Source organism: Paraburkholderia unamae (genome assembly GCF_003096875.1).
In the GTDB taxonomy this organism is placed as follows: Bacteria; Pseudomonadota; Gammaproteobacteria; order Burkholderiales; family Burkholderiaceae; genus Paraburkholderia; species Paraburkholderia unamae.
On sequence record NZ_QEOB01000045.1, the window covers coordinates 1 to 53,871 of the forward strand.

A 53,871-nucleotide genomic window follows, 5' to 3' on the forward strand; every position below is an offset into this window, starting at 1 on the left:
CGACCGACCTGCGCCTGAACGAACCGCGCTACGTCACGCTGCCGAACATCATGAAGGCGAAGAAGAAGCCGCTTGAAACGGTCAAGCCGGAAGACTTGAGCGTTGACGTTACGCCGCGTTTGAAAACGCTGAAGGTCGCTGAGCCGGCCAAGCGTAGCGCAGGCGTGAAGGTGCCCGACGTTGCGGCGCTGATCGACAAGCTGAAAACCGAAGCCAAGGTGCTGTAAGGGAGCGATTGAAAAATGACGATTCTGGTTATTGCCGAACACGACAACGCGAGCGTCAAGGCCGCGACGCTGAACACTGTGGCTGCCGCGCAGAAGATTGGCGGCGATGTTCACGTGCTGGTTGCTGGCCACAACGCCCAAGCCGCAGCCGATGCCGCAGCGAAGATTGCTGGCGTTGCGAAGGTGCTGCTGGCCGACGCGCCGCAACTCGAACAGGGTCTCGCTGAAAACGTCGAAGCGACGGTCATCAGCATTGCGAAGAATTATTCGCACATCCTCGCGCCGACCACGGCGGCGGGCAAGAACGTCACGCCGCGCATCGCCGCGAAACTCGACGTTGCGCAGATCAGCGACATCACTGCTGTGGATTCGCCGGACACGTTCGAGCGCCCGATTTACGCGGGCAATGCGATCGCCACGGTTCAATCGGCCGACCCGGTCAAGGTCATCACGGTCCGCACGACCGCGTTCGACGCAGCCGCAGCCGAAGGTGGCAACGCCGCCATCGAAAAGCTCGACGCCGCAGCGGACAGCGGCCTTTCGCAGTTCGTCAGCCGCGAAGTCACGAAGCTCGATCGCCCGGAACTTACCAGCGCGTCGATCATCGTTTCCGGTGGTCGCGGTCTTGGCAGCGGCGAGAACTACACCAAGGTTCTGGAACCGCTCGCGGACAAGCTCAACGCGGCGCTCGGCGCATCGCGTGCGGCCGTGGACGCAGGCTATGTGCCCAACGACTATCAGGTCGGCCAAACCGGCAAGATCGTCGCACCGGGGCTTTACGTTGCCGTGGGCATCTCCGGCGCGATCCAGCATCTGGCCGGCATGAAAGACTCGAAGGTCATCGTCGCGATCAACAAAGACGAAGAAGCGCCGATCTTCAGCGTGGCCGACTACGGCCTCGTGGGCGACCTGTTCACGGTCGTGCCCGAACTCGCGGGCGCACTCGGCTAATCGCCCACGAAGCGTCCACTAAGCGCTCAGTAAAAGATAAAGCGCCTTTGCTCACGCAGAGGCGCTTTTTTTATCATCGTAAAAGCGGCAACCTCGGCCGCTTCGGCAATCAAACACCAAGAATGCGGCGCGCCTTGAGGATCACCGGCATGTCCACCATCTTGCCGTCGAGCGCCACGGCCGCGCCGCCGCTGGCCTGCACCACATCGAGCACGCGCTGGGCCCATGCGCGCTCGGCGTCGCTCCACGCGTAAGCGCGATGCACGGCCTCGATCTGCTTCGGGTGAATGCAGAGCTTGCCGCCATAGCCAAAGCGCCGCCCGCGACGCGCCTCGGCTTCCAGCACCGCTGCGTCGTCGAACACCGTCGATACGCCGTCCACCGGCGCGCCAATGCCGGCCAGCCGCGAAGCCAGCACGATCTGTGAGCGAAAGGCGTCGAGTTCCTCGCCGTCGCCGTCGATGCCCAGATCGACCTGGAAGTCGAGCGTGCCGAACGCCACACGCAGCACGCCTTGCGCGCCGCACAGCGCATTCAGGCTCGCGATGCCGCGCGCGGTCTCCACGATCGGCAGCACCCGCAGCGCGCTGTGTGCGCGGGCCAGCACCGCCGCCACCTGCTCCGCGCTTTCCGCCTTCGGCAACATGATGCCCGCTACGCCGGCGTGTTGCGCGAGCGCCGCGACATCGTCGGCGAACCAGGGCGTGTCGGTGCCGTTCACGCGCACCCACACCGGGCGCGCCGCATCCAGCGCCGCAACCGCGGCGTTGCGCGCCGCGCCCTTCTCCTCGGGCTGAACCGCATCCTCCAGATCGACGATCACGGCATCGGCGCCCGCGCCGCGCGCCTTTTCGAAGCGCTCTGGCCGGTTGCCCGGCACGAAGAGATACGAACGTGCCAACGCCGTGCTCATGCGCCTGCCTCCTCGACGAACAGCGTGCCGACGCGCTGCACCTCTGCAATCCCCCATGCCGCGTCGAGAAGACGTTGCGCCTCACGCTCGCTCGCCGCCCCCGAGAACGCCGCGAGACGCACGAACTTCGCCGCGATCTCCTCGCGCGAGAGCGTGTTGCCGGGGTCGCCCTTCGGCTCGTCCACGCGGCCGTGCAGCGTGCGGCCGTCGCGCGTCGTGACGGTGACCTTGCCGATCCAGCGCGCGGGATAGGCGCGATCCACTTCCTCATCCAGCGCCATCGTCACGCGCTCGCGAAATGCCGCGATGTCGCCCGCCGCGTAGTCGCGCTCGAACTCGTTCACGCCCGCATAGCCGCGGTACGCCACGAGAGCGAGCACGGTCCCCATGTTGAACTTCGCCTGGTGCACGGTGCTCGGCACAACCACGCTGCCGAGCACGTCGATTGCGCCCTGGTGCACGTGGGCCGTCACCGCCGCGATATCGTCCGGATTCAAGCCGTGCGCTTCGATCACCGCGAGCAGCGCGTCGGCGGCCGGGTGCGTATGGCGGCATGCCGCGTGATACTTGAACGACGTTTCGACAGTCGCCCAGCGCTCGCCGAGGCGATCGACGAGCTTTGCCGGATCGGCGTCGCTCGACATGCCCGCCGCCATGCCTTGCGCGCCTTCCAGAATGCGCTGCGCGCCGCGAAAGCCGTCTGCCGCGAGTTGCGCCGCCATCAAGCCGTTGGCCGCCGCCATGGCCGTGTGCAGTTGCTTCGAATCCGCCGCGTCGCGCAAGAACTCCCACAGACCGCTCGCCTGGGTGCCCGCCGAGCCGAACGCATCGAGCATCTGCTCGGGCGTGAGCTTGAGCAGCCGCCCCGCCGCGGCCGCCGCCGCGATCGTGCCCACGGTGCCCGTGGTGTGGAATATTTTGTAGTGCGAACGCCCCATGAATTCGCCTACGCGTATGCCCACCTCGTAGCCCGCCACGCAAGCCGCGATGAATTCGCGGCCTGTTGCGCCCAGCGTCTGCGCGAGTGCGAGCGTCACCGGAAACACCACGGTCGCGGGATGCAGCACAGAGCCGTTGTGCACGTCGTCCTGCTCGACGAAGTGCGACGCGGCGCCGTTCATCATCGCGGCGAAATACGCCGTGGTGCGCGTGCGGTCGATCACGACGTCGCACGCTCCCAGTGCGCCCGGCTCACCGCGCGCCGCGCGAGCGAAGCGCGCGATGGTTTCGACCGGGCGCGCGCCCTTGCCGCCGAGCGCGGAGCCGAGCCAGTCCACATAGAGGTTGACGGTGCGCTCGACCACATGCGGGGGAATGGAGTCGAAACGCAGTTGCGAAGCGAAGGCCGCGAGCGCGCGGCTGGATTGATCTGTCATGGCACGGTTTCGTGATATCGGGTTGGTCCGGGCGGCGAGCGGGCTCAGATCGCCCCGGCTTCGCGCAGCGCGCCGATGCGTGCAGCGTCATAGCCAAGCTCCCGCAAAATCGGTTCGGTATGCTCACCGAGTGCCGGCACCGCCTCCATGCGCGCGTCGAACGCGCTGGGCGCGCCCGGCGGCAGCAACGCGGGAATGCCGCCCGCGGGCGTTTGCACTTCGCGCCAGCGCTCGCGCGCCTGAAGTTGAGGATGCGCCCACACGTCGGCCATCGTGTTCATCTGCGCGTTGGCGATGCCGGCGCGCTCCAGGCGCTCGATCACCTGCGCGGCGCTCAGTTTCGCGAACGCCGCGACGATCAGCTCGCGCAGTTCGGCGCGCCGTGCGGAGCGTTGTGAGTTCACGGCGAAGCGCGCGTCGGTGGCGAGTTCCGGTTGCAACAGCACATGCTCGCAAAAGAGCTTCCATTCGCGATCGTTCTGAAGCCCGAGCATCACCGATTTGCCGTCGCCAGCGGGAAACGGCCCATAGGGGTAGATCGTCGCGTGCGAGGCGCCCGCGAGCGGCGGCGGCGTCTGCCCGTCGATCGCGTAGTAAAGCGGATAACCCATCCACTCCACCATGCTCTCCAGCATCGAAACGTCGATGCGGCAACCGCGCCCGGTCTTTCCGCGCATGAGCAACGCACTCAGGATGTTCGAATACGCGTACATGCCCGCCGCGATGTCGGCGATCGAGCAGCCCGCTTTGGCTGGCTCGCCCGGCGACCCCGTGATCGAGAGAAAGCCCGACTCGCTCTGGATCAGCAGATCGTAGGCCTTGCGCTCGCGGTAAGGGCCGTCGTCGCCGTAACCGGAAATGTCGCAGACGATCAGCCGGGGATAGCGCTCGCTCAACGCTTCGTAGCCAAGACCGAGCCGTGCCGCCGCGCCCGGTGCGAGGTTTTGCACGAGCACGTCGGCGTCGGCGAGCAATGCGTCGAGTATCGGCGCGGCCTCCTTGTGCTTCACGTCGAGCGACAGGCTCTCTTTCGAGCGGTTCGTCCAGACGAAGTGCGAAGCGAGTCCGTGCACGCGTTCGTCATACCCGCGCGCGAAGTCGCCCACGCCCGGCCGCTCGATCTTGATGACGCGCGCGCCGAGGTCGGCAAGCTGGCGCGTGCAGAACGGCGCGGCAATCGCGTGTTCGAGCGTGACGACCTTGATGCCGTCGAGTGGTCTCATGGCACGCCCTCCGGTCAGAACGAACGCGGCAGGCCGAGCACGTGCTCCGCCACGTACGAGAGAATCAGGTTGGTCGAGATCGGCGCGACCTGGTAGAGGCGTGTCTCGCGGAACTTGCGCTCGACGTCGTATTCACAGGCGAAACCGAAGCCGCCGTGGAATTGCAGGCACGCATTCGCGGCTTCCCACGACGCGTCGGCGGCGAGCAGCTTCGCCATGTTCGCCTGCGCGCCGCAGGCCTCGTGCGCGTCGAAGCGGCGCGCGGCTTCGAAACGCATCAGGCTCGCGGCCTCAACGTTGACGAACGCCCGCGCGATGGGGAACTGCACGCCCTGGTTCTGCCCGATCGGCCGCCCGAACACGATGCGCTCCTTCGCATAGGCGCTCACCTTGTCGATAAACCAGTAGCCGTCGCCGATGCACTCCGCCGCGATCAGCGTGCGCTCCGCGTTCAGCCCGTCGAGGATGTACTTGAAGCCCATGCCCTCCTCGCCAATCAGGTTTTCCGCCGGAATTTCGAGGTTGTCGAAAAAGAGCTCGTTGGTCTCGTGATTGACCATGTTGAGAATCGGCTGCACGGTGAGCCCGTGCCCGATCGCTTCGCGCAGGTCCACCACGAAAATCGACATGCCTTCGGACTTCTTCTTCACGTCGGCAAGCGGCGTGGTGCGCGCGAGCAGAATCATGAGGTCCGAATGCTGCACGCGCGAAATCCACACCTTTTGCCCGTTGATCACATAGCGGTCGCCCTTGCGCACCGCCGTGGTCTTGATCTTCGTGGTGTCCGTGCCCGTGGTCGGCTCCGTCACCCCCATCGACTGCAAGCGCAGTTCGCCGCTCGCGATCTTCGGCAGGTACTTGCGCTTCTGCTCGGCCGAGCCGTGGCGCAGCAGCGTGCCCATGTTGTACATCTGGCCGTGGCACACGCCCGAATTGCCGCCCGAACGGTTGATCTCCTCCATGATGACCGAGGCTTCGGTAAGCCCCAGCCCCGATCCGCCGTACTCCTGAGGAATCAGCGCCGCGAGCCAGCCGGCCTTCGTGAGCGCGTCGACGAAGGCTTCGGGGTAGCCGCGCGCTTCGTCGATCTTGCGGAAATACTCGCCCGAGAACTGCTGGCACAGGTCGCGCACGGCTTCACGAATGTCTTGAAACGAATCTTGTTGCGTGGTTTGCATGATCGATATGATTTCGCTATGGATGATCGGGCCGCGCCTCAGGCGAGCGTGGCCGTGGCCTGCATCGTCAGGTAGCCGTCGTGGTCTCTCGCCCAGAGTTCGACCGTGCGGCCGTCGGCGGAAGGCTTGCCGCACAGCGTGAGCGCGTTGCCGCAGATCGTGGGACGCACCGCGCGGAACGCGAAGGTCTCGACTGTGGCATCGGGGCGCTCGCGATGCACGAGGTCCATCAGCAAGGTCGCGATGAGCGGGCCATGCACGACGAGGCCGGGATAGCCTTCTTCCTGCGTGACGTACGGAAAGTCGTAGTGAATGCGATGGCCGTTGAAGGTCAGCGCGGAATAGCGGAACAGCATGACCGGGTCGGCGGTGAGCGTGCGCGACCAGGTCTCGTCCTGGGGCGCGGGCGCAGGCTTGGGCGCGCTCGCGCCGGGCTGAGGCGCGTCGCGGTAGACGATATCGTGCTCTTCCTCGATGCACAGCGTCCCGCCGCTTTCATAGCGATGCTGCACGGTCACGAACACGAGGTGGCCGCTGCGGCCGGTCTTGTCCTCGATATTGGCGATGGTCGAAGTGCGCGCGGCTTCATGGCCCGCGCGCAGCGGCGCGTGAAAGGTCAGGCGTGCGCCGGCCCACATGCGGCGCGGCAACTCCACGGGCGGCAGGAAGCCGCCGCGCCTGGGGTGGCCGTCGGGCCCCACCTGCGCAAGCGGCGCCACGGGCAAAAAATAGAGCCAGTGCCAGAGCGGCGGCACGGCGTCGCCGGGCGCCTCGCGGTCGAGCGTGGCCGCGAGCGCGCGCAGAGGAAACGCCGTGATGTCGTCGGTGAGCGTTTCGGTCTTGTCGAGCCACGCTTCGAGCGTTGGCGTTGGCGATTGCGGCATGGCGTTTCTCCGTTGCGAGACAGTTGGCCATACTATGAACGGCTCACGGCGTTTCGCGAAGTTGGCTTTTCCGAATCGGGCCTTTCGCTTTCGTTAATGCCCCGCTCGATGCCGCGCCCGACCTATGCGTTGCGTTGCGTTGCCTTGCACGCGGCTTTCACCCATCACCGCGTGCGCCGCTCAGGCTTCGCCGCGCAAATGCGCCGAAGCCTCGTCCTCCACGCGCTGCCACAACTCGTACGACATCGGGCGCTCGCCTTCTTCGAGCAGATGGCCGACGAGCCCGATCGCGCGCGCCATCACGCCGAAGCCGCGCACGATGCGCCACGGAAAGCCGAACTCACAGCAGATCGCACCTATCGCACCCGTTGCGTTGATGGGCAGCGACTTGCCCGACACGCGCTCGGCCTCGGCGCCGATCAACTGCATGAGCTTCACGTAGCGCCCCGACATGCCGTTTTGCGCGGCCAGTTCGAACAGGCGCGGGGTACGCGGATCGATGGGCTTGTGCAGCGGGTGCCCGAGGCCCGGAATCGGCGTGCCCCGTGCGCGCCATGCGGCGACCGTATCGACGGCGAGCTTTTCGAGGTCGTCGCAAGCGCTGTCATACGGCAGCGCTTCGGAGAGCATGCGGCACGCGCCCTCCATGCTGCCGACGAACACCGAGCCGAGGCCGCACAGGCCAGCGGCAACAGCCGCCTGCAACGACTCAGGCGCGCCCGCGTAGGTCATGCGCGCGGCAATCGCGCTCGGCGTCATGCCGTGCTCGACGAGCGTGATGACGATGGCGTTGAACATCGCCGACTGCTGCGGCGTGGCGGTCTTGCCCGTGAGCTGCAAAAACGCGAAGTCGCCGAGATTCATGTGACCGAGCACTTCGTCGGGCAGACTCTTGCCGCGCACGACGATGCGATCGGGCGTGCTGTATGCGATATCCGAGCGCACGAGCGGTTTCGGTTGACGGGCCATGATAGTAATTCCTTCGTTATACAGAATAGCGTTCAGCGCAATTGCGCGCGGCCGTTGTTGAGCACGATCACGTCGCGTTCCAGCACGCGCGCGCGGAATCTCACCTCGTTGCCGTCGCGCCACATTTCGGTGCGTATGGTCTCGCCCGGATAGACGGGCGCGGTGAAACGCGACTGAAAAGCCACGAGGCGCGCCGGGTCGCTCGCGCACACCGTCTTGAGCACCGCGTGCGCGGCCACGCCCCAGGTGGCGAGACCATGCAGGATCGGCCGCTCGAAACCGGCCGCGCGCGCGACCTGCGGGTCGGCGTGCAAGGCATTGTCGTCGCCGCACAGACGATAAATCAATGCAGTTTCGGGGCGCGTGGGCAAATCGCAGTGGTGATCGGGCGCGCGCTCGGGCACGGGCGGCGGCGCGGGCGGCGCTTCGTCGCTCAAGCCGTTGTTCGCGCTGAAGCCCCCGTCGCCGCGGCAAAACGTGAGTTGCGTGACGGTGGCATAGACTTCGCCGCTCGCCTTGTCCGTAATGCTACGCTGGATTTCGAGCAGCGCTCCCTTGCCTGCCCCCTTGTCCACCACGCGCGTGACGCGCGAGCGGCCGATCACGGTCGCAGCCGGCGGCAGCGGCTTGTGAATCACGAGACTTTGCTCGCCGTGCAACAGCCGCACCCAGTCGATGCCCGAGCGCGGGTCGCGCGCCCAGAACCCCGGAAAGCCGAGCACGACAGCAAACGTGGGCGGCACGCGCAACTCTTTTTCGTAGACGAATGCCAGGTCGTCCGAATCGACGGGATTTGCGCCGTAGCCCACGGCGAGGCTGTAGAGCATCGCGTCGCGCGCGGTGTAGGTCTGTTCGACGTCCTTGAACGGCCAGTTACGCAGGGTGTGATAGTCGATCGTCATGGCGGTGAATGAAGTGAGCGGTCAGGCTTCGGCGGCCGGCCATTTGAAAAGCGGGTCGGCCTTCTCGCGAAAGCGTCGCGTCGCCTCACGGTGAAACTCGGTCGTGAAGGCAATGCCCTGCGCGGCCGACTCGATTTCGAGCATCGCGCGCAAATCGCTGCCAAGCGACTGATTCAACGCGCGCTTGGCGAGACCGAACGCAATGGGCGACGCACCGGCGAGACTCGCCGCGATCTGTGCGGCGCGGGCGTGAAGCGCTTGCGGCTCGACCACTTCGAGCACCGCGCCGATTTCCTTCGCCTCCGCCGCCTTCACTTCGCGCGCCGTGAACACCAGGTCCTTCGCGCGCGCCAGCCCCACCACGCGCGGCAAGGTGTAGAACGCGCCGCAATCGGGCACGAGCCCCACCTTCATGAATGGCATGCAAAAGCGCGCACGGGTGCTGGCGATTACGAAGTCGGCCGCGAGCGCGAAGCTGAAGCCCGCGCCATAGCACACGCCGTCGACGGCCGCGATCACCGGGCGATCGAGATCGATCAGCATGCTCACCCAGCCATGCAGATCGTCGATGCGGTCGCGCCCCGCCTCGGCGCTCGTCACGTTCATGCCGCGCACGTCGCCGCCCGAGCAGAAGTCGCTGCCCGCGCCGCGCAACACGACGGCGCGCACGCTGCGGTCGGCGCGAATGCGCTGCACGGCTTCGAGCAGTTCCACGCGCATTTCACCGTTGAGGGCGTTCTTCGCCGCCGGACGATTGAACGTGAGCGTCACGACGCCCTCTTCGCGCTCCACCAGCAAGGTTGGTTCGTTGTGCTCACTCATACGTTCACCCCGGCGCTTGCGCCAACGCTCGCCAGTTCGGCCAGTGCCTTATCGAGCGCCGTGACGAGATGCACCGGCTCGACGCCCGCGAATTCCACGTCCGGGCGCGCGAGAAAGGCCTCGATATGCGCGGAACACGCCTCGCGCGTGGCGGCGAGTCCGGTGAAGCCGTCTTCGAGCCACGCGACCGACGCCAGCGGACGCGGATGCCAGTCGCCATTGACGATGGCCTTCGCCACCTGCCCGTCACGCACGAGCAGGCTCAGCCAGATCAGCCCGGCAGGCGCCTTTTCACGCCCGCGCACAACGCGATCGCCTTCGCGCGCAAGCGGGCCGTAACGGGTGGCCTCGCTCTTTTCGTGGAACCAGCTTTCCTCGTGCAGTTCGCTCTCATACTGCTGCGCGAACGCAAGCTCGCCGCTGCCGAGCGTTCCCGGCTCCAGCGTGACGTCGCCGAAAGCGCGACGCACGCAGGCCTGCACCCATGCGGAGAGTTCGTCCGTGCTCACCTCGCGGCCCAGTTCCTGCTCCAGATACGTGTAACGCGAGCCGAGATCCTTGTGCTTCTTGTCCTTCACTTTCTCGGGCGCCATGGGCATGGCGCGCGCCGCGATGGCCGTGTCGATGGCCTTCACGTTCAGCAGAATGCGGAAGGTCAGCACGCCGCCCTCGATCTTGAGCGAGGTGGCCACGAGCTTGCGGCCGTCGATCTCCACGTCGTTCAGCGGGCGGTACGAGGCCTGCAAACCGAACACGTCGCGCAACGCCTCGGCCACATGCCCGAGAATGGCGGGAAACGCCTGCGCCGCCGTATCCGGCACGCCCGGCAGGCCGAGCGGCAGATAGAACGCCAGAAACGCGGAGCCGCGCCCCGCATAAATCGCACCGCCGCCGTTCACGCGCCGCCGCGTGAGCACGTTGTTGTCGCGGCAGAACGGCAGGTCGAGCACCTGGTTGGGGTCTTCGTTCACGCCCACCGTGATGCTGTCGTCGTTGAAGATGTTCAGATATACCGTGGGCGGCGCAAGCTTTTCGGCCACGGCGCGCTCCACGGCCGGCGACACCGAGATCGAAAAATCCGCATAGCTGTGGCCGCCGACGACGAGGCGCCAAGGCGATTGATGATTCGTAGTGCTTGTGTTCATGGTTGTCTCACTCCTGTCGATGAGGGGTGGCGCTTTAATGCTTCCGCGCCCGCCCCCTCCCATTCAATTGCGCGTATCTTCCACGAGCGCACCGCCCTCAAGCTTCTCAACGGCCTCGATCGTGTCCGCCTGGATGAGCGTTTGCCGCTTGAAGCGCTCCGCGATCGCCTCGATCGCCGCACCGGCGGGTGCCCCCTCCACCTGAAGCGTGAGGTGATCGCCACCGTGCTCTTTTCTGCCGACCACGAGGCGATACGCGCCCGTCGCGCCTGCCACGCCCAGCAGTACGGTTTTGAGCTCCGACGGATACACCTTCACACCCTTGATCTTCACCATCGAATCGGCGCGGCCGAACACCACGCGCGGCAGCGACACAACACGCCCGTGCACGGGCGCGGTCCGTTCGAGCACCGTGAGGTCGCCGGTGCGGTAGCGCACGAGCGGCTGCAATTCCTTCTTCAGATGCGTGAGCACGAGTTCGCCGCGCTCGCCCTCGGCGACCGGCAAGCCGCTTTCCGCGTCGATCACTTCGGCGTACAGCAGTTCGTCGAACACATGGACGCCGGTTCCGCCGGGAAACGTGCGCGCAACGGGCAGGCATTCGGAGAGCGAGTAGCTGTCGATCAGCAGCGTGCCCGGCATCGCCTCGCGCACCCGTTCGTAGAGCGCGGCATTGCCCGTGAACGCCTCGCCGCCCGCGAAGAACACGCGCGGCACGGGACAACCCGCTTCGATGAGCTTGAGCGCGTGCGAAGGATTACCGGCCAGCACCGTCACGCCGCATTGCTGCGCCACCCGCGCGGCACGCTCGGTCTCGCCCGGCCCATGCGGAATGCACGCCACGCCGCGCGCCTCCATCTGGCTCTGGTAGAAAAGCCCGGCGACAAACAGGTGATAGCCGAAGGTCACCATGCACACATCGCCCGGCCCGATGCCGCAGGCGTCCAGATGCTGCCCGCACGCGGCTTCGATCGCACGCAGGTCCGCCGCGCTCTGCAGGATCGGCACGAGCGAAGCGCCCATCGGCGTGAGATGCACGCGCACCGGCGGCACCTGAGGCGCGAATGCGCCGTAGCCGGGGCGGTTCATTTCGGCAACGAGTTGCGCGCGCGACATCAGCGGCACGCGTTCGGCGAATTCCGTTGCGCTCGCAACGCTGCGCGGCAAACGCCCCTCGTAAAACGGATGCGTTTGCAGCCGCGCCAGTTGTGCGTTGAGCAAATCGAGCATCGTCTCCTCCTTCTATCGATGGTGGCGGCACGCGGCGCGCACGCTCACGCCGCGCGCTCGAAGATGGCCGCGATGCCCTGCCCGCCGCCCACGCACATCGTTTCAAGGCCATAGCGCCCCTTGCGGCGCTGGAGCTCGTAAAGCAGCGTCGTGAGCATGCGCACGCCCGTCGCGCCGATCGGGTGACCGAGCGAAATGCCCGAGCCGTTCACGTTCAGGCGCGTTTCGTCGTGCCATCCCCAGCCCTTGAGCACCGCGAGCACCTGGCATGCGAACGCTTCGTTGAGCTCGACGAGATCGAGTTGATCGAAGGTAAGACCGGTCTTTTGCAGCAGCTTTTGCACGGCGGGCACCGGGCCGATGCCCATGGTCGCCGGCTCGCAGCCCGCGGCGGCCCAACCCGTGAGATAGCCGAGCGGCGTGAGACCGAGCTTGTCGAGCTGGTCTTCGGCCACGATCAGGCATGCGGCCGCTGCATCGTTTTGCTGGCTCGCGTTGCCCGCCGTGACCGTGCCGCCTTTCATGAGTGGCTTGAGCTTCGCAAGCGACTCTGCGCTCGCATCGGCGCGCACGCCCTCGTCGCGGGCGAACAGCACCGGGTCGCCCTTGCGTTGCGGCACGGAAACCGGCACGACTTCCTCGGCGAAGCGGCCCGACTCCCACGCCGCCGCCGCGCGCTGGTGGCTGCGCGCCGCGTAGGTGTCCGCCTCCTCACGCGTGATGCCATATTCCTTCGCGAGATTCTCGGCCGTTTCGATCATGCCGGAGAGATAGCCAAAGCGGCCTTCGGGCTGCGAGCGTTCGCGGCCACGCTCGAGGCGGTCGTGCATCTTCACCGAGCCCGCACGCGCGCCCCAGCGCATGTCCGTCGTGTAGTACTCGATATTGCTCATGCTCTCCACGCCGCCGGCCACCACCACATCGGCCGCGCCGCTTTGCACCATCATGGCGGCCGTGACGACCGCCTGGAGGCCGCCGCCGCAGCGCCGGTCGAGCTGCATGCCGGGCACGTGCACCGGCAGCCCCGCTTCGAGCGCTGCCCAGCGGCCGATGCAGGGCGTTTCGCTGTTCGCGTACGACTGCGCGAAAACCACGTCCTCGATGCGCGCCGGGTCCAGGCCGCTACGCGCGATGGTTTCCCGCAACACGGTAGCCGCGAGCGTCTCGACCGCGACCGGACGCAGGCTTCCGCCGAAGGTGCCAACCGGCGTGCGAACCGGTGCGACTATCGCTGCTCTTCTCATTTCGGATTCCTTTCTATAATCTCTGGTAGAGGGTCTTATTCGGCGCGGCGTGCGCTCAGGCCGGCAGCGTGCGCCGGTGTTCGTCGTGGTGCGCGGCTGCCAATGTCTCGCGCCACTCGGGCGGCGCGACGGCCAGCATACGCTCCACGCGCTGCGCAAGCGTGAGCCCGCGCAGGTCCGCCACGCCGTGCTCGGTCACGATCACCGCCGCGTCGCTGCGCGGCGTGCTCACCGGACCCGACAAGCGCGCGACAATGCGGCTGCCGCTTCGCGTACTCGATGCGAGCGCAACGATTGCCACGCCCCCGCGCGAGCGCGCCGCGCCGCGCATGAAGTCGAGCGCGCCGCCCACGGCGCCCACGTAGCGCCCGCCCACGGATTCCGCGTTGACCTGGCCGGTCAGATCGACTTCGAGCGCCGAATTGATCGCGACGAAGCGGTCGAGACTGCCGAGCACGTCGACATCGTGCGTATAGGCGGTCGAGCGAAACTGGACCCGCGCGTTGCGATGCGCGTGCGCGTAGGCTTTGCGCGTGCCCATCATCGTGCCCGCCACACTCACGCCCTGGTCACGCGACTTGCGCGCGTTCGTCACCACGCCCGCTTCGATCAGGTCGACCACGGCGTCGCCGATCGTGCCGGTGTGCACGCCGAGGTCGCGCCGGTCGTGCAACCGGCTCGCAATGGCTTCGGGCAACGCACCAAGCCCGAGCTGGATCGTCGAGCCGTCTTCGATCAGGGAAGCCGCATGCGTTGCGATGCGGCGCTCGATCTCGCCTGCCTGCGTGGCGGGCGCTTCGAGCGGCGCGCGCTCGGTATGGATCAGCACGTCGAAATCGTCGGCGCGCAGCATGCGCTCGCCATAGGTCCACGGCGCGGCCGCGTTGACTTCGGCGATCACGACGCGCGCGCTCTCGATGAGCGGCACGAGGTATTCGTGAGCGATCGAGAGGCTGTAGCGGCCCGCTTCGTCCGCCGGCGCGACCTGCAACAGCAGCACGTCGATGCGATTGGGGCCGCTCGTGAGGGCGCCATGAAACTGCGAGTAGTGGCACGGCAGGATGTCGAGCATGCCCGCCTGGTCAAGCCGCCGGTTCGTGCCCGAACCGCCGTACGCGACGAAGTCCACGCAGTCCGCGTGCGCCGGGTCGAGCGTTTCGGACCACGAAGCGCCCACGAAGACGCGAAACCGCCCGCCCACCGCCTTGCGCTGCGCCATGAGCCGCGCGGTGAGCGTGCACGGTTCGGCGCCGCACTGGCCCCACGTGATCGTGTCGCCGGGCCGCACGTACTGCGCGAGATCGAGCTGCGCAACCTCGACCGTGCGGGCCGCGCGTGCGCCGCGCGTCATCAGACCGGGTCCCAGCTGAACACGTCGGCGGAAACGTCGAGCGTATGGAACGACTGGCGCAGCGCGGGCATGGCGTGCTCGGCGATGGTCTCCGGCGTCCAGCCCTCGCCGCGATGCACCGAGCGCACGGGGCGCGGCTGGCTCATCAGGAAGATTTCGTTATTGCGCACCGCGAAGATCTGGCCCGTCACGTCGGCGGCCTGCTCGCTCGCGAGATAGACCGCGAGCGGCGCGATTTTCGCGGGCGTCATCTGCTTGATCTTGGCGACGCGCGCTTCCTGCTCCGGCGAGTCGATCTTGATCGAATTGATCATGCGGCTCCACGCGAACGGCGCGATGCAGTTCGAACGCACGCCGAACTTTTCGAGGTCGAGCGCGATCGACTTCGAGAGCCCCGCAATGCCGAGCTTTGCGGCGCTGTAATTCGCCTGCGCCAGATTGCCGATCAGGCCCGAGGTGGACGTCATGTGCACGAACGCCCCGCTGCGCTGCTCCTTGAAATGATCGGCGGCGGCGCGCGACACATAATACGAGCCGTAGAGGTGGACCTTCAGCACGGCGTCCCACTCTTCTTCGCTCATCTTGTGGAAGAAGCGGTCGCGCAGAATACCCGCGTTGTTCACCACGCAGTCGATCCGGCCGAATACGTCCAGCGCGTTCTGCACGATGCGCGCCGCGCCCGCCGGGTCGGCCACGCTGTCGGTGTTGGCGGTGGCCTGGCCGTCGAAGGCCGCGATCTCGTTCACCACGGCCTGCGCCGGGCCGTCGTTATGGCCCTCGCCGGTGAGCGAGGCGCCCACGTCGTTCACCACCACTTTCGCGCCGTGGCGCGCCATCATCAGCGCGATATCGCGGCCAATGCCCCCGCCCGAGCCCGTCACCACCACTACCTTGCCATCCAGCATTCGTTGCGTCGTCATCGTTTTCGCTCCTCCAGCCCGCGTTGCACCGGGCATTCATTCGATTTGAATCGTCGTGCGGCAATCCGTGCCGTTCGATCTGGAGCTTGACGCATCGGCTACGGCTGCACAATTTGGATATGCCGAACGCCCGTTTCGGCCAGGATTAACCCGTACTATCGCTAATGGCGCGCATCGCGCTGCGGCGCAATAATGCTTGAGTCCGCTCGTCCCTGCTATCCCTCGAACGAACGAGCGGGCGCACGCCTACCTTGGAGACACGGCAAGCCACCCCATGCATTTCGATCTCGTCGACCTGAAACTCTTCACCCACGTGGCCGAGGCGAGCAGCCTCACGCGCGGCGCGGAACGCGCGCACCTCTCGCTGCCCGCGGCGAGCACGCGCATCAAGAATCTCGAAGAACAGGTGGGCGTGAAGCTGTTGAGCCGCACGAGCCAGGGCGTGACGCTCACCGGCCCCGGCGAAACGCTGCTCGCGCATGCGCGGCGCGTGCTCAAGCAACTCGAGCAGCTGACGGGCGACCTCCAGGAGTACACGCAAGGCGTGAAGGGCCATGTGCGCGTGTTTGCGAACACCACGGCCATGAGCGAATTCCTGCCCGCCGTGCTGCGCACTTACCTCATCAATCATCCCGACGTCTACGTGGACATTCACGAGCGTCTGTCGCCCGACATCGTGCGCGCGGTGCAGGACGGCACGATCGATATCGGCATCGTGGCCGGCAACGTGCGCACCGAGGGACTGCAAGTGCTGCCCTACCGGCGCGACCGGCTCGTGCTCGCCACGGCGTTGAGCCACCCGCTTGCGCAGGAGAGCGAAATAGCATTTGCCGATACGCTCGACTACGACTTTATCGGGCCGCCCGACGAAAGCGCGATTTTCTCGTTCCTGAAGCGCGCGTCGTCGGATTTGCAGCGCACCATACGCTGGCGCATCCAGATCGGCAATTTCGAGGCCGCGTGCCGCATGATCGAGGCGAACATCGGCATCGGCGTCCTGCCCGAGGGCACGGCGCGCCGCCACGCACAAACCATGTCGCTCAAGATCGTCCCGCTCACCGACGAATGGGCCGTGCGCAAGCTGCAAATCTGCATGGCCGAGCGCGACGCGCTGCCGCTTTTCGCGCGCAAGCTCGTCGATCTGCTCGTGGCCGACGGCATCGGCCGGCTCGAATAAGGCAAGGCGGCGGCGCATGCAGCGCGCCGCCCGTTGACCTTAGCGCCCGTTCGCCGCGCGAATCATGTTGCGCGCGATGACGATCTGCTGGATCTGGCTCGTGCCTTCGTAGATGCGGAAAATGCGCACGTCGCGATAGAAGCGCTCGATCCCGTAGTCGGACATATAACCGGCCCCGCCGAAGATCTGCACCGCGCGGTCCGCCACGCGCCCGCACATTTCCGAGGCGAAGAGTTTCGCGCAGGCGGCTTCCGTGCTCACGTTCTCGCCTGCGTCGCGCCTGCGTGCCGCGTCGAGCACCATGCAGCGCGCCGCATACAGTTCGGTCTGCGAATCGGCGAGCATGGCCTGGACGAGCTGGAATTCGGCGATCTTCTCGCCGAACTGCTCGCGCTCCGTCGCATAGCGCAAGGCGTCGTCGAGCATGCGCTGCGCCACGCCCACGCAGATCGCCGCGATATGGATGCGCCCCTTGTCGAGCACCTTCATCGCCGTCTTGAAGCCCACGCCCTCCTTGCCGCCGATGATGTTCTCCGCCGGCACCTTCACGTCCTCGAAGATCACGTCGCACGTATGCGCGCCGCGCTGGCCCATCTTCTTGTCGCGCTTGCCGAAACTGATGCCAGGCGTTTTCGCGTCGACAATGAACGACGTGATGCCGCCCGCGCGCGGCTCGTCGGGATTGGTGCGCGCCATCAGTGTGAACATGCCGGCCTGCGGTGCGTTCGTGATGAAGCGCTTGGTGCCGTTCACCACATAATGGTCGCCGCGCCGCTCGGCCCGCGTCTTGATCGAAGCGGCGTCCGAGCCCGCGCCCGGTTCGGTGAGCGCGAAACTGGCGATGACTTCGCCGCTCGCGAGCTTGGGCAGCCACGTCGCCTTCTGCTCCTCGGTGCCGTCGATCACGATGCCCTGCGAGCCGATGCCCACCGTCGTGCCGATGATCGAGCGAAACGCGGGCGAGGTCTTGCCCAGCTCGAACATCACGAGCACCTCTTCCTCCATCGTGAGATCGAGCCCGCCGTATTGCTCCGGGATGGTCAGGCCGAAGAGGCCCATGGCCTTCATGTCGTCGACGATCCCGGCCGGAATTTCATCGGTTTCGGCCACGCGTTCTTCATTCGGCACGAGACGCTCGCGCACGAAGCGCGCGACGTTGTCGAGCAGAACGTTCATCGTTTCCTGGTCGCGAATCATGGTGTATGCCCTGCAATCGTTGATCGGGCGGCACGGCGCCGCCCGCTGGGAAGAAGAAAAAGCGGAACGCGGCGCTCAGCGCGCACGCACGGCGCGCCTGGCCATTTCGCGCAACGGCTGCTTTTGCAGCTTGCCGCTCGCGGTGGTGGGGATCATGTCGATCGCCACGATTTCCGAGGGCCGCTTGTAAGGCGAAAGGCGCTCGCTCAGGTAGCAAGCGAGATCGGCGACGTCGATGCGCGCGCCCTCCTTCGCTTCGACGAAGGCCACGACTTCCTCGTTGCCCTCGGCGTCGCGTCGCCCCACCACCGCGCTCTGGCGCACCGGCGCATAGGTGTTGATGACCGACTCGACTTCGATGGGATAGACGTTGAAGCCCGAGCGGATGATCAGATCCTTCGAGCGGCCCACGATGAAGAGCGCGCCGTCCGCGTCGAGGCGGCCGAGGTCGCCGGTCTTGAGCCAGCCCTCGGCGTCGAGCACCTCGGCGGTAAGGCCTGGTTCCCGGTAGTAGCCGTGCATGACGCCGGGCCCGCGCACCCACAATTCACCGGCCTCGCCCTGCGGCGCGTCGCGCCCGTCGGGTCCGACCACGCGCAACTCGGCGCCTTCGACGATCTCGCCCGACGAAACGTCCTTGCGCGGACGGTCCATGCGCGTGATGAAAAGCGAGCCCGCGTATTCGGTCATGCCGTAGCCGTGATGCAGCGGCATACCGAAAAGGGCTTCCACCTGCTGCTTGAGCGTGGGGTCGAGCGGGCCGCCGCCCGTGTAGAGATAGCGCAGGCGCGGCGCGTGCACGGCGCCGCCGTGTTCGCGCACGTAGGCCACGATGCGCGTGAAGAGCGTGGGCACGCCCTGGAGGATCGAGATTTCCGCGGCGCCGAGCGCCTTCACGACTTCTTCCGCCGAAAAGCGCGCCGCGAGATGCAGGCTTGCGCCCGCCTCGAAGGTGGCGAGCAGCAGCGTGGCGAGGCCGAAAATGTGCGACATCGGCATGACCGCGTAAGCGCAGTCCGCCTGCGTCATGTCGCGCGACGTGGCCGACACGCGCGCGAAGTGCAGCAGCCCGCGATGCGTGGCCATCACGCCCTTGGGCTGACCCGTCGTGCCCGACGTATAAATGAGCACCGCCACTTCGTGCGCGAGCGCTTCGGGCTCGCGTGCCACGGTGGAATCGGGTTCGGCCATCATCAGCGGCCCGAGGCCCGCCGGCGCGATTTCGCGCGCGCGGTAGCGCACGCCGTGGCGCAGCGCGTCGGGCGACGCGCCGTGCGTGAACAGCATGAGACGCGGCCCGCAATGCGCGCGGATCGTCTCGATCTCGCGCTCGGAAAGTCGCGCGTTGACCACGGCCGGCCACGCGCCGATTTCCGAAAGCGCGAACAGCAGCGTCACCACGGCCGAGCAGTTTTCGGCCACGACGAGCACGCGGTCGCCCACTCCCACGCCCTGCTCGCGAAGAAACTGCTGGGCCTGCCCGACATGACTCCAGAGCTGCCCGAAGCTCGTTTCCACTGAGTCTTCGCGAATCGCCACGGCCCCGGGCGAGACCTCCGCCCAGTGCCGCGCGATATCGCTGATCTTGCGCGCCGCTCGCCTGTCCACCGTCACCTCCTGTCGTTGCACTTTCACTGCGTGCGACGCGCCGTAGCGCGCCGCATCGCGACAGGTATCAGTGTGGTGGAGGCGAGGCGCGCCAACAATTCGTTTTCGATAAAGCCGGCATTCGTCTGGCCAGAAGTCCGAATTAGCCCCGATGGCCGGGCCATCGAGACGATTGCCGTCTCGATCCGGGGCGCGAACCGTCTGCCCGCGCGGGTCATACCCGGTTTATCTTAGCCAGCGCGCCGTGGCGGCGGCACGGTCCGCGCACAAGCCCGCCGCGACCGGCCATTCGGCGCCGCCGCCATGCCCGTGCGGGCGACGCGCCGCGGCCAGCGCGGCCATGCGCAGGCGCTGCCGCCAGTCACTCCATCTGCGTCGCCGCACGCTCGCCTCCTGCCCGATTCGCCCCGCTATTCACCCGATGAATCGCCACGATGCCCGCGAGCGAGACACAGGCCGGCACCGCCGCCGCGAGAAAGAGCGACGAGGACGACCATTGCAGATGCATGAGCGCGCCGCCCAGCACGGGGCCGACGACCGAACCGATGCGGCCCACGCCCAGGCTCCAGCCGATGCCCGTGGAGCGCAGCGAGGTCGGATAGTAGGTGGCCGCGAGCGCGTTGAGCGCGGGCTGGCCGCCGATGACCGAGAAGCCCGTGACAAAGATCGCGACGAACATGGCCGTCACGGACACCATCACGGCGGGATTACCGATTGCCGCGGTCGAAACAATCGCGATCAGAAAGGTCGTGCCGAGCACGCGCGTGAAACCCGCCACGTCGATGATGCGCCCGAGCAGCAGCGTGCCGATCACCCCGCCGCCCCACAGCGCCGTGCCCGCGAACACAGCGGTCTGGGTGGAATAGCCGGCGTCGCGAATCACGGTCGGCAGCCAGTTCGACAGGAAATACATGGCCAGCAGGTTCGCGAAGTTCACGACCCACAGCAGGACAGTCACGCGTGCGCGCCCCTCCTTGAACAGCTCGACGAAGGGCACGCCGCGCGAGCGCGTTTCCGTGGTCGTGAACTCCACGCCCGCGGGCAGCGCGAGTGTGGGCGCCACGCGGGCCAGATTGCGGCGCACGCGCGCCTGGGTGTGGTCGCCGCGCGCGCGGAACAACAGGAACTGGATCGACTCGGGCAGCGCGAGCCACATGAGCACGCCGAGCACGAGCGGAATCGCGCCGCCCACGAAGAACACGGCGCGCCAGCCGAACGCCGGAATCAGCGCGGCGGTGATGAGGCCGCCCACCACGCCGCCAAGCGTGAAGCCGCACGAAACGATCATCATGAGCGTAACGCGCATGCGGCGCGGGCTGTACTCGCCCGCGAGCGCCATGGCGTTGGGCATGATGCAGCCCAGGCCCAGACCCGCCACGAAACGCCAGACCACCAGTTCGGTGATCGACTGCGCGAAACCGGTTGCGATCATGCAAGCGGAAAAGAACAGCGTGGCGCCGATCAGCACCGGGCGGCGGCCGATCTTGTCGGCGAGCGCGCTGAACGTGAGCGAGCCGATCAACATGCCGAAGAGGCCCGCGCCAAACACCGGCGAGAGTGTTTCCTTCGCGATGCCCCACTCGCGGATCACCACCGGTGCGACATAGCCCATCGCCTGGACGTCGAAGCCGTCCATCACGAGGCACAGCGCGCACAGCGCCACCACGAGCAGTTGATACGGCCCGAACCGGCTTTCGTCGATGACGCCGGTGACCTCCACGGTCTTCTTCATGCCAAGTCTCCAATCCTTGTTTTATCGTCTCGATCGCGCGGCGAAGGCTACGCTACGGGCTACGCATTACGTTACGTATCAAAGCTCCAGCACCAGCCGGCCACAGCGGGCGCGCGAGCAGCAGGTCATCATGCGCGATTGCGTGTCGCGCTCCGCGCGCGTGAGCACCACGTCGCGGTGGTCAATCTCGCCCGCCAGCACCCGCACCTCGCACGAGCCGCACAGGCCTTCCTCACAGTCGCTTTGCACGTCGATGTTCGCGCGGCGCAGCGCGTCGAGCACGGTCTGGTCGGCGGCCACGTTGAGCACGAGGCCCGAGTCCTTCAGTTCGACCTCGAACGCGCGCTCCTGCGAAGGATCGAGCTTGCCGCCGCTCGCGGCGAAATGCTCGACACGCAGCGCGTCTTCGGGCCACGCCTCGCTACAGGCTTCGAGCGCTTCGAGCATGCGCGCGGGGCCGCAAGCGTAGACGCGCGTTTGCTCGTCCACGCGCAGCGCCGCGAAGTCGTTGCGCGTGCCTTCCTCCGACACATGCAGACGGAGCCGTTCGCCATGCAGTTGCGCGAGTGGCTCGATCAAGGCCATCGTGCCGCGCGAGCGCCCGCTGTAGTGCAGCTCATAGTCGATGCCCAGCTCGCGCGCGCGGTGCGCCATCGCGCTCACCGGCGTGATGCCGATGCCGCCCGCGATGAAGATCGCACGGCGCCCTTCTTCGTCGAGCCGGAAGTGGTTGCGCGGGCCGCGAATCTTCAGCCGCATGCCCTCGCGCAGCGTGTCGTGCACCCACGCCGAACCGCCGCGGCTTTGCGTTTCGCGCAACACGGCGATTTCGAATGCGCCGGTGTCGGCGGGGTCGCCGCACAGCGAATACTGGCGCGAAATGCCGGTGTCGCCGCATTCCACGTCGATGTGCGCGCCCGGCGCCCAGCGCGGCAGCGCGCCGCCATCGGGCGCGACGAGACGCAAGCGCACGATGCCTTCGGCCGCGGCTTCCACGCGCTCCACCACCACGGGCCGCGAGAGCGCATGCGCCGAGGGCTCGCCAATGCGCACCGGCACCTGCACGCCCAGCAAGTCCGCATTCGCGCGCTCCGGGTTGTGTGCCGGGTCCCATTCCACGAACACATGCTCAGGACCACGGAACGATGTGTTGGGAACGTAGGAAAACTGTTGCTCGGCCAGACGCATATGCGGCAAGCGGCGCGTGAACTCCTCGAGGAAGATCTGCATCTCCATGCGCGCGAGGTTCTTGCCCATGCACTGATGCGATCCATAGCCGAACGTCACGTGATCGCTCGCGTTGTCGCGGCGAATGTCGAACAGGTCGGCGTCGGCGAAATGGCGCTCGTCGTGGTTCGCGGACGACGTCACGATGAGCAGCTTCGAGCCAGCCGCGATGTCGACGCCGCCGATCTGCACGTCCTTCGTGGCGAGACGCCGCCACGCCGCGACCGACCCGTTGTGGCGCAGACACTCCTCCACCGCGTTTGGAATGAGGCTCGGGTCCTCGCAGATCTCGCGCCACGCATGCGGATGTTGCAGCAGCAGCTTCATCGCGTTGGCCGTGGCGTTGGCCGTGGTCTCGTGCGCCGCCACGATGCCGGCCATCATCATCGAATGCAGATAGGAGTCCGTGACGACTTCCGGATGCGCCTTCTGCTTGCGGATGCCGTATTGCATCCAGCCCGGACCGTCCGGGTTCTGGCGCATCTTGTCGAGCACCTTGCCCGCGAACTGCCAGAAGTTGCCCACGGCGTGCGCGACTTCCACCTGCTCCTCGGGACGCGGCCGCCCCCATGTATTGACCGTGTGCGCGATCGAATACTTGCGCAGCAGGTCCATGTCCTCCTCGGGCACGCCGAGAAAATGCAGGGCCACGGTGAGCGGCACTTCCCACAGCATCTGGTCGACGAGATCGGCGCGGCCGTCGTCGATGAAACGGTCCACGTATTCGCGCGTAAGGCGGCGCACCATGGGCTCGTGGTGCTTGAGATGCTCGGGCGTGAACGGCTCCATCAGCGCGCGGCGGCGCGGCATGTGCGCGGGCTCGTCCTCGTTCACGAGCGTGCGGTTCATCGCGTAGCCGTACGACTCCAGCACCGCATTCGCCTCGGGGCCCGTGGGCGTGATCTTTTCGAGCGCGATGGACGGCGAAAACGTGAGGTTGTCGCGAAAGATCGCCTTGATGTCGTCGTAGCGCGTCACCACCCAGTAGCCGAGCTGCGGGCTGTAGAACACCGGCTCCTGCTCGCGCGCCCAGCGCACGTAGTCGGGCGGGTCCTGCTGGTAGCCGTCGCTGAAGGGGTCGAATGCCGCGGCGTTGGCGCTGACCGGGCAGCGCGGCGCGGCGCCTGCGGCGTTGCTTGCCGCGTGGGGGAACGGGCAGCGGCCGGCTTGCTGCGAAGGTGTTTCGCTCATGTTCGTCTCCTGCAACCTGCATGTGTTGCGATTTGCGTAACTCTAGTACGCATTGCGTAATCGAGAGATAGGGGTTAACCTGCAAACACCCGCAGCGCTGGATCGCGCCTACGCGCCCTAAAATCCCGCATGAGTCCACCCCATTCTTCCGCGGCCGCCTCCGAAGCCGTCACTCAAGCCATCATGGCGACAAAATCCACAGAATCCACCAAAGCCCCGAAAGCCACGCGCCAGCAACCTGACGCAACGGCCACGGCCACGCCCGCGCCGCGCGAGCGCCGCCAGCGCGTGCAGTCCGCGCAAACGGGCATGGCCGTGCTGAAGGGTCTCGCGCGCCTGGGCGGCCGCGCGAGCCTCTCGGGCCTCGCCGCATGCGTGGGCGAGAGTCCCGCGAAAGTGCATCGTTATCTGGTGAGCCTGATCGAGGAAGGGCTCGTCGCCCAGGACACCGCCACGCAGCAGTACCTGCTGGGCGCCGAGGCGATGATGATCGGCGTGGCCGCCATGCGCCAGGCCGACCCGGTGCGCATTGCGGAGCCCGCGCTCGTGCGTTTGCGCGAGGCGCTCGAAGTCACGTCGTTCGTCGCGGTGATGGGCAACAAGGGGCCCACGATCATCCGCTTCGAGGAGCCGGGGCTGCCCGTCACGGTCAACGTGCGCGTGGGGTCGGTGATGTCGCTGCTCTGGTCGTCCACCGGCCGCGTGTTTCTCGGCCTGCTGGACGACACGCGCGTGCTCGCGCAGGCCGAAGAAGAACTCGTGCACGCCGACGCATCGTTGCGCGCGCAACTTAATGGCCACGACCCGATCGGCGCGCTGCGGCGCGACGTGCAGGCCGCGCACTGCGCGAGCGTGCGCGACACGAATCTCAAGGGGATCAGCGCGGTGTCCGCGCCGCTTTTCGATCACACGGGCAAGCTATGCGCCGCGATCACGGCGCTCGGCGCGACGGGCGGCTTCGACGCCGCGCCCGACGGCCCGATCGGGCGCGCCGTGCGCCGCGAAGCCGAAGCCTCGAGCGCGCTGCTCGGCTACGTGGCGCGCCGCGACTAGCGCTTCGTCAAGGTGGCGGGCGTGGCCGCTGCGGGCGCGCCCGGATAGCCGTCGTTCAGCGTTTGCAGGAAGGCGATCACGTCGTCGATATCGTGCTCGTTCCATGCCGGGCGCTCGCCCTGCTTGCGCGTGAGCGGCTCGTCCACGGTGTCGACGTTCGCACGCAGTGCCGGCGGGAGATCGTCGAACTTCACAACATGCCCGTGCGCATCCTTCGAATACCACTTCGCGGGATTCGTGTCGCGCTCCACGTAAAAGCGCAGCGCGTCGCGCAGCGTATGGTAGCGGCCGTTGTGGAAGAACACCTGGCGCGTGGCGACGTTGCGCAGCGTCGGCGTCTTGAAGAGTCCGCAATACAGGCGATTCTTCGCGACGTCCGTGCGGATCGGCCCGCACAGGCCTTCGTCGTAATACGACGGATCGCGATTCGCGCGCAGTTCGGGATTGCGCGGCACGCCGAGCGCCTCGAACTGGAAATCGGTGAAGAGCGGATGCGCGCCGTTCACGCCCGGCTGGTCGATATGGCACGAGGCGCAGTTGCCGCTGTTCGGGTCGTCGAACAGCTTCTTGCCGCGCAGCTCGCTCGCGGTGAGTTGGGCCTTGCCGTCCAGGTACGCGTCGAACTTGCTCGTGTACGCGTGAAAGCCCGGCTCTTCGAGTTCATAACGCTCGACCGCCGCCATGGCCTGACGCAGCGCCGCGTCTTTCGAGACGAAAATCGTCTCGCCGAACACCTGTTTGAAACGCGCCGCGTATGGCGCACGCGCGAGCTTCGCGACCACGTCGGCGGCGTCGCGATTGGCCATTTCGTTGGCGTTGAAAAGCGGGAACAGCGCCTGATCGTGCAGCGTGTTGAAGCGTCCGTCCCAGCCGAAGCCGCCCGAAGGCGGACTGTCCGCGTCGGTCAGACGCTCGAAGATGCTTGCGGCCTGCACGTGCGTCCATACCGGCGTGCGGTTGAGCACGTAGGCGAGCGTGGGCACCGCGCGCGTGCCCTGCGAGCGCAGCTCCGGGCCGCCGAGCTGCGCGGCAAGACCGTTGGGCGGACCGTAAGCGTGCGCGGGACTGTGGCAGCTCGCGCACGACATGCGGCCCGAGGCCGAGAGCGCCGGGTCGTTGAAGATCAGCTTGCCGAGCGCGGCGACGTCGCTGTAGGGAGTGGGCTGCGCGCTTTGCCCGGTTTGCGGCGGCGCGGCGCGCGCCTCGGAAACGGCAAACACCGCCACCGCGGCAGCGGTGGCGGCGAGCGCAGCGGTCACGGCGCGGCGCGCCGTGCGGCTTGCGAAAAGAACGGTCATCGGCTTAGAGACTCGTGAAGATGTCCTTGCCGAAGCCGACCAGCCCGGCCTGCCCCGCGTAGCCGAGATAGCCAAGACCGAAGATGTCCTCGATGCTCTTGAGCATCGAATAGTGGTTGTACTGCACCGTCGAGACCGTGCCCGGCTTGATGAACTTCGAGATCATCACCGCGCCCGTGCGGTCGCCGCCGTAGCTTTGCTTGTTCAGCACGAGGTCGATGTTGCCCGAGAGGCCCGTTGCGCTCACGCCCAGCGCCGAGAGGTACGCGGCGGGCACCGTGCCCATCTTCGCGCTTTGCGGGAAAGTGCCGAGGTTCGGGCCCGGCTGCTGGCTGCAACAGGTCTCGCCCGCGAACGTGAAGTCCACCTCGGTCGTGTTCGGCATCGACACGGAGGCGTAGCTGCTCTCGTCGAAGTTGATGATGAGCAGGCCGTCCTGCTTGAACGCCGGCGAAGCCGTGATGATGGGCACCCACTTCTGGAGGAACGCATCGGCCGAAACGAGGCCGCCCGTCGCGCCGTTCGCGCACGGCGCGTCGTGGCCGTCGTCGCAGGTGCTCGGCGTGATGAGGTTGAAGTTCGCCGTGGTCGACACCTGTTGCAGGTCGGTCGTGAGCTGGTTCAGGTTCACGACGTTCTTCTCGCAGTCGGGCGAGTCGATGATCGAGTGGAAGTACATGAACGGGTTGTGGCGCGTGGCGTACGAGTCGCCGGCCGGCGTCGTCGCGTTCGGCGCTTCCTGCGTGTTCGTCAGGTCGGTCGTGTTCAGCGTCGGGTGCCCGCAGGTCGCCGCCTCGCGCGCCGGATCGTTGCCCATGTCGCCTTCATAGCCCTTCCACGTGAGCTTGGCCGCCGTGAGCTGGTCCGCAATCGTTTTCACGCTCGCCGGATAGACGCAGCCCGTACCGATCGCCTGGCCGTCCGAGGTCATGCCCGTGAGGCTGAAATCCTCATAGGTCGTGCAGTCGTTGTCGGTTTGCAGCGTGGGCGCCTGGCCGCTGATCATCGAGATGTAGTTGTCGAGGCTCACGTGCCCCGTGCCGAAATACTGCTGCACGAGCGCGCCCTGCCCGGCAAGCGTCGTCGCGAGGTACGGTGCCTTGGTGCTCGCGCCGAACGTCGTCGTGTAGTTCTCGTTTTCGAGCGTGATGATAAAGACGTGCTTGATTTGCTGCATGGTGCCGGCCGTCGATGCCGACTTGTCCGACGAGCCGCACGCGCTCACGAAGAACGCGACGAAAAGCGCAGCGAAAACGGCACCGAACAGCGCGGAAAAGCGTGCGCCGGCCTTGCCTCTGAAGCGAACAGCCATGGGAGAGTCCTCTGTGTGTCGAGTCGTTTTTGGTTTATTTGCGGTTGCTTGCCGCTTTGGCGCCCTTGCAGCGCTCGCGGCTTATTGGTACCCGGGCGATGCGAAATGCCAGGGCCGCGCAAGCTTACGAATCGTTTGTGACGCTTGCGTGAAAACAGGCGGGTTTTGTGACCGTACGTTCGAAAATCGTTCGAAAGAACCATGCTTGCGCACACAACGAAATCGCCCGTGGCGCGGGACGCCCCGAGCTGGGTTTCCTGACCTGCCCGGTGCAACCCGCTATCATGTGAGTTCGAACTGTAGATGGAACGAACGAATCACATGGCCTCCCCCCAGGAAAACATCAGCATGGCGGTGTTCTGCGACTTCGAGAACGTCGCACTCGGCGTGCGCGACGCGAAGATCGACCGCTTCGATATCAAGCCCGTGCTGGAGCGGCTCTTGCTCAAGGGCAGCATCGTCGTGAAGAAGGCCTATTGCGACTGGGAGCGCTACAAGGGCTTCAAGGCCGCGATGCACGAAGCGAGCTTCGAGCTGATCGAAATTCCGCACGTGCGCCAGTCGGGCAAGAACTCGGCCGATATCCGCCTCGTCGTGGACGCGCTCGACCTCTGCTATACCAAGTCGCACGTGGACACCTTCGTGATCGTGAGCGGCGACTCCGACTTCTCGCCGCTCGTCTCGAAGCTGCGCGAGAACGCCAAGAAGGTGATTGGCGTGGGCGTGAAGCACTCCACTTCCGACCTGCTCGTCGCCAACTGCGACGAATTCATCTTCTATGACGACCTGGTGCGCGAGCTCGGGCGCGAACTCGGACGCGAACAGCAGGCGCAAGGCAAAGGCAAGGCCAAGGGCGACGCGGGCGCGAAGCGCCAGGGCGGCGAGGATCGCCAGCCGAAGCAGGAAGGCGACGAGCGCAAGTCCAAGGCCGTGGCGTTCGCGATCGAGACGCTCGACGCGCTCGTGCTGGAGCGCGGCGAAAGCGGCAAGATCTGGGCCTCGGTGCTCAAGAGCGCCATCAAGCGCCGCCGGCCCGACTTCAACGAAACGCGCTATGGCTTTCGCGCCTTTGGCAATCTGCTAGAAGAAGCGCAGTCGCGCGGCCTGCTCGAAGTGGGCCGCGACGACAAGTCGGGAACGTGGGTGTCGCGACTGAATCCGCCGCCGCTCGCGCTCTCCGCTCCGGCGCCGGCCGCGCAGGAGAACCCACCGCCGCGTAACGAGGAATCGCGCTCGAAGCGCAAGGGCCGCCGCAACGGCCGTGGCGGCTCATCGGCTCAGGACACGCGTGAAGCCACGTTCGAGGTGAGCGTCGAGGCACAGGGCGAAATTCCGTTCGAAGCCGCTGAAGCGCATGCGTGGCCGCATGACGAAGCGTCGCTGCCCTTCTCCGCCGAGCCGTTTAGCGCTGGCGAGCCGGTGCATGCACCGCACGAGACGTACGAAGCGCACGACAGGTACGAAGCGCATGACACGCACGGCGCACACGCGCCCCTGAGCGTCGAGGCCGAGCCGGAAGCGCCAGCCGAAGCGCAAGCCGCCCCGAGGCGAGCGCGCAAGACGGCGGCACGCAAGAGCCCCGCACGCAAGAAGGCAGCGAAGAAAGACGACGCAACCCAGGTCGCGTCTGCGGACGAAGCCGTGGCAGCAGCCCCGGCCGCGCCTGCGGCCGAACCCGCCGCGAAGAAAACGCGGACGCGCCGCGCCCGCAGCAAGCCCGCGGCGGAAGAGAGCTGATCCGCTGAGGCGGGAACGGGGGCCGCGCCGATCTGCACGCGACGCGCGCTTCAATCGTCCCCGAAGGGGTTCGGCCCGCGCTTGCCCCGCTGCGGCTGCGCATTGTCATCGCCGGGCTTTGCGTCGTCAAAGGGATTCGACTTGCCCTTGGGTGTCGAGTCGTCGAAGGGGCTGGCCGCGGGCGCGGCCTTCGCCTCGCCGAACGGATTGCGCGCGGCGGCGCGCGTCGTGCCGCCGAAAGGATCGCCCGCCTCTTGAGCCGCGTCGGGCTGCGGCTGCGGCGGCTCCGCCTCGTCCGGCGCTTGCGCGAGGTTGTATTCGGCCTGCACCTGGGCGAGCACGCGCGCGATGCTCGCCTCGAAACCGGCGGCGTTGCCGAAGTGCTGCATCGTCCAGTTGCTGCCGGTGCGATCGGGCGCCTGCGACTGCGGGCGCGGGACGCCGATCTTCACACCGTCTTCGAGCACTTCCTGCAAGCGGTGCAGCCGCCGGTGCACCTCCTCTTGCAGGCGCGAAGCATTGAGCGTCTTGCGCAACATTGCGAATCTCCTTTCCTGTACGCGTCACGTCGCGCGAGTCTAGCGCAACGCACGCGCGACCGGCGCAAGCACGGTGGGCGCTCCGGGCGCCTCAGGCTGCCGGAGCGCTCATGTGCGCGAGCGCGTCGCGCATCGAGTCGCTCGGCACCACCAGTTGCCCCGTGAAGGGCGTGTCGAGATCGGCGATCACATAGACAGCCGAGGAGATCGACACAGCGCCGAGCAGGATCAGTACGATCGCCAGCGCATTATGCGGCGCGACAAGACCAAAGCTCAGAAAGATCAGGACCAGCCATAGCGCCAGCATCGTGAAGAACGGCCGCGAGATCGTGCCGTGCGCTTCCTCGATAAGCCGCCAGCGCGTGTCCGTCACGCGGCCGAACAACTGCGGCAGCGTGCCCGCGAGCGCCTGATGGTAGGCGTCGTGCGGCGCGAGCGTGTCGATCTCGTGCCCCACCGCGTCGAGCAGCGCCCCGAGCGGGCGGCTTTCGAGTTCGTCGTTGTTCCCGGCCGGGTCGTGCGGATAGTAGTTGCCGGCCGGCGGCTTTTCCTGCGTCCAGGTCGAGGCGATCGCGCTGGCCGTATAGGCGCGCAGCAAGGTGCGCGCCGCGGACGCATCGGGGCCGTAATCGCGCAGGCGCTGATCGAGCTGGATGAGGTTGGCGGCGTAGGCGCGCATGTCGTTGGTGGCCGTGTCGAAGCTCGATTTCGCCGACGCGGTGAGCAAGCTCAGCACGAGCGCCGCGAACGTCACGAGCATGCCGATGACGAGTTGCACGAGCTGCACCGTTTCGTGCTTGCGATGCTCCTCGGGCAGCAGCGGCCGCAACAGCAGGCCGAGCCCCGTGCCCCCGAGCAGCAGCACGAACACGAGCACGGCCGACTCGATCTCCGTCATGACGACGATCTCCGCTCCGCCGCTTCGGCAGCGCTCTCCTCCGGCGACGTGGCGTATTGCGGGGCATCGCTTCCGGCGGCTTTCGCGGCATCCGCCGGGGCGTCGTTTGCGGCGTCCGCAGTTGCGTCCTCAGTTGCGTCCTTAGCTGCATCGTGCGTGGCGTTTTGCGCGCCGCGCGCGATCGCCGCATCGATGCGCTCGTGAATCGCATGGGAGTCGGTTTCGCTCGGCACGATGTCCGGATGCGCCCTCGGCACCGCGAGCTTCCACGCCACGTCCAGCTCGCGGCGAATCGCGTCGTAGATTTCCTTCGAAATCGACCGGTCCTCGTACATCGCCGCCACGCGCTCGCGCCCTTCGCGCAGCGCGTAGAGCAACAGCATGCGGCGCTCCAGCACGTCGGCGGCGCGGCCAAAGCACTCGCGCACTTCCTCCAGGCCCCGCTCGGCCGCCTCGATACGGGCCTTGAGGATCGCCTTGAGCAGGTGGGCGAGCCGCTCGCCCAGCAGCGGCGTGAGGCTCGTGTCGTTGAACACGATCAGCTGATGCAGCACCACGCGGCGACACATCAGGAGTTCGAAGCGATCGGCCAGCGCATCGCCGTACGGTTGCCGGATGCGCAGCCAGCGGTACAGAAAGCGCGCGACGCGCATGCCCGGCGTATCCGCGAGGATCTTCGCCGCCGCCCGCTGATAGCCGATGCGTCCGCCCGTGCGCGCCTCTTCGACCATGGCGTCGGTGTTGCGCATCATCGCATCGAGATTGCGGATCGTGATGATCCCGCTGCCATACTGCGGAATCATGTCGCGCTCCTTGGCCGAGAGCGTGACGAGGCCGATCACGAGCCGTTCGCGCTCGGTGAGCGCCGCTTCGATATCGAACGCCGTCGCGCCGATGTCGATGCTATGGCGGTAGGTGCTGCACGCCTGGTCGGCGATCGCCTCGGGAATATGGAACGTGCGCGCGGCCATGTGCACGCGCGCGGACACGCCGATTGCCGATAGCTGCACCGCCTTCTGTTGCAGCGCCTGCTCCTGGGGCGAGAGCAGATCGAGATGCAACCGCCGGATCAGCAGCTTGAGCGACGTGCCGTTGACGATCAGGCTCACCAGCACGAAGCCGGTCGCGAGAATCGCGACGAAGCGGCGCGTGGACTCGGGCAGCGCCGTGTCTTGTGCCAGGCCGAGCGCGAGCACGAGCGTGACCGCCCCGCGCAACCCGCCCCACGCGATCACGAGCTTGTAGGCGGCGCTCACGGGCTCAGTGAGGCGCAAGCGGCTCAGCAGCGGCAACATGCCGAACACCACGACGAGGCGTGCGGCGAGCGCCGCGACCACCACCACGGCGAGCGCGATGAGATCGACCCAGTGCGCGTCGCGCAGCGTGGCGGGAATCTGCATGGCGGCCAGCAAAAAGATGGCCGCGCCCGCCATGGCCGCGATCTGTTCCCAGATCAGTTGCAGATGCTGCCAGTTCAACGGCGACAGACGCGTGCGGCCCAGCCCGCTGATCACAAGCCCGGCGGCGACCACGGACACCACGCCCGAGACATGCAGCATCTGATCGGCGAACAGATAAAGCGGATACGGCAGCGCGAAGCTCAGCGATATTTCGGCCTTGCCCTCGCCGCCCAGCAACGGAATGAGCCACGCAAACGCGCGGCCCGCGAGCGCGCCGACCAGGAGGCCGCCGCCCAGTGCGATGCCGAGCGAGCGCAGCGCGGCCGTGGCCGAGACATTAGCGGCGTCGCCAGTGATGGCGGCGATCAGCACGCTCGCAATGGCGATGGCCGCGGCGTCGTTGAGCAGGCTCTCCCCTTCGACGAGGCGCACGAGGCGCTCGGGCGCGCCCACTTCGCGGAACACGGCGAGCACGGCGGAGGGATCGGTCGTCGCGATCATCGCGCCGAGCAAGAGGCCGTCGGCGAGCGGCCCGAGGCCCGTGAGCCGGATCGCGCCGCCCACCATGCCGGTCGCGACGAACACGGCCACCACCGCGAGCAGCAGGATGGGCGCGGCGTCGCCCAGCATCTCGCGCACGTTCACGCTGAGCGCGGCCTGAAAGAGCAGCGGCGGCAGGAAGATCCACAGGTACGCTTCGGGCGGCAGCCGCGGCGCGAGCGCCGGGGTCACGAAGCTTTCGGCGAGCGCGGGCCAGGCCTCGCCGCTCACGAGATAAACGCCGCCGAGCGTGAAGCCCCACGCGGCGAGGAGGACCGATTCGGAAATCGACCAGCGCAGGCTCACCGCCTGAACGAGCGCGATGCTCGCCAGCAGAAAACCGCTCAGGAGAAGGACGTGGATGACCATTGTGTGTCGCGCGCCGCCGTCACGATGGCGGCAACCAGACCACCGTCAACGATCTCACCCCTTGTGCGCCCTGGATCAGCACGCCCTCGATGTCGGCCGTAGCCGAGGGGCCCGTGACGAGCGCCGCATAGCGCGCGCCGCGAAAATCCTCGCGCCGGTAGGCGTCCTGCAACCCCGCCACCAGACGCGCGGGATCGAGCAGCACCACGAGATGCTGCACGATATAGCCGAGCGCGTTCACCACGTACTCGCGCTCGCTGAGCCACACCGAACCCGTTTCCGCCACGCCGAAGCGTGCGCGCACCACGCCCACGTCGACGTCTTCGAGCGAAGCCGGCTTCGTGGCCGCGTTGAAGTCGCGCGTGCCCTGCACCTCGGGTGTGGCCGAGGCGATGCGCGCCTCGCTGCCGAAGCGCCGCAAGATGAGCGCGCGCACGTCGTCCGCTGCGCGCACCTCCACCTCGCCGCCGCCCATCAGCTTGAGCGCCGCACAAAAGCGCTCGCGCAGGTCGCCCGGCGGCGCTTCGAAAAGCGGCACTTCCGGCAACGGTTCATGCGCGGGCTGCGCGGCGCGCACACGCGCGAGAAAGGCTTCACGATCCGCCATTGCCGCCTCCCTTGCGGTTCTTCCGGTACCACGCGTGGAACGTCGTGCGCGGCACGTGCGGCAGCTCGCGCTGCTTGCCCCAGATATTGAGCGGGTTATAGAGCATGAAGTTGGGCAGGCGCCGCAACGCGCCTTCGAGCGACGAGACGGCGCCGCGATAAAGCGTCGGACTGCCGAGCAATCGCCCGGCCATCTTCAGCACTTCCTGTTTCACGAACGGCAACTCGTGCTGCGCCGCGATCACCTGGCGCCACTGATAAATCTGCTCGTGAATGTTGATCTTCACCGGGCAGACGTTCGTGCAACTGCCGTTGAGCGTCGAGGCGAACGGCAGCGCACTGAAGCGCTTGAGATCGAAAGTGGGATTGATGATCGCGCCGATGGGCCCCGCATAGGTGCTGCCGTACGAAAGGCCGCCGCTGCGGCGGTACACGGGGCAGGTGTTCATGCACGCGCCGCAGCGGATGCATTTGAGCGAGTACCAGAACTCCGGCATGGCCAGGCGCGCGCTGCGCCCGTTGTCGACGAGCACGAAGTGCATCTCCGCGCCCGGGCGCGGCGCGCGGAAATGCGAGGTGTATTGCGTGATGGGCGAGCCGAGCGCGCTGCGCGAGAGCATGCGGATGAACACGCCGAGGTCGGACAGGCGCGGTATCAGCTTCTCGATGCCCATCGACACGATATGCAGCGGCGGCACGTTCGCGGAGAGGTCCGCGTTGCCTTCGTTGGTGCACACGACCACGGTGCCCGTTTCGGCCACCGCGAAGTTGCAGCCGGTCATGCCCGCTGTTTTCTCGCGCACGAACCAGGGCCGCGTATTCATGCGCTGGCTTTCGGCCAGATAGTGAATGTCGTTGTTGTGCGGGTCGGTGCCGATGGTGCGGCCGAACACTTCGGCGACGTCGTCGCGCAGCTTGTGAACGGCGGGCACGACGATATGGCTGGGCGGCTGCCGGTCGAGTTGCTGGATGCGCTCGCCGAGATCCGTCTCCATGACCGAGATGCCGCGCGACTCCAGGTACGGGCGCATCTCGCACTCGTCGGTGAGCATCGACTTGCTCTTCACGAGCGCCGTCATGCCGCGCTCGCTCAGAATGCGGTAGACGGTTTCGTTGTGCTCCTCGGCCGTATCGGCGAAATGCACCTGCACGCCGTTGGCCGCCGCCGTGCGCGTGAACTGGTCGAGATAGTCGGCGAGATGCGAGAGCGTGTGCGCCTTGATCTGCGAGGCGAGCGTGCGCAGCGTTTCCCATTCGGGAATCGCGTGAGCCTGCGCATCGCGCTTCGTGCGCAGGTCCCAGAGCCGTTTGTCGTGGAAGGCCACGTGCTCGGGCCGCGAGAGAAACGCTCCGGCGAGCCTGGCGTGTTCGATGCGCTTCATTCGCGCGCTCCGTTGAGAACCTGCGCGATGTGGATGAAGCGGATCTCCGCGTTCATCCGTTCGGCGCAGCCCTGCTGGTGCATGAGGCAGGACATGTCCGCAGAAACGATGTACTGCGCGCCCGCGCTCACGTGATCGACGACCTTGTCCTGGCCCATGCGCACCGAAACCGCTTCCTCGGTCACCGCGAACGTGCCGCCAAAGCCACAGCATTCGTCGGGTCGCGCGGGCTTCACGAACTCGATGCCCTTCACGTGTTCGAGCAGCGCAAGCGGCTTCGAAAAGGCCGGACCGGCCACCTCGGAAATGGATGCTTCGTGCAGATGGCGCAGCGCGCTGCAACTGTTGTGCAGACCGACTCGCCAGGGGAACTCGGCCCACGGGAAATCGCGCGCGCCGAGCACATCGTGGAGGAATTCGACCAGCTCGTACGTGCTCTCGCGAACCTTGCGCACTTCGTCGGTCTGCTCGATCGCGTTGAAGTGATCGCGCACGTGATTCACGCAGCTCGCGGAAGGCCCGACGACATAGTCATAGCCCGCGAACGCGCGCGCGTACACGCGCTCCGCGCCGGCCGCCTCGGCCTGCGCGCCGCTGTTGGCCATGGGCTGGCCGCAGCAGGTCTGCTCGAGCGGATAGTCGACCTCACAGCCGAAGCGCTCCAGCAGTTCGAGCGTCGCGATCCCGACTTCGGGGTAGAACGCGTCGATGAAGCAGGGGACGAAGAGAGCGACTTTCATGCTCGGGCTCACGCGAAAAGCGGACCTGAACATTCTACTGCCGAACGGCGCAAGCGCTCCGCCAGCGTGTACAGCTCAGGTCGCACAGGTCTTGCCGCGCTGCGTCATGCCCCCTGCCCTGGCGCGCCCATTGGCTCAGAAGTTATGGCGGATGCCCGCGATCACCGCGATTTGCTTGTCGCTGTCCGAGTTCACGAGGTTCGGAATCTGCGCGAGGTTCTGCGTCGCGCCGTTCGCCGGATCGATGCCGAGCCCCGCTCCCGACGACTTCTGCCCGATCGCCACCGCATAGACCGCCGTGCGCTTGGAGAGGCTGTATACGGCGCCCAGGTTGATCTGATGCAGCCGCGTGGACGATGCGCCGTCCGGATGCGCGTCGTTGAAGATATAGGCGAAACCGAATTGCAGCGCCGGCGAGTATTGCCACGACGTGTTCAGCTCGGCGATGTCAAAGGAGATGTCCGCGCCTTGCGGCCGCGCCGCATCGGCGAAATACAGGCTATGCGAAAGGCGCGTGTGCGTATAGCTGAGCGCGACCGACACCTTGCCGAACGCGTACGAGCCGCCCGCGCCGAAGATATTCACGCGCTGCGCGTTCTGTAGTTCGCAGTACGATGCAGATGGATTGCTGCAACTGAAGTCGCCGATATAGCCGCTCTCCCCGCCGAGCGCCGCCTGCAATGGATTGCGCAATTCCAGGTAGCCCGCCGAAAGCGAAAGCGGCCCGTTCGCATAGTTCGCCGCCACCGACCAGCCGCGATTTTGCGAGAAGTTCCCCGCCACGCCGCCAAAGCTGAACAGGCCACCGATCGTGAAGCCGCCAAAGCTCGGACTCACGTACTTGACCGAATTGTTGAAGTTGAACGCTTCGTTGAGGTTGTCCACGTCGCCGAAATGCGAGCCGTAGAGCGTCGCCCAGTTGTTGCTCGACGCATAGGCGCCGAGGTCGTCCGAGAACGGGTCGTACTGGCGCCCGAGCGTGAGCGTGCCGAAGCGGGTGTTCGCCACGCCCACCCAGGCGTTGCGGTTAAAGAGCGTGCCGCCTTGCAGCAGCGCGCCGTTCTGCGAAAAGAAGCTGTTTTCCAGCGTGAAATTGACCGTGGTGCCGTCGCCGATGTCCTCGCTGCCCGTGAGGCCCCAGCGCGAAGGCACGAGATTGCCGCCGCCCAGTTGCCAGTTCGCGTGGCCACTCGTGCTGCCGTCGGCATGCGTGACCTGCTGGTTGTTCGTGTAGACGAGGCCCACGTCCATCGTACCGTAGAGCGTGACCGAAGATTGTGCGTGCGCGCCAGTCGCAAGGGCGCACGAAGCCAGCGCCAGCGCCGTGCGCTTGACGAATTGCGTTGCCATATCGTTGTCTTGTTCGAAGAGAGATGGGCCGCGCCGCGAAGCTCGTCGCGCGCGCGACCGGAGCGCGGCGCGCCAGGTGCGCGCCGCCCGATCAGGGTCTTGCGGGAACTGCGTGAGGCGCGTGAAGCGTGTGCGCGGTGTGAAGCGCGACGCTACTGGCCGAGCTACTGGCCGCGCTACTGGCCGCGCTACTGGCCGAATCGCGCGTAGATATCCGGACGCGAGCGCTTGAGCACGAAGGCGATCGCCACGCCGAACAACGCCACGGCGAGCACGATCCAGGGGAACGAGCGCACGACGGGGCTATCGGAGCCCGAGAGCGCGTCGAGATTGCCGATCAGCACGATGCCGATCGCAAGCAGACCGAAGCCGCCCAGCACCGGTGCGAGCAGCGCATGCCAGAGCCGCGTGTCCTTTTTCGTGGCGCGGAAGAAGGCCACCACCGAAAAGCTCGTGAGCGCTTGCAACATGACGATACCGATGGTGCCGAGCGCCGAGGTGCAGCTGAACACGATATTGAACGGATCGCTGTTCGCGGCCACGAACACGCCGAGCGGCACGGCCACCGAGAGCGTTTGCAGATAGCTCGCGAGATACGGCGAACCGTACTTCGGGTGCAGACGGTCCAGCACGGCCGGCAGGATGCCCTCGCCCGAGAGTGCGTGGATGTAGCGCACGATCGTGTTGTGGAACGACAGCAGGCTCGCGAAAATGCTGGAGAGCAGCAGGAAGCTCATGGTCGTGGTCATAGCGCCGCCCAGGTACTTCGTCGACTGGATGAACCAGAAGTCGCCGGGTTGCTTCGTCGCCACTTCCGTGACGTTGTCGATGCCATAGGCGCAAACGATGGCCCACGTGACAAACGCAAAGAACACGAGAATGAGCGTGACCGACACGTAGGTGGCGCGCGGCACCGTGACCTTCGGGTCGCGGCACTCCTTGCCGTAGATCGCCGTGGCCTCGAAGCCGATGAAGGACGCGAGCGCGAACATCGCGGCGATACCCAGATGGCCGCTGAACACATGACGCGGCGCGAACGGCGCGAGCGTGAGGCCGTCCGGGCCGCCGTGGTGAATCACGATCGCAAGGCTCAGCAGCAGCAGGATGCCGAGTTCGAGACACATGAGCACGCCGAGCAGGCGGCTGTTCAGGTCGATGCCGCGCAGGCCCGTGAACTGCACGATCACGAGGCACGCAAACGACCACACATACCAGGGCACGGCGGCATGCACGAGCGGCCCGAGCACCACGGTGCAGAAGAAGCCGAACAGGCCATACAGCGCGATCTGGATGCTCGTGTACGAGAGCAGCGCGACGAGCGCGCCGGCCATGCCGGCGGGACGCCCGAAGCCCGCGGTGATGTACGCATAGAACGCGCCTGCACGCACGATGTGACGGCTCATCGAAGCGAAGCCGACGCTGAACACGAGCAGCACGGCGCCCGCCAGCACGAACGCACCCGGAATGCCCGCGCCGTTGCCGAGGCTGATGGCGGGCGGCACGGCGCCCAGCATGCCGGTGAGCGGCGCGGCCGCCGAGATGACGAGAAAGACGATCTGCCAAAGCCCGAGGAGGCTTCGGTTCGACGCCACTGCGGACTCGCCTGCCGGCTGCGCTGCGGGAGCGCCGGCGGCCAGGTGAGTGGGAGAATACGGTTCGTTCATCGTTGCCTCTGTTGGTGTCTGTCCTGGATTCGCCATGCGACACGATGAACAATCGCGTGCCTGTGGCGCTCGACGTATCGAATTTCCCGATTCGATTTGAGCGCATGTTAGGCAGCTAATAAATTTGCCGACCTGGCGCAACGCGCCAAATTTTCGATAAATTGCGCCAGGCCGGGAGCGGGTTTTCACTGAATGCCGTCAAACGGTCGTTATTACTTTCGGCATCCTGATCAAATGCGTGAACGGGAAATACGTGCTTTGTTCAGCCAACAGACTTACCGTTTCATATCAATCAGCTTTCAACGCGTTTTTAGCTAGCGCGTTCGCTTCACACCCGTGCGGCCCCAATTGCGCGTGGCGCGCCACAGCACCGTGGCGTCGGCGTAACCCACGGCGCGCGCCACGGCCGCGTTGGTCATGCCGTCCTGCTCGCGCAGCACGGCCACGCTGCGCTCGCGCTCCTCGCGAATGATCTGCCGCACCGAGGTGCCCGCCTCGCCGAGGTGACGCTGCAACGAGCGGTCGGATAGCCCGAGATCGCGGGCGATATCTGCGACCACCAGCTTCTCGCGCGCGAGCCGGCGCGTGACGAGATCGCGCACCTGGTCGACGAGCGAGTGTGGGAGCGTATCGCGCGAAATGAGGTCGGTAGCGTGACGTTCCATCATGCGCGCCATCTGCACGTCGGCGCTCTTGAGCGGGGCGTCGAGATCCAGCGGATGCAGGACCACGCCGCTCGCCGGTTGCTGGAAGCGCACCGGCACGCGAAACACGCGCATATAGGGCTTGAGGTCGGCGGGCGCCGCGTGCTCGAAATGCACCTCCACGGGCGCCCACGCCGCGCCGCGCACGAGGCGGATCATGTGGCACATCGCCGAGACGCTGTATTCGGCGTCCTGGCGGCGCGGCCAGATGTGCGTATGCGCGATGCGATAGCTCCACATCGGCCACTCGTTGTCGCGCACGAGATCGACCGCCGTCCCGCTCTGCCAGGAGCCGAGCGCGTCGGTGAACTTGCGGATTGCGGAACCGAGCGTAGGCGACGACATGAACACGAGTCCGGCCGGCCCCAATTCGGTGAGTTGCAACTCCGAGCCGAGGCGCAGGCCGAGATACGGTTCGTCGAGCACGTTCGCCGCGCGTTCGAACGCACCGACGTAGCGCCCGAGCGCCACGATTTCATAAGGATTGGAAAGCTGCCGGCGGCTCAGCCCGAACTCGGCCAGCAATGCATCGCAGTCCGCATCAGCGGCGTCGAGCGCACGCATGATGGGGCCCATCACGGCGCCGCGAATCATGGGGAAACCGCTATTGACAGGCACTCTTTTCATGTCTCGCTCCATTAGGGCCTGTTTGCGATGACGGCCTTAACCGTCGATCGTCTCTGGCGCACTCTATCGCCCCTTTGGCGCGCTTTGCAAGCGCGAAAAAAATACGGCGTTTCTACGATTTGGCCATCGACATCGCAAGAGGCGGCCACGGTTTTCCCCGCTTTCTTCATACCGTCTCACGCGATGTTGCGCCCAACGTCATCCTTACGAAATGCTTATGAACACGAATCCGAATGCGCATCCGCTCGACCTGCTCAGCATCGCCGAAATGCAGCTCGCCTGTGACATCGTGAAAGCCGCCGAGCAGCTCGATGAATACGGGCGCTTCCCCGTCACCGAATTGATGGAGCCGCCCAAGGCCGAAGTCGTCGCCTACAAGCCGGGCGATTATTATTCGCGGCGCGCCTTCGTCATTGCGATCGACCGCACGCGCAACCAGACGATCGAATTCGTCGTGGACCTGCGCGAGAAAAAGGTGGAATCGCGCAAGGCACTCGCGCTGCAAAGCGCGCCGTATGGCCAGCCGCCCGTGATGATCGAGGACTTCATGAATGCGGAGCGCATCGTGAAGGAAGACGCCGCATGGCGCGAAGCCATCAAGAAGCGCGGGCTGAGCGAAGACGATCTCGCACGCGTGCAGGTCGATCCGTTCTCGGCAGGCGCCTTCGACCGGCCGAACGAAAACGGCCGCCGCCTCGTGCGCTGCGTGAGCTACTACCGCGAGTCCGTGACCGACAACGGTTATGCGCACCCGATCGAAGGCGTGGTGGCCGTGGTGGACCTGCTCGCGCAAAAAGTGATCGAACTCGTCGACGACGGCCGCATCATTCCCATTCCGCGCGCGAAGCACAACTACGACACGCCGAGCCTCGGCGAGCCGCGCAGCACGGTCAAGCCGCTGTCGATCAGCCAGCCCGAAGGCCCGAGCTTCACGATCGACGGCTGGCAGGTTAGTTGGCAGAACTGGAAATTCCGCGTGGGCTTTACGCCCCGTGAAGGGCTCGTGCTGCACCAGATCACCTGGGACGACGGCAAGAGCGCACCGCGCCCCATCGTCTACCGGGCGAGCGTGACCGAGATGTGCGTGCCCTACTCGGACCCGACCACGAACCACTACTGGAAAAGCGCGTTCGATGCGGGCGAGTACGGCCTCGGCAAGCTTGCGAACCAGTTGGAACTGGGTTGCGACTGCCTGGGCACGATCCGCTATTTCGACATTCCGAGCGCCGACGACTTCGGCAACGGCTTCGTCATGAAGAACGCCGTGTGCCTGCACGAAGAGGACTACGGCACGCTCTGGAAGCACTACGAATTCCGCACCGGCGTGTTCGAAATGCGCCGCTCGCGCCGCCTCGTGATCTCGTTCTTCGCGACCGTGGGCAATTACGACTACGGCTTCTACTGGTACTTCTATCAGGACGGCACGATCCAGCTCGAGTGCAAGCTCACGGGCATCATCCAGACGTCGGCGGTGGCCGACGGCGACACCTACCCGTGGGGCGGCATGGTGACCGAGAACCTGGGCGGCCCGACGCATCAGCACTTCTTCAACGCGCGTCTGCACATGATGGTGGACGGCGAGAAGAACTCCGTGACCGAGCACGAGTTCGTGCCGCGCCCCATGGGCCCGGAGAACCCGTACGGCAACGTGTTCGACACGACGAAGCGGGTGCTCAAGACCGAGCAGGAAGCGGCGCGCAACGCCAACGGCCAGACGGGGCGCTTCTGGAAGGTCGTGAACCCGAATGTGAAGAATCGCGTGGGCGCGAATCCGGGCTACAAGCTCATCATCAACGACTCGCCGCTCATGCTCGCCGATCCGAACTCGAAAGTGCGCCAGCGCGGCGGTTTCGCCACGCGCCACGTGTGGGTCACGCCGTACGACACGACGCAGCGCTACGCGAGCGGCGACTGCCCGAACCAGCACGCGGGCGGCGACGGCCTGCCGCGCTATATCGAGGCGAACCGCAACGTGGAGAACGAGGACATCGTGCTGTGGCACAGCTTTGGCCACACGCACGTGTGCAAGCCCGAGGATTTCCCGGTGATGCCGGTGGAGTATGCGGGCTTCATGCTCAAGCCCAATAACTTCTTCTACGGCAACCCGGCGATGGACCTGCCGGGCGGGCGCGATCCGCACAGCGTGCAGGACGGCGCACCCGCGCCCGAAGCGCAATCGTGCTGCCACAGCAAGCCGTGAGCACGCGATGACGTTGCGCGGGCGCCACCCTGCCGTCATGAATGCGCTGCGCGCGCTCGCGTTGTGGAGCGCGGTCACGGGCAGCGCCTGTGCACTCGCCGCGGGCGTCATGCTCGCGGCCATGCAGGCGGGCGGCGCGCTTGCGGCCTACGCGGCCAGCACGCTCGCCTTGCTGGCGATGGCGCTCGTTCCCGCGGCGCTGGTACGGTCCTTTGGCCAGCACGCCACGGTGCCGGTGGCAAGCGCACTCGTTCTCACGATGGCGGCGATGAGCGCCGCGGCGGCCTGGGCGCGCACGGGCACGGCGGCGGGTGCGGCACCGCTCGTGCTCTGTGGCGTCGCCCTGCTCGCGGCGCTCTGGTGGCGTTCGCGGCGCTCACGGCGCGTGGCGACGCCGCGACCGGCGCATACGCACACCGTGGCACGCGCTGGCGCACGCCTCGCGGCGCCTGCGTGGCGCAGTGGCGCGGTGCTGATCGCGCCCGCGCTGCTCGCCGGGCTGTCCAGCGGCATGCTCGCGCGTTTCCAGTTCTTCGCGCTCTGCGGCGCAAGCGCGGCCTCGGTAACGCAAGTCGCGGTCTCGCTTGCCGTCGTGACGTTCGCAGGCTGGCTCGCGGAGCGCGTCGGCCACGGGCGCGCGCTGCTCGCCCTCTTCGTGCTGCGCGGCGTGCTGCTCGCGGCGCTCACGCTGAACGCGCTCGCGCCATGGATCGCGCTCGCCGCGCCCGCATTCGCGCTGATCGACTTTCTCACGCTGCCCACGCTCATGCGCGCAGGCCGCGCCGCGCGCGCCTCGGGAGCGGGCTGCCCCGGTCTGGCACATCACGCGGGCATGGTCGCCGGCGCGGCGCTCGCCACGACGTCATGGGGCTTCGGCGCGGGCTTTTATGCGCTGTTCCTGCTTGGCGGCGCACTCAATCTTGCGTGCGCGTTCGCACTCGCCATGCCGCGCGCGACGACGGCACGCACGCTCTACTCCGCTGCGCCCGCGCTCGCTGCGGGCGGCGCACTCGACCTTCGCTGAAGCAAACACAAAACCGTTCGCATTACTACGGAAACTCTCACCGAAACCAGGAGACGGTATGGACCGCCAGGACTTCACGCACACGATCCGCACGCAAATGTTCGTCGACGGACGTTTTAGCGAAAGCGGCGACGGCCGCACGTTCGCCGTATTCAACCCCGCCACGGGCGCCGAGATCGCCCAGGTGGCCGACGCGAGCGACGCCGATATCGATGCGGCCGTTCACGCCGCGCGCCGCGCCTTCGAAGCCGACTCGTGGCGCCGCCTGCCGCCCGCCGCGCGCGAGCGCCTGCTGCTCAAGCTCGCCGACCTGGTCGAGCAGCACGGCGACGAGCTCGCCGCGCTCGAAACGCTCAACCAGGGCAAGCTGCTCGGCTTTTCGAAGATGCTCGAAGTGGGCGGCAGCGTGCAATGGCTGCGTTATATGGCGGGCTGGGCGACCAAGATCGAAGGCAGCACCGTGGATCTCTCGCTGGCCTTCCCGCCCGGCGTGCGTTACAACGCCTCGACGCGCCGCGTGCCCGCAGGCGTGGTCGCCGCCATCGTGCCGTGGAATTTTCCGCTGCTGATGGCCGTCTGGAAAATCGCACCCGCGCTCGCGTGCGGCTGCACCGTCGTGCTCAAACCCGCCGAAGAAACGCCGCTCACGGCCATTCGCCTCGCCGAGCTCGCACACGAAGCGGGCTTTCCGCCGGGCGTGTTCAACGTCGTCACCGGCCAGGGCGAAACTGCGGGCGCGGCGCTCGTGCGCCATCCCCAGGTGGACAAGGTCACCTTCACGGGTTCGACCGAAGTAGGCCGCATCATCGGCAAACAATGCGCGAGCGATCTCAAGCGCGTGTCGCTCGAACTGGGCGGCAAGAGCCCCGTGATCGTGCTGGACGACTGCGACCCGCGCCGGGCGATCGAAGGCGCGGCGGGCGCGATCTTCTTCAACCATGGCCAGGTGTGCACGGCCGGCTCGCGCCTGTATGTGCCGCGCGCGCGTTACGCGGAGATCGTCGAGGGCATTGCCGCGCTCGCGCGCTCGACCGTGCTCGGCTCGGGCTTCGACGCCGCCACGCAGATGGGCCCGCTCGTTTCCGCGCGCCATCGCGCCAAGGTCGCGGGCATGATCGCCCAAGGCCGCGCGCAAGGCGGCGATATCGTTGCGGGTGGCGGCGACGGCAATCGCCCCGGCTACTTCGTCGAGCCCACCGTGATATCGAACGCCGACAACAAGCCGCTGACCATCGTGCGCGAGGAAGTGTTCGGCCCGGTGCTCGTGGCCATGCCTTACGACGACGTGGAGGAAGCAATCGCGGCGGCCAATGATTCGGAGTACGGACTTGGCGCGAGCGTGTGGACCAACCAGCTCGACCGCGCGCTGCGCGTGGTGGACGGCGTGCAGGCGGGCACCGTGTGGGTCAATACGCACAACATGGTCGACCCGGCGCTGCCCTTCGGCGGCTTCAAGGCGTCGGGCATCGGCCGCGAGCACGGCCGCGCGATCATCGACGCGTACACCGAGACGAAATCCGTCTGCATCGCGTACTGATTCCGTTACCCGCCGCATCGATGCGGCGGGCGGCGATGTTTTCGAACGTTCACCGCCTGCCGCATCATTGTTAATCGAAATGGAATAATGAAACCCGGCGGCAGGCAATGATTCCTGCCGCCGCTTCGTTCATGATCGACCCCGTTCTCACCTCACACGCAAGGAGCACGGTCATGAATGCATCCACCCAATCCGCCCAATCCACCCCTTCGCGCGGCGTCGCCATCGTCACGGGCGCCTCGCGAGGCATCGGCGCCGCCCTCGCCGCGCGCCTCGCGCGCGACGGCTACGCCGTCGTCGTCAACTATGCGTCGAGCAGCGCCGAGGCCGAGGCGCTCGTCGCGAAGATCGAGGCGGCCGGCGGACGCGCCATTGCCGTAAAAGCCAACATTGCGAAGGCCGACGAGGTGCGCCGGCTCTTCGACACCACCCGCGAACGACTCGGCCAGCCCACGGTGCTCGTGAACAATGCCGGCATCATGAAGACCATCACGATCGCCGAATCGACCGATGCGCTCTACGACGAGACCTTCGACATCAACGTGCGCGGCACGCTCAACACGCTGCGCGAAGCGGCGACGAAGCTCGCGGACGGCGGCCGCGTGATCAACTTCTCGACCTCGGCGCTCGCCATGAACCTGCCAGGCTACGGCCTCTACACGGCGAGCAAGGCCGCCGTGGAAGCGATCACGCGCGTGTTCGCGCGCGAGCTGCGCGGGCGCTCCATTTGCGTGAACGCGGTCGCGCCGGGGCCGGTGGCGACCGAGCTTTTCCTCAAGGGCAAAACCGACGAACAGGTGAAGCACTTCGCGAGCATGCCGCCGTTGCAGCGCCTCGGTGAACCCGAGGACATCGCGGGGCTCGTGTCGTTTCTCGCGGGACCGGACGGCGGCTGGGTCAACGGCCAGGTGCTGCGCGCGAACGGCGGGATCGTCTGACGCCGCTCGCGCGGCCGGTCCTGGCGGGTGCTACACTCCGGGGTCGCAAACGGGCGCCTGCCTGCGCAAATGGGTACAGCGGGGCGCGCCGGCCTTCATTGCGCCCTCAACCACTCCAGACCATGTATCTGTCCATTCTCGCCGTAGGCGTTGGCGGCGCGCTCGGTTCGCTGTTGCGCTGGGTTCTCGGCCTGCGCCTGAATGCCGTCTATCCGGAGCTGCCGCTCGGCACGCTCGCGTCGAACATCATCGCGGGTTACGTGATTGGCGTCGCCGTTGCGTTCTTCGGGCGCATGCCGCAGCTTTCCGCCGAATGGCGTCTGTTCGTCATCACCGGGTTGATGGGCGGCCTCTCGACGTTCTCGACCTTCTCCGCCGAAGTCGTTTCGCATCTTCAGCACGGCCGCTTTGGCTGGGCTGCGGGCGAGATCGCCATTCACGTATGCGCCTCGGTCATCATGACGATCCTCGGCATCGCGACCGTTTCGGCGCTGCTGCGCTAAACGGCCAAGCAGCTAGCTAGCCAAACAAAACGGCCGCGTTCGCTTTGCGCGAAACGCGGCCGCATCGTCAGTCAGCCAGTCGGGCGTGATGGCCCGCCGCACCGATCAGGCCGGCACAGGACGCTGATACCCGCCCAGCGTACCGTTCTTCGAAAACACCCACTGCCAGAGCTGGATGTCGCGCGCCCGGAATGCGCCTGCACACGAAAGCAGGTAGTAACGCCACATGCGATAGAAACGCTCGCCCATCTGCGCCTTGAAACGCGGCCACGCGGCCTCGAAATTCGCGTGCCACGCCATCAGCGTGCGGTCATAGTCGGCACCGAAGTTGTGCAGGTCTTCGGCGACGAAGAGACCGCCCGAGGCGTCCGCGATCTGACCGATGGTCGGCAGTTCGCCGTTCGGGAAGATGTATTTGTCGATCCACGGATCGGGCGTGGTGTCGCGGCGGTTCTTGCCGATGGTATGCAGCAGGAAGAGGCCGTCGTCGTCGAGGCAGCGCTGCGCGACTTCCATGTAGGTGCGATAGTTCTTCGGGCCCACGTGCTCGAACATGCCCACGCTCGCGATGCGGTCGAACTTCTCGTCGAGCAGCCGATAGTCCTGGAGGCGGAATTCGACGGGCAGATCCTTGCAGCGCGCGGCGCCGAACGCGGCCTGCTCCTTCGAGATCGTCACACCCACGCACGACACGCCGTAATGCTCGGCCGCGAACTTCATGAGGCTGCCCCAGCCGCAGCCGATGTCGAGCAGGCGCATGCCCGGCTTGAGCCCGAGCTTGCGGCAGATGAGATCGAGCTTGGCCTCCTGCGCTTCGTCGAGCGTCTTCGCGCCGCCCGACCAGTAGCCGCACGTATAGGCCATGCGCTTGTCGAGCATCGCTTCGTAGAACTCGTTGCCGATGTCGTAGTGCTGCTGGCCCACCTTCCATGCACGGCGCACGGTCTGGCGATTCGTGAGGCGCGCCCTGAGCGCGTAAAAGACGAGACGGGCGGGATCGATCTGGTCATCTAGATGCGCGCGCAACACATGGGCGAAGAACTCGTCGAGCTGCTCGCAGTCCCACTGGCCGTCGATGTAGGCCTCGCCGAGACCCAGGTTGCCTAACGCCAGCACACGCTCAGGCACCTGCGGGTCATGAATGCGCATGTCCCAGGGGCGGGTGCCGTTGAACTTCACGTCCGCGCGGCCCAGTAGCTGGGCTGCGTACCGCCAGGCCCCGGAACCGGTGGCTTCGCGGGCGGAGTGTGCTGCTTCGAGATCAGTCGTTGCCATACGTGCTCCGTGTTGGCCGGAGTTGGCTCCTTAATGCCTTTCTCCGGTGCCATGCAAGAGATTGCTATCAAGACTTTCGATTCGTCGTCGCGCGCGCTGCGAGAAACTCTATGATGCACCTGCTTCAAAAAACGTGCAGGGACCCGCACAGGCCTGGCGAGGCAGGCCATAATCAAAAGCTCTTTAGAAACGTACGGCGTTCGCGCGTCCGCAGCGCCCAAGCCGGAGACACTCACCATGGCCTACGACGACAAAAACATCTTCGCGCGCATCCTGCGCGGCGAAGCCCCCTGCATCAAGGTGTATGAGGACGACGCGACGCTCGCCATCATGGACGTCATGCCGCAGTCCGAAGGCCATCTGCTCGTGCTGCCGAAGGAAGGCGCCGAGCTCATCTACGATCTCTCGCCCGAAGCAGGCGCCGCCGCCATGGCGACGGTGCAGAAGATGGCGGCCGCGGTGCGCAAGGTGCTCGCACCGGAAGGTCTCTTGATCGCGCAGTTCAACGGCGCCGCCGCCGGGCAGACCGTGCCGCACGTGCACTTTCACGTGATCCCGCGCCGCGCCGGAGAAGAACTGCGCCCGCACGCGCGCGAAATGGCCGACATTTCGCAGCTCGAAGCACTGGCCGCGCGCATTCGCGCCGCGCTGTAGTCACGCGCGATGTAATGAATTTGTAGGGCGGGCGCAGCGTGAAGCGCCGCCCTTCGAAAGCCCGGCTTGCCGCCCGGCTCAGATGCCGTCGAACTGCACGAACGCGTCGAGCGGCACGCGCGCCGCACGCCACTGGTTGATCGGCGCGACCGGGTCTTCATGACCGATCGCCATGCCGCAAAAGAGCATGCGCTCCCCCGGCAAGGCGAGAAACTCGCCCACCGTCTGCGCATAGCGCGCCCAGCATTCCTGCGCGCAGCTATGCAGGCCCGCTTCGCGCAGGAGCAGCATCACCGTTTGCAAAAACATGCCGAGGTCGGCCCATTGCGGCGCCCCCATCTGCCGGTCCACGCTGCAAAAGAGCGCGAGCGGCGCGTCGAAAAACGCATAGTTGCGCGCGAACTGACGCAGGCGGCCGGGCCGGTCCTCACGCGCGACATCGATGCTGCGATAGAGATCCTCGCCCACCTGGTAGCGCCGCTCGCGATACGGCGAGCCCAGCTCGCGCGGATAAACGTCGTACTCCATCGCCTCGCCCGCGGGCGCCTGCGCGATGCGCGCGGCCATGATCGCCTTGAGCTTGACGAGCGACTCGCCGCCCACGACGTGGACGTGCCACGGCTGAAGATTGCCGCCCGAGGGCGCGCGCGCGGCGGTATCGAGCACGCGGCGGATCACGGCGGGGTCCACGGGATCGGGCAAGAACTGACGCACGGACTTGCGGCTGGTGACGGCTTCGCTGACCTTCAAACGCATTCTCCTCGATGGATCGACGAAGCATTATCGACGATCCCTCGCCGGCCTGCCGACGCCAGCAGCGCGCCTTGGAACTTGTGGCGGATGCCCACGAGCACGAGCGCCTGATTGTCGGCGCCCGGATTCACGCGGAAGTCGCCGATCGACGCCTGAGCGGCCACGCTCGCCTTCCGATAGCCCGCGACCGCGTACACATCGGTGCGTTCGGAGCGCGAGTCAGCGCCGCCGGGATTGGACTGATCGCTCAGGTACGCCGAGCCGCTGCTGAACTTCGCGGTCTGATGGAACGTTGAGAACGCATCGTTCGCGTACTGCGTGTTCGAGTACGCGAGCCCGAAGCTCAAGGCGCCCACCGAATAGCTGCCGCAGCGGGCGTAGCCATATCCGGCCGCGAGCGAGAGCGGGCCGTTGGCGTACGCGGCGCCAAAACCGTGGGGCTGGGCGCTGCCGGTCGCGTCCGCCACACCGCCGTAGCCGTACAAGGCCTCGAACTGCAAGCCCGGTATGCGGGGAACGAACGATTTCTGCATTGCTCTTACGGGGTGCGGGAGACTTTGGAAAGCGCAAGGCGCGCCAGGTTTGGCGTGATGGCTTTCCTCCTGCGCCAAGACTCTGCTATAATTCGCCTCCCGCCGGAGAGATGGATGAGCGGTTTAAGTCGCACGCCTGGAAAGCGTGTATAGGTTAATAGCCTATCCGGGGTTCGAATCCCCGTCTCTCCGCCAGTTTTCCTCCACGCCCGCATCGGGCCTGGAAATCCCCCTCAGCAGAAAGACCCGAGGCAGGCCAATACGCCCCTCCACGGATAGCGCGTGCGCCTCAAGACGAGGCGACAACGCGCCCTTCCCGCCCTATCCCTCAGTGACACCCATACGACGTGCAGTTCTTGTTATAAACAAGCCCATTGCCGTCCATGCCCGAGATCGTGCGCGAGCCATTGCCGTAGTTCCTGATCGTCTCGGTCCATGTGGACCCGTCGGCGGCCTGGCCGGTGATGAACGTCGTGTCGCCAATGGAGGCGCCGGTCTGTTGCCAGGCCTCGCCGGGCAGTTTCTGCTGGTAGCCGTTGACCGTCGACGTGTTGCCAAACCGCTGCACGGTGTACGAGTTGCCCGATTCGTCGACGCAATTCTGGAAGGCGTCGTTGCCCCAGCAATTGGCGAACGCCGGACCCGCCACGCAGGCGCAAACAACGACGCAAAGGCTCAGTGCAATACGCTTCAATGGCTTCCCCGGTGAGGCGGTTTTTTGTATGGAATCGCCGTCACGGCGCGGTGGGCGGCGCGCGAGATTGTACCTGAGGCGTCAAAGCGAATTTGCCGGGTCCGTGACGCGCACGAAGTCAAAAGCCCGCTTGCGCGGGCTTCACATGACAGTACCAACCGCAATTACTTCCCGGCGAGCGCCGAAAACTGCGGGTTGGTCACGGCCTGCTTGAGCAGCGACTGAACCGCTGGCCCGAAGGCGTCGGCCACGTTCTTGCACGCCGACATCGCGGTCCAGCTCGTGTCGAACGGGTACTTGACCGAGACTTCGTAGCCCGGCGACGACGGCGACTTCACGAACATCCTGATCGTCCAGTTGGCCGGAGAAACCGAGCTGAAGCTCAACTCCTCGATGCGCCCCTGGATGGCCGGCCCCTTCACGTCGTAGGCCTGAGCCATGAACAACTCTTCCTCGAACGCTTCCTTGACGTATTGCGGAATCGTTTTGCCAGGCGCAACCTTGACCGGCCCGTTGAGGCGGCACAGCGGGCTCTCGTCCACGCCAGGCGCAAGCTGGATATCGGCGACGCTAACCTTCTTCGCTTGCAGGTTCTGCTGAATCGCGATGACGTTTTCCGTCGACGCCTTGTACGGAAACGAATTGGTGGTTTCACAACCAGCCAGCAGCACCGCTACCACACAGGCGCCTGCTACGACGCCATACTTGCCATTCTTCACTTCGTCCTCGTATCGATCAGGTTCTATCACCCGCGCATGTCTGACGCATCGCGCCGTCATGTCACCGGGCCCAGCCTGCTTATCGGACGAAAAAGCGGAAGTCTTGATAGAACGGCAAAAACTATGCGGCACGGATATTCGCTCGCCGCGCCGCGCCGCGCCGCGCCGCGCTGGCAGCGCCAGATCATCACATCAACGTCGACCTGGTTGCGCCAACAACGATCACATAGACGCACGCGTGAACCCTCTCCCGAAGAAGGCCACACGCCCCGCTCCAAAAAAGAAGCCGCAGACGAGCTGCGGCCGAGAGTGCTCCTACATGGAGCACCACCCTCCCAGGTGGTGCCAGGACCCATGCTAAACGGACTGCACCGGAGCGCAATCGAACTCTGCGCGCCATCGTACGGCACCCCACATACGGGATGCCGTCGTCGAAAAAAATGAGCGGGGAAAGGTTCGGTCGCAACGACGTGAAGCTGCGCACAAGCTCAAGCGTCGTGGAAAAGGACGTCGGGCCAACGCCCGACGCCGAATTCCCGCGCACTGCTTTGAGGACCGGTTCGCGGGAACGAGAGGCTTCCAGTATCGCCTCGCGCGCGCGTTGCTCGTGTGATCGAACGCACACCGGCAGGCGTTTTCACACCCTTACGGATGGCGGATATAGTCCACCAGCGCGATCGTATACGCGTCGGGTTTGCGGTCGAGCAGGCTCACGGCGATCGCCACGAGAAAGCCCGCCGGCACGCCAAACACGCCCGAGCTGATCGGCTCGATGCCAAACCATCGTCCGCCCGAGAAGCCCGTGAGCTGCGTGAAGAACGGGTAAGTCGAAACGATGTAATAGACGCACACGGTCAGCCCGGCGATCATGCCGGCCACGGCGCCCAGGCGCGTCGTGCGTTTCCAGAACACGCCCAGCACGAGCACGGGAAAGAGGCTCGACGCCGCGAGCGAAAACGCCGCGCCCACCAGGAACAGGATGTTGCCCGCGTTGAGCGACGCCACATAGGAAGCAAAGAGCGCCACGCCGAGCAGCAGGATCTTCGACATCGTCACGCGCCGCTGGCTCGACGCGCTCGGATCGACCATGTGGTAGTACACGTCGTGCGAAAGCACGTTCGAAATCGTGAGCAGCAGGCCGTCGGCTGTGGAAAGCGCCGCCGCGAGCGCCCCCGACGCGATGAGCCCCGACATCACGTACGGCAACCCCGCAATTTCCGGCGCGGCGAGCACCACCATGTCGGGCTGCATCTGGATGTCGCTCCAGCGCACCACGCCGTCGCCGTTCACGTCGGCGATGCTGATGAGGTACGGCTCGATGCGGCGCCACTGCATCACCCAATGCGGAAGATCGTCGAAGCGTTGCCCCACCAGATGCGTGAGGATCTCGAACTTGATGAGCACCGCGAGCACCGGCACGGTCAGGTAGAAAAGCGCAACGAAAAAGAGCGTCCAGCCCACGGAGCGGCGCGCGGAAGCCACAGAGGTCGTCGTGTTGTAGCGCGTGAGTATGTGCGGCAGGCTCGCCGTGCCAAGCGAAAGGCACAGCAGCAGCGAGAGGAAGTTGCGTTGATGCACGCGCCGCTCGGCTTCGTCGTCGGCGGGGAACGGCTCGTTCATCGGCACCGGCGGCGCGGCCCGCGCGAGCAGGTCGTCGCGCTGGCGCGTCCACTGCATGCGTGCGGTGTCCACGTCGCGCGGAAACGCGTTGAGCTCGCGCTCCAGCGAGTCGATGTCGCGCAGCGGGCCGTTGTGGCGGCGCAGGTCGGCGAGCGATTCGACGAGGCTCGTCTTTTCCTTCACATACGACTGCGGCAGCGTGTCGAGCCGCGTTTGCCACTGCGCCGCGCGCTCGCGGTACGCGTCGCGCACGTTGGCCTCCGCGCCCGCGCCGCGCACGTCGCGTTCGAGCGCTTCCACGCGCTGCATCACGTTGCCGTAGTCCAGTTGCGGCAGCCAGCCGAGGCCATCGCGATGTGCGATCAGCGAAACCGGTATCAGGATGGCCGCGATCAGGATGATGTACTGCGCAACCTGTGTCCACGTCACCGCGCGCATGCCGCCGAGAAACGAGCACACGAGTATGCCCGCCAGCCCGCAGAAGATGCCGATGGCGAAGTCCACGCCGATGAAGCGCGTGGCGATCAGGCCCACGCCCTGGATCTGCGCGACGAGATAGACGAACGAACAGAGGATGGTTGCGAGCACAGCGAGTGCGCGCACGAGGTTGCTCGAAAAGCGCGTGCCGAGGAAGTCGGGAATGGTGTAGCGCGCGAGCTTGCGCACGTACGGGGCGAGCAGGAAGGCAACGAGGCAGTAGCCGCCCGTCCAGCCCATGAGGTACGCAAGGCTGTCGTAACCGCTCGCGTACAGCGAGCCCGCGAGGCCGATGAACGACGCCGCCGAAAGCCAGTCGGCGGCCGTTGCCATGCCGTTGAAGAACGAGGGCACGCGCCGCCCCGCCACATAGTATTCGACGAGATCGGACGTGCGCGAGAGCAGTCCGATCACGGCGTACACCGCGATCGGCACGAACAGGAACACGTAGCCGATCCACATGCCGGGGCCGGTGAAAAGCTCGATGCGCCACATCACATAGACGAAGCCGAGAAAGCCGAGCGTGTACAGCGCATAGGAGCGGATCAGGCGGTGCGCGAGCTTCATCGTTGCGGGGCCCTGCTCGCCTCGCGAATGGCGATGTCGGCTTCGCGCGCGGCCTGAAGCACGCGGTCGGCGCGCTGCATGAGCACGATATAGATCGCGACGAGCAGCACGTAGAGCAGAATCGCGCCTTGCGCGCCGAGATAGAACGGCAGGCTGAAGCCCGCGAAGCGCACGTCGGCGAGCGAGCGCGCAAAGAGCGGCGCGACGAACGAAACGGCGAAGCCGATCGTCATGAGCACGGCGATCAGCGCCATATTGAAGCGCCAGTAGCGCCGATGCGCGTGCGCCATCGCCTCGCTCACCGGCGGTGGCTCAGGCAATGGATTGATATTGTTCTGGGGTGTAGTGTGTGGCGCGGCCATGCGCCTGTGTAGCAAAAACGCGTATGGCAGGCAATCGGTAAGAATGCGGGGATGCGCGGGTAAAACCGCGGTAAAACGTTTCACACGCGGCGCCTCGCAAGGCGCCGCGTGTGATTCGGCCTTTGGACGGGCCGTTAGAGCGACTCGCCGAGCTGATCGAGAATCGCGGGGTTTTCTAGCGTGGACACGTCCTGCGTGATCGCCTCGCCCTTCGCGAGCGAGCGCAGTAAACGGCGCATGATCTTGCCCGAGCGCGTCTTCGGCAGGTTCTCGCCGAAGCGGATGTCCTTCGGTTTCGCGATCGGACCGATTTCCTTGCCCACCCACGC

At 66.2% G+C, this 53,871-nt stretch carries 45 protein-coding genes, 1 tRNA gene and 2 pseudogenes; 12 read left to right on the forward strand and 36 right to left on the reverse strand.

The features are described from left to right. Positions 1-227: pseudogene (locus C7402_RS44505) on the forward strand (electron transfer flavoprotein subunit beta/FixA family protein); the annotation flags it as partial. 15 nt (positions 228-242) lie between these two features. Continuing rightward, positions 243-1,178, forward strand: a complete 936-nt coding sequence (locus tag C7402_RS44510) for an electron transfer flavoprotein subunit alpha/FixB family protein (protein WP_116615085.1) — start codon at positions 243-245, stop codon at positions 1,176-1,178. Positions 1,179-1,287: 109 nt separating this feature from the next. Here the strand turns inward: C7402_RS44510 and C7402_RS44515 are convergent, their stop codons facing one another. The 13 genes from C7402_RS44515 to C7402_RS44575 all read right to left on the reverse strand — a co-directional run bounded on the left by C7402_RS44515 (position 1,288) and on the right by C7402_RS44575 (position 15,320). Continuing rightward, complete coding sequence (locus C7402_RS44515) at positions 1,288-2,091, reverse strand: HpcH/HpaI aldolase/citrate lyase family protein (protein ID WP_116615086.1); 804 nt, start codon at positions 2,089-2,091, stop codon at positions 1,288-1,290. Continuing rightward, the gene (locus C7402_RS44520) at positions 2,088-3,467 is read right to left on the reverse strand and encodes an MmgE/PrpD family protein (protein ID WP_112177172.1); all 1,380 of its coding nucleotides are present in this window, start codon (positions 3,465-3,467) and stop codon (positions 2,088-2,090) included. The genes C7402_RS44515 and C7402_RS44520 overlap by 4 nt, the downstream gene beginning before the upstream one ends. 44 nt (positions 3,468-3,511) lie before the next feature. Next, complete coding sequence (locus C7402_RS44525) at positions 3,512-4,690, reverse strand: CaiB/BaiF CoA transferase family protein (RefSeq protein ID WP_116615087.1); 1,179 nt, start codon at positions 4,688-4,690, stop codon at positions 3,512-3,514. Between the two features lie 14 nt (positions 4,691-4,704). Then, on the reverse strand, positions 4,705-5,868 hold the full coding sequence (locus tag C7402_RS44530) for an acyl-CoA dehydrogenase family protein (protein ID WP_116615088.1): 1,164 nt from the start codon (positions 5,866-5,868) through the stop codon (positions 4,705-4,707). A 38-nt stretch (positions 5,869-5,906) separates the two neighbouring features. Then, on the reverse strand, positions 5,907-6,752 hold the full coding sequence (locus tag C7402_RS44535) for an HTD2 family dehydratase (RefSeq protein WP_116615089.1): 846 nt from the start codon (positions 6,750-6,752) through the stop codon (positions 5,907-5,909). Positions 6,753-6,932: 180 nt separating this feature from the next. Further along, positions 6,933-7,721: a citryl-CoA lyase gene (locus C7402_RS44540; protein WP_112177168.1), complete on the reverse strand. Its 789-nt coding sequence runs from the start codon at positions 7,719-7,721 to the stop codon at positions 6,933-6,935. A 32-nt stretch (positions 7,722-7,753) separates the two neighbouring features. Continuing rightward, positions 7,754-8,623: a MaoC/PaaZ C-terminal domain-containing protein gene (locus tag C7402_RS44545; RefSeq protein WP_116615090.1), complete on the reverse strand. Its 870-nt coding sequence runs from the start codon at positions 8,621-8,623 to the stop codon at positions 7,754-7,756. A 21-nt stretch (positions 8,624-8,644) separates the two neighbouring features. After that, positions 8,645-9,445: an enoyl-CoA hydratase/isomerase family protein gene (locus tag C7402_RS44550; RefSeq protein WP_116615091.1), complete on the reverse strand. Its 801-nt coding sequence runs from the start codon at positions 9,443-9,445 to the stop codon at positions 8,645-8,647. Then, positions 9,442-10,590, reverse strand: coding sequence for a lipoate--protein ligase family protein (locus C7402_RS44555; RefSeq protein ID WP_116615092.1), 1,149 nt, complete (start codon positions 10,588-10,590; stop codon positions 9,442-9,444). Before C7402_RS44555 ends, C7402_RS44550 begins: the two co-directional genes overlap by 4 nt. A 63-nt stretch (positions 10,591-10,653) precedes the next feature. Next, entirely contained in the window at positions 10,654-11,820 is a 1,167-nt protein-coding gene (locus C7402_RS44560; protein WP_116615093.1) for a phenylacetate--CoA ligase family protein, read from the reverse strand. Between the two features lie 44 nt (positions 11,821-11,864). Further along, positions 11,865-13,064 (reverse strand): acetyl-CoA C-acetyltransferase, encoded by a 1,200-nt coding sequence (locus tag C7402_RS44565; protein WP_116615094.1) that lies wholly within the window; start codon positions 13,062-13,064, stop codon positions 11,865-11,867. Between the two features lie 55 nt (positions 13,065-13,119). Continuing rightward, a complete protein-coding gene (locus C7402_RS44570; RefSeq protein WP_116615095.1) occupies positions 13,120-14,415 on the reverse strand; it encodes an acetyl-CoA hydrolase/transferase family protein in 1,296 nt (431 codons plus the stop codon). Then, positions 14,415-15,320: an SDR family NAD(P)-dependent oxidoreductase gene (locus C7402_RS44575; RefSeq protein ID WP_112177161.1), complete on the reverse strand. Its 906-nt coding sequence runs from the start codon at positions 15,318-15,320 to the stop codon at positions 14,415-14,417. The genes C7402_RS44570 and C7402_RS44575 overlap by 1 nt, the downstream gene beginning before the upstream one ends. A gap of 289 nt (positions 15,321-15,609) precedes the next feature. Here C7402_RS44575 and C7402_RS44580 point away from each other — a divergent pair, with 289 nt between their 5' ends. Next, complete coding sequence (locus C7402_RS44580) at positions 15,610-16,512, forward strand: LysR family transcriptional regulator (RefSeq protein WP_112177160.1); 903 nt, start codon at positions 15,610-15,612, stop codon at positions 16,510-16,512. Between the two features lie 39 nt (positions 16,513-16,551). On the opposite strand, the gene C7402_RS44585 is transcribed toward C7402_RS44580, so the two are convergent. From C7402_RS44585 to C7402_RS44600, 4 genes are all read right to left on the reverse strand, one after another. Beyond that, positions 16,552-17,709: an acyl-CoA dehydrogenase family protein gene (locus C7402_RS44585; RefSeq protein WP_112177159.1), complete on the reverse strand. Its 1,158-nt coding sequence runs from the start codon at positions 17,707-17,709 to the stop codon at positions 16,552-16,554. A 75-nt stretch (positions 17,710-17,784) separates the two neighbouring features. After that, positions 17,785-19,323: a class I adenylate-forming enzyme family protein gene (locus C7402_RS44590; RefSeq protein WP_116615096.1), complete on the reverse strand. Its 1,539-nt coding sequence runs from the start codon at positions 19,321-19,323 to the stop codon at positions 17,785-17,787. A 355-nt stretch (positions 19,324-19,678) separates the two neighbouring features. After that, entirely contained in the window at positions 19,679-21,049 is a 1,371-nt protein-coding gene (locus C7402_RS44595) for an MFS transporter (protein ID WP_116615097.1), read from the reverse strand. 78 nt (positions 21,050-21,127) lie between these two features. Beyond that, positions 21,128-23,467, reverse strand: a complete 2,340-nt coding sequence (locus C7402_RS44600) for a cytochrome P450/oxidoreductase (protein ID WP_116615098.1) — start codon at positions 23,465-23,467, stop codon at positions 21,128-21,130. 183 nt (positions 23,468-23,650) lie between these two features. On the opposite strand from C7402_RS44600, the gene C7402_RS44605 reads away from it, so the two are divergent. Further along, positions 23,651-24,520, forward strand: coding sequence for an IclR family transcriptional regulator (locus C7402_RS44605; protein ID WP_116615099.1), 870 nt, complete (start codon positions 23,651-23,653; stop codon positions 24,518-24,520). Here C7402_RS44605 and C7402_RS44610 read toward each other — a convergent pair. Together C7402_RS44610 and C7402_RS44615 are read right to left on the reverse strand one after the other, a co-directional pair. Beyond that, positions 24,517-25,818: a cytochrome-c peroxidase gene (locus C7402_RS44610; protein WP_116615100.1), complete on the reverse strand. Its 1,302-nt coding sequence runs from the start codon at positions 25,816-25,818 to the stop codon at positions 24,517-24,519. The two genes, C7402_RS44605 and C7402_RS44610, sit on opposite strands and share 4 nt — an antisense overlap. 4 nt (positions 25,819-25,822) lie before the next feature. After that, positions 25,823-27,130 carry an alkaline phosphatase family protein gene (locus C7402_RS44615; RefSeq protein ID WP_112177153.1) on the reverse strand — a complete coding sequence of 436 codons (1,308 nt, stop codon included), beginning with the start codon at positions 27,128-27,130 and terminating at the stop codon, positions 25,823-25,825. A 321-nt stretch (positions 27,131-27,451) separates the two neighbouring features. On the opposite strand from C7402_RS44615, the gene C7402_RS44620 reads away from it, so the two are divergent. After that, the gene (locus C7402_RS44620; protein WP_116615101.1) at positions 27,452-28,867 is read left to right on the forward strand and encodes an NYN domain-containing protein; all 1,416 of its coding nucleotides are present in this window, start codon (positions 27,452-27,454) and stop codon (positions 28,865-28,867) included. Between the two features lie 302 nt (positions 28,868-29,169). Here the strand turns inward: C7402_RS44620 and C7402_RS44625 are convergent. From C7402_RS44625 to C7402_RS44665, 9 genes and pseudogenes are all read right to left on the reverse strand, one after another. Next, positions 29,170-29,406 (reverse strand): annotated as a pseudogene (locus tag C7402_RS44625) (hypothetical protein); the annotation flags it as partial. A 91-nt stretch (positions 29,407-29,497) separates the two neighbouring features. Continuing rightward, on the reverse strand, positions 29,498-30,304 hold the full coding sequence (locus tag C7402_RS44630) for a bestrophin-like domain (protein ID WP_112177151.1): 807 nt from the start codon (positions 30,302-30,304) through the stop codon (positions 29,498-29,500). Next, positions 30,301-32,613, reverse strand: coding sequence for a cation:proton antiporter (locus C7402_RS44635; protein WP_116615102.1), 2,313 nt, complete (start codon positions 32,611-32,613; stop codon positions 30,301-30,303). The genes C7402_RS44630 and C7402_RS44635 overlap by 4 nt, the downstream gene beginning before the upstream one ends. 19 nt (positions 32,614-32,632) lie before the next feature. Continuing rightward, positions 32,633-33,220 carry a LutC/YkgG family protein gene (locus tag C7402_RS44640; protein WP_112177149.1) on the reverse strand — a complete coding sequence of 196 codons (588 nt, stop codon included), beginning with the start codon at positions 33,218-33,220 and terminating at the stop codon, positions 32,633-32,635. Continuing rightward, the gene (locus C7402_RS44645) at positions 33,207-34,601 is read right to left on the reverse strand and encodes a lactate utilization protein B (protein WP_112177148.1); all 1,395 of its coding nucleotides are present in this window, start codon (positions 34,599-34,601) and stop codon (positions 33,207-33,209) included. Before C7402_RS44645 ends, C7402_RS44640 begins: the two co-directional genes overlap by 14 nt. After that, complete coding sequence (locus C7402_RS44650) at positions 34,598-35,341, reverse strand: (Fe-S)-binding protein (protein WP_112177147.1); 744 nt, start codon at positions 35,339-35,341, stop codon at positions 34,598-34,600. Before C7402_RS44650 ends, C7402_RS44645 begins: the two co-directional genes overlap by 4 nt. Positions 35,342-35,476: 135 nt before the next feature. Next, the gene (locus C7402_RS44655) at positions 35,477-36,691 is read right to left on the reverse strand and encodes a porin (RefSeq protein WP_116615103.1); all 1,215 of its coding nucleotides are present in this window, start codon (positions 36,689-36,691) and stop codon (positions 35,477-35,479) included. 188 nt (positions 36,692-36,879) lie between these two features. Next, a complete protein-coding gene (locus tag C7402_RS44660) occupies positions 36,880-38,283 on the reverse strand; it encodes an APC family permease (protein ID WP_244315100.1) in 1,404 nt (467 codons plus the stop codon). A 386-nt stretch (positions 38,284-38,669) separates the two neighbouring features. Further along, positions 38,670-39,686 (reverse strand): AraC family transcriptional regulator, encoded by a 1,017-nt coding sequence (locus C7402_RS44665; protein ID WP_112177144.1) that lies wholly within the window; start codon positions 39,684-39,686, stop codon positions 38,670-38,672. Positions 39,687-39,903: 217 nt separating this feature from the next. Here C7402_RS44665 and C7402_RS44670 point away from each other — a divergent pair, with 217 nt between their 5' ends. The 5 genes from C7402_RS44670 (at position 39,904) to crcB (ending at position 45,888) form a co-directional block, all read left to right on the forward strand. Next, complete coding sequence (locus C7402_RS44670; protein WP_116615105.1) at positions 39,904-41,886, forward strand: primary-amine oxidase; 1,983 nt, start codon at positions 39,904-39,906, stop codon at positions 41,884-41,886. Between the two features lie 7 nt (positions 41,887-41,893). Then, complete coding sequence (locus tag C7402_RS44675) at positions 41,894-42,910, forward strand: hypothetical protein (RefSeq protein WP_116615106.1); 1,017 nt, start codon at positions 41,894-41,896, stop codon at positions 42,908-42,910. A 58-nt stretch (positions 42,911-42,968) separates the two neighbouring features. After that, entirely contained in the window at positions 42,969-44,447 is a 1,479-nt protein-coding gene (styD, locus tag C7402_RS44680) for a phenylacetaldehyde dehydrogenase StyD (RefSeq protein ID WP_116615107.1), read from the forward strand. Positions 44,448-44,620: 173 nt separating this feature from the next. Continuing rightward, positions 44,621-45,385, forward strand: coding sequence for an SDR family oxidoreductase (locus tag C7402_RS44685; RefSeq protein ID WP_112177181.1), 765 nt, complete (start codon positions 44,621-44,623; stop codon positions 45,383-45,385). Positions 45,386-45,507: 122 nt separating this feature from the next. Further along, positions 45,508-45,888, forward strand: coding sequence for a fluoride efflux transporter CrcB (gene crcB / locus C7402_RS44690; RefSeq protein WP_112177140.1), 381 nt, complete (start codon positions 45,508-45,510; stop codon positions 45,886-45,888). A gap of 105 nt (positions 45,889-45,993) precedes the next feature. Here crcB and cfa read toward each other — a convergent pair whose 3' ends face one another. Beyond that, on the reverse strand, positions 45,994-47,163 hold the full coding sequence (gene cfa / locus C7402_RS44695) for a cyclopropane fatty acyl phospholipid synthase (RefSeq protein WP_116615108.1): 1,170 nt from the start codon (positions 47,161-47,163) through the stop codon (positions 45,994-45,996). Positions 47,164-47,400: 237 nt separating this feature from the next. Between cfa and C7402_RS44700 the strand changes: the two genes are divergently transcribed. Beyond that, entirely contained in the window at positions 47,401-47,817 is a 417-nt protein-coding gene (locus C7402_RS44700; protein ID WP_112177138.1) for an HIT family protein, read from the forward strand. Between the two features lie 78 nt (positions 47,818-47,895). Here the strand turns inward: C7402_RS44700 and C7402_RS44705 are convergent, their stop codons facing one another. Beyond that, positions 47,896-48,567, reverse strand: coding sequence for a nitroreductase (locus C7402_RS44705; RefSeq protein WP_116615111.1), 672 nt, complete (start codon positions 48,565-48,567; stop codon positions 47,896-47,898). Continuing rightward, positions 48,564-49,103, reverse strand: coding sequence for a porin family protein (locus tag C7402_RS44710; protein ID WP_116615109.1), 540 nt, complete (start codon positions 49,101-49,103; stop codon positions 48,564-48,566). Before C7402_RS44710 ends, C7402_RS44705 begins: the two co-directional genes overlap by 4 nt. Before the next feature lie 104 nt (positions 49,104-49,207). On the opposite strand from C7402_RS44710, the gene C7402_RS44715 reads away from it, so the two are divergent. Then, positions 49,208-49,298, forward strand: a tRNA-Ser gene (locus C7402_RS44715). Positions 49,299-49,431: 133 nt separating this feature from the next. On the opposite strand, the gene C7402_RS44720 is transcribed toward C7402_RS44715, so the two are convergent. The 5 genes from C7402_RS44720 to C7402_RS44740 form a co-directional block, all read right to left on the reverse strand. Then, positions 49,432-49,797, reverse strand: coding sequence for a hypothetical protein (locus tag C7402_RS44720; RefSeq protein WP_133254671.1), 366 nt, complete (start codon positions 49,795-49,797; stop codon positions 49,432-49,434). Positions 49,798-49,961: 164 nt separating this feature from the next. Further along, entirely contained in the window at positions 49,962-50,516 is a 555-nt protein-coding gene (locus C7402_RS44725; RefSeq protein WP_116615110.1) for a hypothetical protein, read from the reverse strand. Between the two features lie 645 nt (positions 50,517-51,161). Next, a complete protein-coding gene (locus C7402_RS44730) occupies positions 51,162-53,180 on the reverse strand; it encodes a sodium:solute symporter family protein (RefSeq protein WP_112177085.1) in 2,019 nt (672 codons plus the stop codon). After that, on the reverse strand, positions 53,177-53,482 hold the full coding sequence (locus C7402_RS44735; protein WP_308012473.1) for a DUF4212 domain-containing protein: 306 nt from the start codon (positions 53,480-53,482) through the stop codon (positions 53,177-53,179). Before C7402_RS44735 ends, C7402_RS44730 begins: the two co-directional genes overlap by 4 nt. A 194-nt stretch (positions 53,483-53,676) precedes the next feature. After that, positions 53,677-53,871: AMP-binding enzyme (locus C7402_RS44740; RefSeq protein ID WP_133254672.1), on the reverse strand; the 195-nt coding region annotated here is incomplete at its 5' end.

Coding starts and splice junctions, on each gene's coding strand:
- C7402_RS44510 (WP_116615085.1), top strand. CDS start 243: ATGACGATTCTGGTTATTGCCGAACACGACAACGCGAGCGTCAAGGCC.
- C7402_RS44515 (WP_116615086.1), bottom strand. CDS start 2,091: ATGAGCACGGCGTTGGCACGTTCGTATCTCTTCGTGCCGGGCAACCGG.
- C7402_RS44520 (WP_112177172.1), bottom strand. CDS start 3,467: ATGACAGATCAATCCAGCCGCGCGCTCGCGGCCTTCGCTTCGCAACTG.
- C7402_RS44525 (WP_116615087.1), bottom strand. CDS start 4,690: ATGAGACCACTCGACGGCATCAAGGTCGTCACGCTCGAACACGCGATT.
- C7402_RS44530 (WP_116615088.1), bottom strand. CDS start 5,868: ATGCAAACCACGCAACAAGATTCGTTTCAAGACATTCGTGAAGCCGTG.
- C7402_RS44535 (WP_116615089.1), bottom strand. CDS start 6,752: ATGCCGCAATCGCCAACGCCAACGCTCGAAGCGTGGCTCGACAAGACC.
- C7402_RS44540 (WP_112177168.1), bottom strand. CDS start 7,721: ATGGCCCGTCAACCGAAACCGCTCGTGCGCTCGGATATCGCATACAGC.
- C7402_RS44545 (WP_116615090.1), bottom strand. CDS start 8,623: ATGACGATCGACTATCACACCCTGCGTAACTGGCCGTTCAAGGACGTC.
- C7402_RS44550 (WP_116615091.1), bottom strand. CDS start 9,445: ATGAGTGAGCACAACGAACCAACCTTGCTGGTGGAGCGCGAAGAGGGC.
- C7402_RS44555 (WP_116615092.1), bottom strand. CDS start 10,590: ATGAACACAAGCACTACGAATCATCAATCGCCTTGGCGCCTCGTCGTC.
- C7402_RS44560 (WP_116615093.1), bottom strand. CDS start 11,820: ATGCTCGATTTGCTCAACGCACAACTGGCGCGGCTGCAAACGCATCCG.
- C7402_RS44565 (WP_116615094.1), bottom strand. CDS start 13,064: ATGAGAAGAGCAGCGATAGTCGCACCGGTTCGCACGCCGGTTGGCACC.
- C7402_RS44570 (WP_116615095.1), bottom strand. CDS start 14,415: ATGACGCGCGGCGCACGCGCGGCCCGCACGGTCGAGGTTGCGCAGCTC.
- C7402_RS44575 (WP_112177161.1), bottom strand. CDS start 15,320: ATGCTGGATGGCAAGGTAGTGGTGGTGACGGGCTCGGGCGGGGGCATT.
- C7402_RS44580 (WP_112177160.1), top strand. CDS start 15,610: ATGCATTTCGATCTCGTCGACCTGAAACTCTTCACCCACGTGGCCGAG.
- C7402_RS44585 (WP_112177159.1), bottom strand. CDS start 17,709: ATGATTCGCGACCAGGAAACGATGAACGTTCTGCTCGACAACGTCGCG.
- C7402_RS44595 (WP_116615097.1), bottom strand. CDS start 21,049: ATGAAGAAGACCGTGGAGGTCACCGGCGTCATCGACGAAAGCCGGTTC.
- C7402_RS44600 (WP_116615098.1), bottom strand. CDS start 23,467: ATGAGCGAAACACCTTCGCAGCAAGCCGGCCGCTGCCCGTTCCCCCAC.
- C7402_RS44605 (WP_116615099.1), top strand. CDS start 23,651: ATGGCGACAAAATCCACAGAATCCACCAAAGCCCCGAAAGCCACGCGC.
- C7402_RS44610 (WP_116615100.1), bottom strand. CDS start 25,818: ATGACCGTTCTTTTCGCAAGCCGCACGGCGCGCCGCGCCGTGACCGCT.
- C7402_RS44615 (WP_112177153.1), bottom strand. CDS start 27,130: ATGGCTGTTCGCTTCAGAGGCAAGGCCGGCGCACGCTTTTCCGCGCTG.
- C7402_RS44620 (WP_116615101.1), top strand. CDS start 27,452: ATGGCCTCCCCCCAGGAAAACATCAGCATGGCGGTGTTCTGCGACTTC.
- C7402_RS44630 (WP_112177151.1), bottom strand. CDS start 30,304: ATGACGGAGATCGAGTCGGCCGTGCTCGTGTTCGTGCTGCTGCTCGGG.
- C7402_RS44635 (WP_116615102.1), bottom strand. CDS start 32,613: ATGGTCATCCACGTCCTTCTCCTGAGCGGTTTTCTGCTGGCGAGCATC.
- C7402_RS44640 (WP_112177149.1), bottom strand. CDS start 33,220: ATGGCGGATCGTGAAGCCTTTCTCGCGCGTGTGCGCGCCGCGCAGCCC.
- C7402_RS44645 (WP_112177148.1), bottom strand. CDS start 34,601: ATGAAGCGCATCGAACACGCCAGGCTCGCCGGAGCGTTTCTCTCGCGG.
- C7402_RS44650 (WP_112177147.1), bottom strand. CDS start 35,341: ATGAAAGTCGCTCTCTTCGTCCCCTGCTTCATCGACGCGTTCTACCCC.
- C7402_RS44655 (WP_116615103.1), bottom strand. CDS start 36,691: ATGGCAACGCAATTCGTCAAGCGCACGGCGCTGGCGCTGGCTTCGTGC.
- C7402_RS44665 (WP_112177144.1), bottom strand. CDS start 39,686: ATGAAAAGAGTGCCTGTCAATAGCGGTTTCCCCATGATTCGCGGCGCC.
- C7402_RS44670 (WP_116615105.1), top strand. CDS start 39,904: ATGAACACGAATCCGAATGCGCATCCGCTCGACCTGCTCAGCATCGCC.
- C7402_RS44675 (WP_116615106.1), top strand. CDS start 41,894: ATGACGTTGCGCGGGCGCCACCCTGCCGTCATGAATGCGCTGCGCGCG.
- styD (WP_116615107.1), top strand. CDS start 42,969: ATGGACCGCCAGGACTTCACGCACACGATCCGCACGCAAATGTTCGTC.
- C7402_RS44685 (WP_112177181.1), top strand. CDS start 44,621: ATGAATGCATCCACCCAATCCGCCCAATCCACCCCTTCGCGCGGCGTC.
- crcB (WP_112177140.1), top strand. CDS start 45,508: ATGTATCTGTCCATTCTCGCCGTAGGCGTTGGCGGCGCGCTCGGTTCG.
- cfa (WP_116615108.1), bottom strand. CDS start 47,163: ATGGCAACGACTGATCTCGAAGCAGCACACTCCGCCCGCGAAGCCACC.
- C7402_RS44700 (WP_112177138.1), top strand. CDS start 47,401: ATGGCCTACGACGACAAAAACATCTTCGCGCGCATCCTGCGCGGCGAA.
- C7402_RS44710 (WP_116615109.1), bottom strand. CDS start 49,103: ATGCAGAAATCGTTCGTTCCCCGCATACCGGGCTTGCAGTTCGAGGCC.
- C7402_RS44730 (WP_112177085.1), bottom strand. CDS start 53,180: ATGAAGCTCGCGCACCGCCTGATCCGCTCCTATGCGCTGTACACGCTC.